Consider the following 42,369-nt stretch of genomic DNA (forward strand, 5'->3'; position numbering starts at 1 on the left):
GGGGGGGGGGGGGGGGTGCGAAAGAATGGTGTTGGGGTCGCCCCCCCGGGTGGGTGGGGGTGTGTCCGCTGGCCAGCTGTGGCGGGCTGCGCCGGGGGCCTTTGGCTGAGCGGCGCCCTGGCAGGCTGGCTCGGCCCCGACGGCGGTTCCGGCTCTCTCGGCGGGGTAGCGTCGGCGGCATGAGCGACGACGAACCGGCGGGGGAGGGAGCCGCCCCCGAAAGCGGAGGCGGCACCCCGGCAGGAGGTGGGGCTCCGGCAGGGCGCAAGACGTCAGCAGGAGGCGGAGCCCCGGCGGGGAATAACACTTCGCCGGGGGCCGAGGCTTCCGATGCCGAGAGCTTCGCCGCGGCCGTGGAGGCTTTCGCGCGCGCCGTGGTCTCGGGCGATTCCGTACCGGCCGATCAGCAGAAGCCCTCCCGAGCGGTGGCTGCGACACCGGCGAACCAGTCCGGAAGGTCCGGGGCCGCACCCGCGCCACCAGCGGGCCAGCCCGTGAAGCCCGAAGCCGCCCCCGCACCACCGGTGAATCGGCCCGAGAGGTCCGGGCCCGTATCCGCGGCACCAGCCGACCAGCCCGCCGGATTCCAAGCCGCCCCCGCGCCACCACCCGGCCACCCCGCCCGATCCGATGCGGCCCCCGCCGCCCCCGCCGATCGCCCCCTTTCGTCGCACGCGCCCCGCGAAACCGAGCCCGCACAGCGGCCATCCGCCCAGGAAGCCGGTGAACCCGTACCTGTCGGCGGGCCCGGCGCAGCCGCTCTTCCCCCGGGTGGCGGGGACGGGGAAGGCTCGTCCTCCGGTGAGACCGTGCCCCGGGGTCGGGTCGACGATGCTCCCCGGCCGCTCGGGGTCGCGCGGGTCGAGACCGGGGACGCGCGCGTGGACGGGGTGCTCGGGCGGCTCGCGGATCTGGACGAGGTGCCCGTGGCCGAGCACCAGGGCGTGTACGAGGAGGCCCACGAGGGGCTGCGGGCCGTGCTCGCCGCGCTCGACGTGGCGCAGGGGCCGCCGCCTCCGTCCGCCCGGTGACCGCGGCGGGGGCTCTTGTCGGACCCGCGCCGTAGCATGCCCTCAAGGCGCGTGACCTGCATCGGCATGCGTGCCCCGGCATCCCGTGCCGATGACGACCAGCAAGGAGCTGAACCGAACGTGGCAGGAGTGGCCCGCCGCCGCCTCGACGCCGAACTCGTCCGTCGCAAACTCGCCCGCTCGCGGGAGCACGCCAGTCAGCTCATCGCCGCCGGGCGGGTCAGCGTCGGCGGCGCGCTCGCGCTGAAACCGGCGACGCAGGTCGAGACGAGCGCCCCCGTCGTCGTCACGCCCGACGAGGACGACCCCGACTACGTCTCGCGCGGCGGGCACAAGCTCGCGGGGGCCCTGGAGGCGTTCGTGCCGCGCGGGCTGCGGGTCGAAGGGCGGCGCGCGCTCGACGCCGGGGCGTCCACCGGGGGCTTCACCGATGTGCTGCTGCGCGCGGGCGTCGCCCAGGTCGTCGCCGTCGACGTCGGGTACGGGCAACTCGCCTGGTCGCTCCAGAGCGACCCCCGGGTCGTCGTCAAGGACCGCACCAATGTGCGCGAGCTGAGCCTCGACCTCATCGACGGCGAGCCCGTCGGCCTCGTCGTGGGGGACCTCTCCTTCATCCCGCTCGGCCTCGTGCTGCCCGCCCTCGTCCGCTGCTGCGCCCCCGACGCCGATCTCGTCCTCATGGTCAAGCCGCAGTTCGAGGTGGGCAGGGAGCGGCTCGGCAGCGGCGGCGTCGTGCGCAGCCCCGAACTGCGCGCCGAGGCCGTCAGGCACGTCGCCGCGCAGTCGGCTGGACTGGGGCTAGGTGTCCTCGGCGTCACCGCGAGCCCCCTGCCCGGACCCTCCGGGAACGTCGAGTACTTTCTTTGGCTGCGTGCCGGGGCTCCCCCGCTCGACCCGGCCGACGTCGACCGAGCGGTTGCGGAAGGACCCCGATGACCGACCCCGCCAAGCCCGCCCACACCACCGACCCCACCGCCGGCATCAAGCCCCACGGCACCGACCCCCACGCCACCGGTCGCACGCCCGGCGCCGAACCCGCTCACACCGTCCAGCCCGGTGAGGGCCCCCGCACTGTCTTCCTCCTCGCCCACACCGGGCGTCCCGCCGCGATCCGCAGCGCCGAACTCGTCGTCCAGGGCCTCCTGCGCTGCGGCCTCGGCGTCCGGGTCCTGGAGGAGGAGGCCTCCGACCTGCCGCTGCCCGACACCTCCAAGGTCGAGCTGGTCCAGGAAGCCACGCCCGAGGCGCTCGACGGCTGCGAACTCCTCGTCGTCCTCGGCGGCGACGGCACCCTGCTGCGCGGCGCCGAACTCGCCCGCGCCTCCGGCGTCCCCATGCTCGGCGTCAACCTCGGGCGCGTCGGCTTCCTCGCCGAGGCGGAGCGCGACGACCTCGACCGCGTCGTCGACCGTGTCGTCACCCGTGCCTACGACGTCGAGGAGCGCATGACCCTCGATGTCCTCGTCCACAGCGACGGCCGGCTCGTGCACACCGACTGGGCGCTCAACGAGGCCGCCGTGCAGAAGATCTCCCCCGAGCGGATGCTGGAGGTCGTCCTGGAGATCGACGGCCGCCCCGTCACGGGCTTCGGCTGCGACGGCATCGTCTGCGCGACCCCCACCGGGTCCACCGCCTACGCCTTCTCCGCCGGAGGCCCCGTCGTCTGGCCCGAGGTCGAGGCGCTGCTCATGGTGCCCATCAGCGCCCACGCCCTCTTCGCCAAGCCCCTCGTGACCTCGCCCTCCTCGATACTGGCCGTCGAGGTCCAGGAGGGCGGCTCGCCGAGCGGTGTGCTGTGGTGCGACGGGCGGCGCACCGTCCCGCTGCCCTCGGGAGCGCGCGTCGAGGTGCGGCGCGGGGCCGTCCCCGTGCGCCTGGCCCGGCTGCACCACGCCTCCTTCACCGACCGGCTTGTCGCCAAGTTCGCCCTGCCCGTCGCCGGCTGGCGCGGCGCGCCCACCTGAGTCGCGCGGGCCGGGAGGCGGGTACGGAGCGGGTACGGGGAGGCGCCGCGTCGCACGGCCGCGTGCCGCTCGTGCGCTCGTACGGGGGATACGCGGCCCCGCGTCGGCCCCGCGCCACCGCCTCGCGGCGGCCGTGGACACACCCTCACTCGTGTCAACCGGGCGGGGTGACGTCGCCCGGGAGGAAGAAAACCTCGTATGGTCATGTGCGTGTTGGAGGAGATGCGGATACGGTCGCTCGGCGTCATCGACGACGCGGTGGTGGAGCTGTCACCCGGCTTCACGGCCGTGACGGGTGAGACCGGCGCGGGCAAGACGATGGTGGTCACGAGCCTCGGGCTGCTGCTCGGGGGGCGTGCCGACGCGGCACTCGTACGGATCGGGGCGAAGTCGGCCGTCGTCGAGGGCAGACTCACGCTGCCGCCGGGCTCCGCCGTGGCGCGGCGGGTCGAGGAGGCCGGTGCCGAGCTGGACGAGGACGCGCTGCTCATCAGCCGTACCGTCTCCGCCGAGGGACGCTCGCGCGCGCACCTCGGGGGCCGGTCCGTGCCCAACGGGATGCTCGCCGAACTCGCCGACGAACTCGTCGCCGTGCACGGCCAGACCGACCAGCAGGGGCTGCTCAAGCCCGCCCGGCAGCGCGCCGCGCTCGACCGGTACGCGGGCGAGGCCGTCGCCGTCCCGCTCGCGGAGTACCGTACCGCCTACCGCGGGCTGCGCGCCGTCGCGAACGAACTCGCCGAGCTGACCACGCGCGCCAGGGAACGGGCCCAGGAGGCCGACCTGCTGCGCTTCGGCCTCGACGAGATCGCCGCCGTCGAGCCGCTCCCCGGCGAGGACGCCGAACTCGCCGCCGAGGCCGAGCGGCTCGGCAACGCGGAAACCCTGCGCGCCGCCGCGGCCGGGGCGCACACCTCGCTCGTCGGCAACCCCGAGGACCCGGAGTCCATCGAGGCCACCTCGCTCGTCGCCGGGGCGCAGCGCGCGCTCGAGAGCGCGGGCGCCCACGACCCGGCGCTCGCCAAGCTCGCCGGACGCCTCGGCGAGATCGGCATCCTCCTGACCGATGTCGCGGGCGAACTCGCCGGGTACGCCGACGACCTCGACGCCGACCCGCTCAGGCTCGCCGCCGTCGAGGAGCGCCGCGCCGCACTCGCGCAGCTCACCCGCAAGTACGGGGCCGACAGCGACGCCGTCCTGGAGTGGGCCCGTACTTCCGCCGAGCGGCTCGGCGAACTGGAGGGCGACGACGAGCGCATCGCCGAACTCGCCGCCGAGCGGGAACGGCTCGCCGCCGAACTCGCCCGGCTCGCCGCCGAGCTGACCCGGGCCCGCACCGAGGCCGCCGAGCGCTTCGCCGAGGCCGTCACCGCGGAACTCGCCTCGCTCGCCATGCCGCACGCCCGCGTCAGCTTCGCCGTCTCCGCGACCGAGGTCGACGAGGAGAGCGAGGGCGTCGTCCTCGACGGGCGGCGCCTCGCCTACGGCCCGTACGGGGTCGACGAGGTCGAACTGCTCCTGGCCCCGCATCCGGGCGCGGCCCCCCGGCCCATCGCCAAGGGTGCCTCGGGCGGTGAGCTGTCCCGCGTCATGCTCGCCGTCGAGGTCGTCTTCGCCGGGACGGACCCTGTGCCCACGTACCTCTTCGACGAGGTCGACGCCGGGGTCGGCGGCAAGGCGGCCGTCGAGATCGGACGGCGGCTCGCGCGGCTCGCGCGCGGGGCGCAGGTCGTCGTCGTCACCCACCTGCCGCAGGTGGCCGCCTTCGCCGACCGGCAGCTCCTCGTCGAGAAGACGCACGACGGGAGTGTGACCAGTTCCGGGGTCAAGGTCCTGGAGGGCGAGGCGCGCGTGCGGGAGCTGTCGCGGATGCTCGCGGGGCAGGAGGACTCCGAGACGGCCAGGGCGCACGCGGAGGAACTGCTCGCCGCGGCGCGCGGGGACCGGCAGGGTGACGCGGAGGGGTGACCGTCCGGCGGGGCGGGGATCTCGTGGCCGATACCGGTCCGTGGAGAGCCCACCCGGCGCCGCGTAGCTGGCATCCTGTCAGGCAGCCGCGTCCGGGACCCCCCGGCCGAGCAGCCGACCCAGGAGCGCCAGCCACCGTGAGCAGTCCGTCGAGCCCGTCGAGCCGAGCAGGGCACCCTCCGCTGCGCACGGTGCAGGTACTCGGCGGCGGCAGCGCGGGCAGCAGCGCGCACGTGCGCTCGCTCGCCGCCGGGCTCGCCGCGCGCGGGGTACGGGTCACCGTCTGCGCGCCCCACGCGCTGGAGAGCGCCTACGCCTTCACCTCCGTCGGCGCCCGCCATGTCCACGTCCCGCGCAGCGGCGCTCCCGTCTCGCTCGCCGCGCTCCGCGCCGTCTGCGCCGACGCCGACCTCGTCCACGCGCACGGGCTGCACGCCGGCTTGCGCGCCGCGCTCGCGCTCGCCGGACGCCGCGTCCCGCTCGTCGTCACCTGGCACACGCGCTGCCACGCCGAAGGCACCCGCGCCCACGCCCTGCGCCTCCTCGAACGCCGCGTCGCCCGCGCGGCGACCGTTCTCCTCGCCACCTCGTCCGACCTCGTCGACCGTGCCCGCGCCCGCGGCGCACGGGACGCGCGTCTCGCCCCCGTCGCCCTTCCCGCGCAGCCCCCGCCGCCCGCGAGCGCCCCCGTCGAACAGAAGGTGCGCGCCGATGTCGGCGCGGTCGAGCGGCCCCTCGTCCTCGCCGCCGGTTCGCTCGTGCGGCACCGGGGGCACGGGGCGCTGCTCGACGCGGCGCGCGCGTGGCGGGCGCTCGATCCCGTCCCGCTCCTCGCCGTCGCGGGCGAGGGGCCGCTGCGGGGCGCGCTCCAGGCCAGGATCGAGGCGGAGGACCTCCCCGTGCGGCTGCTCGGCAGCCGCGAGGACCTGCCCGCACTGCTGGCCGCGAGCGATGTCGCCGTGTTGCCGAGCCGCTGGGAGGCGCGCGCCCTGTTCGCGCAGGAGGCGCTGAGCCTCGGCGTGCCGCTCGTGGCCTCGGCGGTCGGCGGCATCCCCGAACTCGTCGGCGACGCGGCCGAACTCGTCCCCTACGGGGACGCGCCCGCGCTCGCCGCCCGCGTCGCGGCCCTCCTCGCCGATCCCGGCCGGCGCGCCGAGCTGAGCCGCGCGGGGCGGCGGCAGGCGGCCGGCTGGCCGACGGAGGACGCGACGGTCGCGCAGGTGCTCAGCGTCTACGACGAACTGACGCACCCCGAGCCGCTGTTCTGACCCCACCGCCCCCGGGGGCGGACGTGCCGCCCGCTTCTCCCGTCGCGCGTGCCGCCCGGCTCCCGGCGGCGCGTACCCTCCGGCTCCCGGCCGCGCCTGCCCCCAGCCCCCGATCGCGTGCACCCTCCGGCTCCCGGCCGCGCGTGCCCCCAGCCCCCGATCGCGTGCACCCTCCGGCTCCCGGCCGCGCGTGCCGCCTCTCCCGCCGTCCCCCGTTACGCGTGCCGTCTGGCCCGCAGCGCCAGGCTCAGCGAGAGCACCGTGTGGGGGTCGTCGAGGTCCGTGCCGAGGAGTTCGCCGATCCGCGCGAGGCGGTTGTAGAGGGTCTGGCGGTTGAGGTGCAGGGCGCGCGCCGTCTCCGCCTTGCGGCCCGCGTGGTCGAGGAACGTCTCCAGGGTCGGCAGCAGTGGGGGCCGGGCCGTGCGGTCGTGGCGCAGGAGGGGGCCGAGGGCACGGTCGACGAAGGCGGCGAGGTCCGGCTGGCCGCGCAGCCGCCACAGCAGCAGGTCGATGTCGAGACGCCGCGCGTCCCACCACGGGCGCGGGTCCAGGTCCGTGGCCGCGTCCGCCGCGCGCGCCGCGTGCCGCAGCCCCGCTGCCGCCGCCGCCCAGCCGCCCGCCGGACCCACGACGACCACGGGTTCCGGCGCGCCGGGGCGCAGCAGCCCGGCCCGTTCCGTGCCCGCCCGCAAGGCCGCCGCGGCGCGGTCGGCGAGCGCCGTGCGCTCCGCCTCCTCGCGCAGCCCGAGCAGCAGCGGCATCCGCCCCTCCACGGGCCGCACGCCGAGCAGCACGGGCACGCCGAGCCGGCTCAGCTCCTCGTGCACGGCCCGTACGAGCTGCCCCCAGCCGCCCTGCGGCGCGAGGGCGCCCGTCGTCTCCGGCAGTTTCATCACGAGCGGCAGGAGCAGGCCAGTCGCCGGTGCGAAACCGAGCACGGCGGCCCGCGCGGGCGCGTCCTCGGGGGCGGTGCGTGCCTGGGCGAGGTCGGTGAGGAAGTCGCCCCGGCCGAGTGCCGCCAGTTCGTCCTCCTGCCGTGCCTGCATGAGGACCACGGCCAGGATGCCGGCGACGCGTTCCATCGCGAGCCGTTGCGCGGGGCCTACGGGGCCCGCCACCGGGAGGAGGACGAGGCGGGCCCGTACCGCGTCGGGCCCTCCGGGCGCCGCCCCCGCCACGTCCACGAGCACCGAACCCGCTGGCGGGCCCTCCGCGCGCGCCGTCCTGCTGCCCCGCAGTCGCTCCCAGACCGTCAGCGCCTCGCTCTCGCCCGGCCCGCCCCACACCCCGTACAGCAGGCTGCCGGCCGCCGTCTCCAGGAAGACCGGGTTGCCGCCGAAGGTGGCGAGCGTGGTGAGGACCTGGGGCACGCCTCCGCCGCCGAGTACCGCCTCGGTGCAGCGCCGGTGCACCTCTTCGGCCTGGCGCAGGACCGCGTAGTGCCCGTTGACGATCTCGGTGTGGATCTCCTCGGTCACCGTGACGAACGCGACCTCGCGGTGCAGCTGGACGAGCGGGAGCCCGGCGGCGCGGGCCGTCTCGACGAGGGCGGCGGGCAGGCGCGCGAAGCGCGGGCCGAGTTCGACGACGAGCGCCGCGATACCGCGCTCGGCGAGCCGCCGGACGAAGGCGCGCTGCTCGGCGGGGCGGTCGCCGAGGCCGAGCCCCGTGGTGAGCAGCAGTTCGCCGCCCTTGAGCAGGGAGGCGATGTGCGGGACCTCGCCCGCGTGCACCCACCGCACCGCGCGGTCGAGCCGCTCGGCGCAGGCCAGTACCTCGGGCAGCCCCCCGCGCAGCCCCGGCAGCTCCAGCGCCCGCCGTACCGTGATCCCGCCCTGACTCTCCACGCGCGGACGCTACCGCGCGGGACGCGGACCCGTCATCCGTCCGTCGGCCGAGGTCACCGCGCCCGAGGGCCCGGTACCACCTGCGCGAAGGGGCCCCCGGACCGCACGGTCCGGGGGCCCCTTCGCGGCGTCCCGCGTCCGGCGGGTGCGCGGCTCAGCCCCCGTACGCTCCGCTCGCCGTCAGGCGCAGGGCGGTGTCGATGAGGGGGACGTGGCTGAACGCCTGCGGGAAGTTGCCGACCTGCCGGCCGCGGACAGGGTCCCACTCCTCGGCGAGGAGGCCGAGGTCGTTGCGCAGGGACAGCAGCCGTTCGAAGAGCTTGCGGGCCTCGTCGACGCGGCCGATCATCGCGAGGTCGTCCGCCATCCAGAACGAGCACGCGAGGAACGCGCCCTCGTCGCCCGCGAGACCGTCCACGCCCGCGTCGTCGCCGGAGGTCGGGTACCGCAGGATGAAGCCGTCCTTCGTTGACAGCTCGCGCTGGATCGCCTCGATCGTGCCGATGACGCGCTTGTCGTCGGGCGGCAGGAAGCCCATCTGCGGGATGAGCAGCAGCGAGGCGTCCAGCTCCCGCGAGCCGTACGACTGCGTGAACGTGTTCCGCTCCGGGTCGTAGCCCTTCTCGCACACGTCCCGGTGGATGTCGTCCCGCAGTTCCTTCCAGCGCTCCAGCGGGCCGTCGGCGTCCCCGGACTCGATGAGCTTGATCGTGCGGTCCACCGCGACCCACGCCATGACCTTCGAGTGCACGAAGTGGCGGCGCGGCCCGCGCACCTCCCAGATGCCCTCGTCCGGCTCCGACCAGTGGTGCTCCAGGTACTGGATGAGCTTGAGCTGGAGCAGCGAGGCGTAGTCGTTGCGGGCCAGGCCCGTCATGTGCGCGAGGTGCAGGGCCTCGGTGACCTCGCCGTACACGTCGAGCTGGAGCTGCCCGGCCGCGCCGTTGCCGACCCGTACGGGCGTCGAGCCCTCGTACCCGGGCAGCCAGTCCAGCTCGCTCTCGCCCAGCTCCCGCTCGCCCGCGATCCCGTACATGATCTGCAGGTTCTCCGGGTCGCCGCCGACCGCGCGCAGCAGCCACTCGCGCCAGGCGCGGGCCTCGTCGCGGTAGCCGGTGCGCAGCAGCGAGGAGAGGGTGATCGCCGCGTCCCGCAGCCACGTGAAGCGGTAGTCCCAGTTGCGGACCCCGCCGATCTCCTCGGGCAGCGACGTCGTCGGCGCGGCGACGATCCCGCCGGTCGGCGCGTACGTGAGCGCCTTCAGCGTGATGAGCGAGCGGATCACGGCCTCGCGGTAGGGGCCGTGGTACGTGCACTGCTCGACCCACTCCTGCCAGAACTCCTCGGTCGCGGCGAGCGACTCGTACGGGTTCGGCAGGGCGGGCGGGCCGAGGTGGCTCGCCTGCCAGGAGATGACGAAGTAGACCTTGTCGCCGGGGCCGACCGTGAAGTCGGAGTAGGTCGTGAGGTCCTTGCCGTACGTCTCCGCGTCGGTGTCCAGCCACACCGAGTCGGGGCCCGAGACGGCGACCGTGCGCTCGTCGACCCGGTGCACCCACGGGGTGATGCGCCCGTAGCTGAACCGCATCCGCAGGCTGGAGCGCATCGGCACCCGGCCGCTGAGCCCCTCCACGATGCGGATGAGCTGCGGCGCCTCCTCGCGCGGGCCCATGAAATCGGTCACGCGCACACTGCCGCGCGGGGTGTCCCACTCGGACTCCAGGATCAGGGAGTCCCCCCGGTACGTTCTGCGGTCGGCGTCCGGCGGCTGGGTACCGGGGGCGAACGCCGGTCCCAGTCGCCAGAATCCGTGCTCCTCGGTCCCGAGGAGGCCCGCGAAGATCGCCTGCGAATCGAAGCGGGGGAGGCACAGCCAGTCGACCGTGCCGTCCCGGCAGACCAGTGCGGCGGTCTGCAGATCTCCGATGAGTGCGTAATCCTCGATGCGCCCGGCCACGTGCATCTCCAGTCGAACGGCCACGGCACGCCCCTGTGCGGGGCACCATGCGCTGCGGTCAAGGGTGAGCCGCCGGGCCGCTGTTCCAGGGTGGGCGGGGGGGATTCTTCTGGCCTCCCCCTGTCGCCCACCTCCACCCCTTGTGGGAAGCGCTTGCGCGGTCCAGTTTCTTGAGCCCGGCGGCGGATGTCCGAGCAGGATACGACGCCCCGTGGTGATCCGTGCGACCGTCGGGACACGGCGGTAGGGCCGAATGGGTGAGGCTTGTGTTGTGGCGCGGTAAAAGCCGGGCGCGTTGGATGTGCCCCGTGCCCGCGCGTACACGCAGCGTGCGGGCCCTTGCCCCCGCGAGGGCCCGGCGAAACCCGCGCCACCGGAGAGCTCCACCGACGCTGATACCCTGGTAGCCCGTGGACCGGTGGGCCCTTTACGGACCGTGAGACCCCCGCCCGCAGCGACGGACCTTCCCACCTGCTCATCGAGCCGGCGCGGAATTCCGGTCCGCACTCCAGACCGCGACCACGGGAGCCCCCTCTTGGCCATGCCGCACCGCACCTCGTCCACGACGACCAAGCACATCTTCGTCACCGGGGGTGTCGCCTCCTCACTCGGCAAGGGCCTCACCGCCTCCAGCCTGGGGGCGCTCCTGAAGGCGCGCGGTCTGCGGGTGACGATGCAGAAGCTCGACCCCTACCTCAACGTGGACCCGGGGACGATGAACCCCTTCCAGCACGGTGAGGTCTTCGTCACCAACGACGGCGCCGAGACGGACCTCGACATCGGCCACTACGAGCGTTTCCTCGACGTCGACCTCGACGGCTCCGCGAACGTCACCACCGGCCAGGTCTACTCGCAGGTCATCGCCAAGGAGCGGCGCGGCGAGTACCTCGGCGACACCGTGCAGGTCATCCCGCACATCACCAACGAGATCAAGGGCCGCATCCGGCGCCTGGCGAGCGACGACGTGGACGTCGTCATCACCGAGGTCGGCGGGACCGTCGGCGACATCGAGTCGCTGCCCTTCCTGGAGACCGTCCGCCAGGTGCGGCACGAGGTCGGCCGCGACAACGTCTTCGTCGTGCACATCTCGCTGCTGCCCTACATCGGCCCCTCCGGCGAGCTGAAGACCAAGCCGACCCAGCACTCCGTCGCGGCGCTGCGCAACATCGGCGTCCAGCCCGACGCGATCGTCCTGCGCGCCGACCGCGAGGTGCCGCTGTCGATCAAGCGCAAGGTCTCCCTCATGTGCGACGTCGACGAGACCGCCGTCGTCGCCTGCCCCGACGCCAAGTCGATCTACGACATCCCGAAGGTCCTGCACGGCGAGGGCCTCGACGCCTACGTCGTCCGCAAGCTCGACCTGCCCTTCCGCGACGTCGACTGGACGACGTGGGAGGACCTCCTGGACCGCGTCCACAACCCGGACCACGAGGTCACGGTCGCGCTCGTCGGCAAGTACATCGACCTGCCCGACGCCTACCTCTCGGTCACCGAGGCGCTGCGCGCGGGCGGCTTCGCCAACCGTGCCCGCGTCAAGGTCAAGTGGGTCACCTCCGACGACTGCAAGACCCCCGCGGGCGCCGCCGCCCAGCTCGGCGACTGCGACGCGATCTGCATCCCCGGGGGCTTCGGCGACCGCGGCGTCGTCGGCAAGGTCGGCGCGATCACGTACGCCCGTGAGAACAAGGTCCCGCTCCTGGGGCTCTGTCTCGGCCTCCAGTGCATCGTCATCGAGGCGGCGCGCAACCTCGCGGGCATCGAGGACGCCAACTCCACCGAGTTCGACCCGGCGACGGGGCACCCGGTCATCTCCACGATGGCCGAACAGCTCGACATCGTCGCCGGTGAGGGCGACATGGGCGGCACCATGCGGCTCGGGATGTACCCGGCGAAGCTCGCCGAGGGCTCCCTCGCCCGCGAGGTCCACGACGGCCGCGAGTACGTCGAGGAGCGCCACCGCCACCGCTACGAGGTCAACAACGCCTACCGCACGGAGCTGGAGAAGAAGGCCGGCATCGTCTTCTCGGGCACCTCGCCGGACGGCAAGCTCGTCGAGTACGTCGAGTACCCGCGCGAGACGCACCCCTACCTCATCGCGACCCAGGCCCACCCCGAGCTGCGCTCGCGCCCGACCCGCCCCCACCCGCTCTTCGCGGGGCTGGTGAAGGCGGCCGTGGAGCGGCAGCAGAACGCCTGAGCGGGCGGAGCCTTCCCGGCGACGAACGCCCCCGGACACGTACGCGCGTCCGGGGGCGTCCTGTGTCGTACGGGAGTCGTCCGGGGGAAAGGGCGTGCGCAGCCCGGCCGCCCTCGCCCGCCCGGACGCGTACGCCTGTCCGCGGCCGGCCCGTCGGGTGTGGTGGTTTCTTCGCGGGGGCAGGCGGGCTGCGGGAGGATGAGGGAATGACGATCAAGGACAACTCCGAGCAGTGGCGGACCACGGCGAGCGAGACGCCGTGGCGTGGCGCCAAGACGAGCGTGCGCAGCGAGAAGGTCGTGATGCCGGACGGCGAGGTCGCGACCCGTGACTACCAGGTGCACCCCGGGTCCGTCGTGATCCTCGCGCTCGACGAGGAACGGCGCGTCGTCGTCGTCAACCAGTACCGGCACCCCGTCCGCGAACGCCTCTGGGAGCTTCCCGCCGGGCTGCTCGACGTCCCCGGCGAGAACCCGCTGCACGCCGCCGCGCGCGAACTCTACGAGGAGGCACACCTGGAAGCCGACGAGTGGCACGTGCTCGTCGACCACTACTCCTCGCCGGGCGGCTCCGACGAGGCGGTACGGGTCTTCCTCGCGACCGGGCTGCGCGACGCGGGCGAGGAGCGGTACACCCCGGACGGCGAGGAGGCCGACATGCGCACGGCGCGGGTGCCGTACCAGGACCTCGTTCGCGGCTGCCTCGGCGGGGAACTGCACAACAGCTCCCTCGTCATCGGCGCCCTCGCGCTCGGCGCCCTCCTCGACGGCTCCGAGGACACCGAGGCCGCGCTCAGCGGACTGCGCCCGGCCGACGCGCCCTGGCCCGCCCGGCCCTTCTGATCCCGCCCCACCGGGCCGCCCCGTCGAGCCCGTACGGGCCGGGCGCCCCTGGAGGGACCCGGCTCCAGGGGCCCGTCTCCCGGGGCCGGGCGACCGCCTCCGGGATCCCGGCGGCTCCTTCTCTCCCGCCTCGCGGCCGTCTGAAGAAATACTCATCCGATAGAGGGATGGTCACGCCAGGTCGTCGCCGGTTCGCCACGCACGGTGACGTACTCTCTGAGTCGCGCGCCCGTCCTGCCCTGGGCGGGGCGCGCGGCTCGGTGAGCGTGCGGCTGAACGGGAGCGTGGCCCGTGACGGACCAGGTGGTGGACACCGGCGGGGCGAGCGGCGCCGGAGTGAGCGGTGCCGCCCCGGCGCGGGCCCGGCGCGGGCGCGTGACCGGCGAGGACGTGCTCCTCGGCAGGGAACGCGAACTCGCCTCGCTCCACGAGGACATCGGCCGTACCGGCCTCGACACCCTCGCCGGGCAGACCCCGCCCCGCGCGCGTGTCCTGCTTGTGGCGGGACGCCCCGGTTCGGGCCGCACCGCGCTCGCGGAGACCTTCGCGGCGGCGCTCACCGAGCGTTATCCCGACGGGCTCCTGCGGGTCCGGCTCACCGATCCCGCGGGCGCCCCGGTCCCGGCCGGGGAGGCCGCGCGCTCCCTCCTCGCCGACCTCGGCGAACAGACCCCGGCCGGGGCCGCGGACGACCTCCTCACCGAGCAGTTGCGCACCGCGCTCGCCACCCGGCGCGTCTTGCTGCTCCTCGACGACGCGCACGACGCGGAGCAGGTCGACGAACTCCTCCCGGACAACCCCGCGTGCCTCCTGCTCGCCGTCGCCACGGGCCCGCTCACCGGGCTCAGCGACGTCCGCCCCTGCACCCTCGGCGGCCTGGAGCGACAGGCCGCCGTGCGCCTCGTCGAGCGGTACGCGGGGCCCGGGCGGGCCGCGGCCGACCCGCACGCCGCCGAGCGGCTCGCCGAGGAGTGCCGGGGGCAGCCCGCAGCGCTCGTCCTCGCCGCCGGCTGGCTCGCCACCCGCCCCGAGTCCACCGTCGCCGACCTCCTCGCCCGCCTGGAGGCGCACCGCGCCGCCGTGCCCCGCCCCCTCCCGGAACCCGCGACGGACGAGGCGGGCGAGACGCGCGAGGAGGCCGCGCAGGACACGGCGCCGCCGCGCGGGAAGACCGCCACCGACCTCCCCGTGGACCGGCTCCTGCGCTTCAGCCACGACCAGCTCCCGAGTGCCGACCAGCGCCTGCTGCGCCTGCTCCACCTCGCTCCCGAGGGGCTCGTCGACGCGCACACCGCCTCGGCCCTCGCGGGCTGCTCCGTGCAGCACGCCGCCGGGCGCCTGGAGCACTTCGTCCGGCACGGGCTGCTGCGCCCGCTCCCCGGCCCCCGCGAGGCGTACGAGGTGCCGGGCTGCCTCGTCCCCGGACTGCGGGCCCTCGCCCGGGACAGGGACCGCCCGGCCGAACTGCAGCTCGCCCGCGCCCGCATGCTGGAGCGCACCGTGCGCCTCCTGCACTCCTGCCGCGCCACGAGCGAGCCGCTCGGCTCCCCGGCCCGCCAGCGCCTCGCCGGGCTGCCCACCACCCTGCGGTTCCCCGGTCCCGAGGCCGCCGCCGAGTGGCTCGACGAGCGGCTGCCCGCGCTCCTCGCCGCGGCCCGCCTCGCCGTCGCCGAGGGTGACTTCGACACCCTCGCGCGCCGCTACGTCGCTGCCCTCGTCCGCGCGCTCGTCGCGCACCGCGGCACCGAGGCGGCGGCGCCGGAACTGTACGGGCTGCATCGCCTCGTGCTCGACGTCGCGCGGCGCAGGGGGCTGCACCGCGAACAGGCGGCGGCGCTCCTCAACCTCGCCGACCTCGACGCCCGCACCGGCCGCACGAAGGAGGCGCTCGCCCGCTACCGCGCGGCGCTCGACGCCGCCCGCGCCGGGCGCGACCCGCACGCGGCGGGCCGCGCGATGGAGTCCCTCGCCGGGGCCCACCAGGAACTCGGCGACTGGGCGCGGGCCGCCGACTGGTACGGCAGGGCGCTCGCCCACCGCCTCGTGCGCGCCGAGGACGGCGAGGCGGCGCGCCTGTACGGCAAGCTGGCCGCCGTGCACGCGTACGCGGGCCGTTACGGGGACGCGCGGCGCAACTGGGGCTCCGCGATCGCCGTGCACAAGCGGCGCGGTGACGTGGCGGGCCAGGCCCGCGCGCTCTCCGAGCTCGCCAGGGTCCAGGAGTACGCGGGGCGCCCCGAGGAGGCGCTGCGCACGTGCCGGGAGGCCGTGGCCCTCGCCGAGCGGGCGGGGGACGACCGCTTGCGGGCGGCGTTGCACGTACGGCTCGCCGACACCCTCGACCGGCTCGGCGACCCGGCGTCGGCCCGCCACCACCGGGGACTCGCCGCGCGGCTGCTCGGCCCGGGCGAGGCGGCGGTGCTGCGGGCGGGGGCGTAGCCGGGCCCCGAGGGGCGGGTAGGGGGTCGCATCCGGGGTTCACCTACGAATCCGTAGCGCTTCCGGCGAAGAATGATGCTTTGGAAGGCTGGACAGCGGGAATCCCTTCATTAAACTGGCGGAGCCGCAGATCAGCGGCTCTCTCCTGGTGCGCCCTCGTGGATACGGGTATGTAGTCATGTGCCTTGTTTGTCCCGGGCCCTGTCTAGTCAAGGATCGTGATCGACGATGAAGGTCGGCATCCCCCGCGAGGTCAAGAACAACGAGTTCCGGGTCGCCATCACCCCGGCCGGGGTCCACGAACTGCGGCGCCAGGGGCACGAGGTGCTGGTCGAGGCGGCGGCGGGCGAGGGCTCCTCGATCACTGATGAGGAGTTCGCGGCGGCGGGGGCCCTCATCGTCCCGACGGCCGACGAGGTGTGGGCGGGCGCGGACCTCCTCCTCAAGGTGAAGGAGCCGATCGCCCAGGAGTACCACCGGCTGCGCAAGGACCAGGTGCTCTTCACGTACCTGCACCTCGCCGCCTCGCGCGAGTGCACCGACGCGCTCCTCGCCTCGGGGACGACCGCCATCGCCCTGGAGACGGTCGAGACCGCCGACCGCAGGCTCCCGCTGCTCGCCCCGATGTCGGAGGTCGCGGGACGGCTCGCCCCGCAGGTCGGCGCGTACCACCTCATGCGGGCCGCCGGTGGACGCGGGGTGCTCCCCGGGGGCGTTCCCGGAGTCGTCGCGGGCAAGGCCGTCGTCATCGGCGGCGGTGTCTCGGGATGGAACGCGGCGCAGATCGCGATCGGCATGGGCTTCCACGTCAAGCTCCTCGACAAGGACGTCGCCAAGCTCAAGGAGGCCGACAAGATCTTCGGCACCCGCGTCCAGACCGTCGTCTCGACCGCGTACGAACTGGAGATCGCCTGCCTGGAGTCGGACCTCGTCGTCGGCGCCGTCCTCGTGCCCGGAGCGAAGGCGCCCAAGCTCGTCTCCAACGACCTCGTCTCGCGCATGAAGCCGGGAAGTGTCCTTGTCGACATCGCGATCGACCAAGGCGGTTGCTTCGAGGACTCGCGTCCCACGACGCACGCCGAGCCGACCTTCCGCGTGCACGACTCGGTCTTCTACTGCGTCGCCAACATGCCGGGCGCCGTCCCGCACACCTCCACGCACGCCCTCACCAACGCCACGCTCCCGTACGTGCTCGAACTCGCCGGGCGCGGCTGGATCGAGGCGCTGCGCCGCGACGCCTCGCTCGCCAAGGGCCTCAACGTCCATGACGGGACGGTCTATTACCGCGAGGTCGCCGAGGCGCACGGGCTGGCGCACGCCGAGACCCACACGCTCCTGGACTGACGCGCGCGCCCCCTCCCCCCGGTGCCGGGGAGGCCGGGGGCGCGTCAACAGGTGTCGCCTTTCTCACGCCAACGGCCGGACCTCCCCGCGCAGGTCCGGCCGTTGGCGCGCCGCGGTTCCGCGGTTTTTACGGGGGACTCTCCCAAGTGGGCCGCTCCGTCATGCTTCAAGGGCGTTTGACGTGTCGAACTCGCGTGCGCCGAGGGGGTGATGCGCGGCCGTGCACCCTTGACACCCGCCCTCGCGCACACCGACACATCGGGCCGGGTCCGGCGGATTGTGTTGCTGCGGAGTGGTGACACGCCATAGAGTCGCCAACCGTCGGCATGGTGCCACGCTGACCTATCCAGAAGTTTCCTGGTCGCCAAGGAGGTAAGACGACTTGTGAATGAGTCGACATTTTCTCCCGGGGGTGGCCGACCGGAGCTGGCCGCGCGGGGCGGTGGTGCCGCGAGCCCGTCGACGATCGGTCCCGTGGGTTCCGTCGCCGTCCGCACCTTCGCGGCCCGCCAGGGTCTCCCGCTGACGCAGACCGCACACCAGAGCATGGATGGCCATATCGTGAACGCCATGGCCGGCGACCCGAGCGGCGACATCGCCGATTGCGAGGAGCTGCCCGAGGGGCACTTCTACGACCCGGACGCCGAGTACGAGCCGGACCCCGAGTACGCGGCCACGCTGGCCCCCGACGCCGCGCGGCAGCGCCGTGAGCGGATCGGCCCCACCGGGCGCCCGCTTCCCTACTTCCCGATCCCCGGGCCCCTCACCGACCACGGCCCGGCGAAGATCATCGCGATGTGCAACCAGAAGGGCGGGGTCGGCAAGACGACCTCGACCATCAACCTCGGCGCCGCGCTCGCCGAGTACGGCCGCCGCGTCCTCCTCGTCGACTTCGACCCGCAGGGCGCCCTCTCGGTCGGCCTCGGGGTCAACCCGATGGAGCTGGACCTGACGGTCTACAACCTCCTCCTCGAACGCGGGATGTCGCCCGACGAGGTGCTGCTCAAGACGGCCGTGCCCAACATGGACCTGCTGCCGAGCAACATCGACCTCTCGGCCGCCGAGGTCCAGCTCGTCTCCGAGGTGGCCCGCGAGTCCACGCTCCAGCGGGCGCTCAAGCCGCTCATGGCCGACTACGACTACATCGTGATCGACTGTCAGCCCTCGCTCGGCCTGCTCACCGTCAACGCGCTCACCGCGGCGCACAAGGTGATCGTCCCGCTGGAGTGCGAGTTCTTCGCGCTGCGCGGCGTCGCGCTGCTCACCGAGACGATCGAGAAGGTGCAGGAGCGGCTCAACCCCGAGCTCGAACTCGACGGCATCCTCGCCACGATGTACGACTCGCGCACGGTGCACAGCCGCGAGGTGCTCGCGCGCGTCGTCGAAGCCTTCGACGATCACGTGTACCACACCGTCATCGGCCGTACGGTGCGCTTCCCCGAGACCACCGTCGCCGGGGAGCCCATCACCACCTACGCCTCCAACTCCGTCGGCGCCGCCGCCTACCGCCAGCTCGCCAGGGAGGTGCTCGCCCGGTGTCACGCCGAGTGAGTCTGCCCGGAGCCGAAGAACTCTTCCGCACGACCGGGGGCATGGCCCTCCAGCCCTCCTCGGGCCCGCGCCCGCAGCCCTCGGGCGCGCGCAGCGGGACCGGGGAGGCCGCGACCGAGGAGGACGCGGGCGAACACCAGGGGCGGGACTCCGTGCCGGCGCAGGCGCCCGCGGACGGCGGCCCCGTGGTTCCGCCGCCGGTGCCCGGACTGCGCCCCGCGCGCCGGGCGGGCGCCGAGGCGGGACCCGCCGCCTCCGTGCCGCAGGCCAGGCAGCCGGGTGCCACGGGTGCCTCCGGTTCCCCCGCCCCGCAGCAGCCGCAGGGCCAGCCCCGCCGTCGCGGTCGCGGCGCCAGCCGCAGGCCGAGCGGCCGCGAGCGGCACGACGAGAAGATCACGGTGTACGTCTCGGCCGAGGAACTCATGGACCTCGAACACGCCCGCCTCGTCCTGCGCGGCGAGCACGGACTCGCCGTGGACCGGGGCCGCATCGTCCGCGAGGCGGTCGCCGTCGTCCTCGCCGACCTGGAGTCGCGCGGCGACGCGAGCATCCTCGTCCGGCGGTTGCGCGGACGCTGACGCGCGGCCGGTCCGGGGCGTGGTCGCACTGGACCGCTGAGACCTTGAGCCGCCCGTACGGGGCCCGCACCGGCCGCGCGCCGGAGCGCGCGGGCTGGGGGCGCGTGAGGACGCCCCGCGTGGGCACGGCCTCGTGAGGACGCTCCGCGGGCGCACGGTCCCGCGCGGGCGGTGAGCCGGTGTGCCCCGGCCCGCCGGGGCGACGCCCGGAGGTAGCGTGCGGTGCGCACTTTCCGGCTCCCGAACCCTCCAGGACCCACCCGCCATGCCGCCCACCCCCTCGCCCGACCCGCCCCGCCGAGGCCGCCGCCCCCTCGGGCGCGGCGGCGCCACGGGGCGCCCGCGGCTCGGGGAAGGGGCCCGGCGGGCGGAGACGGACTGCGCGGGGAACGAGGCCGCGCCGGAGGGCGAGGCGGCGCCGGAGGACGGACGGGGCCCGGGGGCGCCGCCCGCCGAGGGCACTGCGGGTGCGGGGGAGCCGCGCGGCGAGGAGACCGCGCCCGGGGCGGCGGAACCCTCCCGCGCGACGCGGACGCCCCCCCTGCACACGTCCGGGGCGGACCTCCCGGCCGATCGCGGCCGCGAGGCGGCGCCGGACTCCGAGGGTGCCACCGCGCACCCCGACACCTCGGCCCCCGGGGCCCCCGCCGAAAGCGCCGCCGAGGGCGCGCCCGGGTCCTCCGCCTCCGCCAAGGGCGGGTTCACGCTGCGCCTCGACAACTTCGAGGGGCCCTTCGACCTGCTGCTCCAGCTCATCTCGCGGCACAAGCTCGACGTCACCGAGGTCGCGCTCTCGCGCGTGACCGACGAGTTCATGGCGCACATCCGGGGGATGGGGAGCGAGTGGGACCTCGACCAGACGACCGAGTTCCTCGTCGTCGCCGCGACCCTGCTCGACCTGAAGGCCGCCCGGCTGCTGCCCGTCGCCGATGTCGAGGACGAGGCGGATCTCGCGCTGCTGGAGGCGCGGGACCTGCTGTTCGCGCGGTTGTTGCAGTACCGGGCGTACAAGCAGGTCGCGGACATCTTCGCGGGACGCCTCGCGCGGGAGGCGCGACGCTTTCCCCGTACCGTCGCGATGGAGCCGCGCTTCGCCGCGCTGCTGCCCGACGTGGTGATCCGGATCGGGCCCGAGGGCTTCGCGCGGCTCGCCGTCAAGGCGATGCAGCCGAAGCCGGAACCCGCCGTGTACGTGGACCACATCCACGCCCCGCTCGTCTCCGTGCGGGAACAGGCGGGGCTGCTCGTGGCACGCCTCCGAGAGCTGGGCGAGGCCGATTTCGGGGCGCTCGTCGCGGACACCGACGACACCCTCACCGTCGTCGCACGCTTCCTCGCCCTCCTGGAGCTGTACCGCGAGAAGGCGGTGGCGCTGGAGCAGGAGGAGGCGCTCGGTACGCTCACCGTCCGCTGGACCGGCGGCGAGGAGGACACGGCGGCCGCCGCCGTCACCGACGAGTTCGACCAGGAGCACACACCATGAGCCAGGACATCGACACGCAGCGCGCGGGCGACGAGGACCTCGTCCCCGAGCTGGCCGCTCTCGATCTGCGGCCCGCGCTCGAAGCCGTGCTCATGGTCGTCGACGAGCCCGCGACCGAGGAGCACCTGGCCAAGGTGCTCCAGCGGCCCGTACGGCAGGTCGCGGGTGCGCTGCGGGCGCTCGCCGACGAGTACACGGCGCAGGGGCGCGGATTCGAGCTCCGGCTCGTCGCCGGCGGCTGGCGGTTCTACTCGCGGGCGACGTACGCGGCCGCCGTCGAGAGCTTCGTGCTCGACGGGCAGCAGGCCCGGCTCACGCAGGCCGCGCTGGAGACGCTGGCGGTCGTCGCCTACCGGCAGCCGGTCAGTCGCGCGCGCGTCTCGGCGGTCCGCGGGGTCAACTGCGACGGCGTCATGCGCACCCTGCTCCAGCGGGGTCTCGTGGAGGAGGCGGGCACGGAACGCGAGAGTGGTGCGATCCTGTACCGGACGACGCACTACTTCCTGGAGCGGATGGGCCTGCGCGGCCTGGACGAGCTTCCGGAGCTGGCCCCCTTCCTGCCGGAAGCGGAGGCCATCGAGGCTGAGACACTGGAAGGTGTGCCGTCGTTCGATCCGGACGCCGAAGACGACGGCGCCGCGCACGGTCACGGGTACGCCGGGGCCGTCGAAGACGACCATCTCGACCACCTCGATCCGACGGAACACTGATGCGAAGCAGCGGCAGGGACAGCGGGCGCGGGAATTACCGGGGAGCCGGTAACCAGCGCGACGACAAGCAGAAGAGGGCGGGACGCCCCCGTCCCGAGGAACGCCGCTACGACGTGCCGGGAGCGCACGGCGGCAGCGAGGACAAGCAGTCGGGCGGCAGGCCCGGCGGCGGCTCGGGAAGGCCGGGCGGTTCCGGCAAGAGCGGCGGCGGCTCGGGCGCCGGTTCGCGCGGCTCCGGCTCGGGCTCCCGCGGCAACTCCGGCTCCGGTTCGGGCTCGCGCGGCAACGGCTCCGGTTCGGGTTCGCGCGGCAACGGCTCGTACGGCTCGGGCTACGGCTCGGACGGGTACGGCTCCGGGTCCGGCACACGCTCCGGCGCCCGCGGGGACTCCGCGCGCGGCGGCGCCAAGGGCGGCCCCCGGCGCGGCACGAAGGACGGCGCGGGCCCGCGCCGCCCCCGTACCGCCGACGCGCGGCCCCGGGAGCTGGACGCGAAGCTGGAGGAGCGCAACCGCGAGCGGTACGCGGAGCGGGACGCCCGGCCGAAGCCCCTGAAGACCTTCCCCGGGGCCGAGCAGGAGGGCGAGCGGCTCCAGAAGGTCCTGGCGCGCGCCGGTTACGGCTCGCGGCGGGCCTGCGAGGAGCTGATCGAGCAGGCGCGCGTCGAGGTCAACGGCGAGATCGTCCTGGAACAGGGCCTGCGCGTGAAGCCGAGCGACGAGATCAAGGTCGACGGGCTCACGGTCGCCACGCAGTCGTACCAGTTCTTCTCGCTCAACAAGCCCGCCGGTGTCGTCGCCACGATGGAGGACCCCGAGGGCCGCCAGAACCTGGGCGACTACGTCAACAACCGCGAGACCCGGCTCTTCCACGTCGGCCGTCTCGACACCGAGACCGAGGGCGTGATCCTCCTCACCAACCACGGGGAGCTGGCCCACCGCCTGACCCACCCCCGCTACGGCGTGCGCAAGACGTACCTCGCGCACATCGTCGGGCCGATCCCGCGCGACCTGGGCAAGCGCCTCAAGGACGGGATCGAGCTGGAGGACGGCTGGGCGCGCGCCGACCACTTCCGCGTCGTCGAGCAGACCGGCAAGAACTACCTCGTCGAGGTGACGCTCCACGAGGGCCGCAAGCACATCGTGCGGCGGATGCTCGCCGAGGCGGGCTTCCCCGTCGACAAGCTCGTGCGGACCGCCTTCGGGCCGATCACGCTCGGGGACCAGAAGTCGGGCTGGCTGCGGCGGCTGAGCAACACCGAGGTCGGGATGCTCATGCGCGAGGTCGATCTGTAGACGCATCCGTGCGGAGGGGCGGCGGGCCGGTGCGGCCCTTCGCCCCTCCGGCGTCTCCGGTCCCGCCTTCCCCACCTTCTTCGCCCTCCCCGGCCCGCGACGGGATCGCACGAAAGGGCTTGCGCGAGGGGCTTGTGCGGAAGCCCGCACCCCCTTATCGTCAGTCTGACGATGAGTGATGAGACGACGTACGAGACGACGACGCCCCCCGCCCGTGACGACCGCCCCGCCACCGGCGCCCTCCTCGGCCTCGCGCTGGGCGACGCGCTCGGTTACCCGACCGAGTTCGACGAGGTCCCCGGCATCCTCGCGAAGTGCGGCCCCTGGCGCGAGATGGACCTGCCCCGGCCCACCGCCTGGATCTCGGACGACACGCAGATGACCCTCGCCCTCGCCCGCGGCCTGGAGACCGCGGCCTCGCGCGGCACGCTCGCCCCGCCCCGCTGCGAGGCACCCGTGCGCGAGGAGTTCGTGCGCTGGTACCAGTCGCCCGACAACAACCGCGCCCCCGGCAACACCTGCCTGCGCGCCTGCCAGGTGCTCAAGGACGCCTCGGCGCCCTGGCAGGACGCCAGCCAGACCCACTCCAAGGGCTGCGGCGCGAACATGCGCGTCGCCCCCGCCGCGCTGCTGCCGGGGCTCGGCCGCGAGACCCGCTCCGCGCTCGCGCAGTGGCAGGCCGCGCTCACCCACGGCCACCCCACCGCGCTCGCCGCGAGCGACCTCACCGCGTACACGATCCGGCTGCTCGCGGACGGCACGGAGCCCGGCGCACTGCTCCCCGCGCTGCGCGCCTACGCCGAGGAGCGCAGGACGACGTACCACGAGGCGTGGCTCGGCGATCTGTGGCGGCGGGCGGGCGACACCTCGCCGGACCGCTACGCCGCGCGGGGCTGGGACGAGTGCCGGGAGATCCTCGACCGCGTCGCCGCCGCGCCCCGCGATCCCGAGCGGGACCCCTGCGAGCTGACCGGGGACGGGTGGATCGCCGAGGAGGCCTTCGCCACCGCGCTGCTGTGCTTCCTGCTCTTCCCCGACGAGCCGCTCCTCGTGCTCAGGCGGGCGGCGTGCACGCGCGGCGACTCGGACTCGCTCGCCTGCGTCGCGGGGGCCTTCGCTGGCGCCCACAAGGGGGAGGCGGCGTGGCCGGGGGAGTGGGTGGAACGGGTGGAGCACCGCGAGGAGTTGCTGGCCACCGGACGGCGCTGGGACGGGTCGGCGCGGGCCTGAGGAGCGCCCGCCCCGTACAACGCACCGGCTCCCAGCTCAGTTGGTCGCGGACCCAGCGGCGGGGCCGGGGAAGGCGGGCTCGCGGGCCGCTTCGGCGGAGCTCATTCCGGGAGGGCGGGACGCGGGGGTGAGGGCGGGCCCGCCGATTTCCGGCGCGGGGCGTCCCGCCGGATGACTACCCTGGTCAGGGGCCGCTCCGGCCCCGTACGCCACCCCGCCCCCGCCCGTGACCGCGCAAGGACCCGCCCTGTGAGAACCGCACTCGTCGTCGGCACCGGACTCATCGGTACCTCGCTCGCCCTCGCCCTGACCCGGCGGGGCGTGACCGTGCACCTCGCCGACCAGGACACCGACGCGGCCCGTACCGCCGCCTCGCTCGGCGCGGGGACGACCGAGCCGCCCGAGGGCAGGGCCGACCTCGCGATCGTCGCCGTGCCGCCCGCGTACGTCGCTGCGACCCTCGCGGCGCTCCTGCGCGAGGACGCCGCGCACGGCTACCTCGACGTCGCGAGCGTCAAGAGCGGCCCCCGCCGCGAGCTGGAGGCCCTCGGCACCGATCCCGGGCGGCTGCGCCGCTACCTCGGCACCCACCCCATGGCGGGCCGGGAGCGCTCCGGGCCGCTCGCCGCGACCGCCGAACTCTTCGAGGGCAGTCCCTGGGTCCTCACCCCGGCCCGCGACACCGACACCGAGGTCCTCAACCAGGCACTCGAACTCGTCGCGCACTGCCGCGCCGTGCCCGTCGTCATGGACGGCGCCGCGCACGACAGCGCCGTGGCGCTCGTCTCGCACATGCCGCAGCTCATGTCCACGCTCGTCGCCGCGCGCCTGGAGCACGCCGACGACACGGCGGTCAGGCTCTGCGGGCAGGGCATCAGGGACGTGACCCGCATCGCGGGCTCCGATCCGGCGATGTGGATCGACATCCTCTCGGCCAACCCGGGCCCCGTCGCCGACCTGCTCGACGCGATCGGCGAGGACCTCGGCGAGGCGGTACGGGTGCTGCGCCTCCTGGAGTCCGCCGACCCCGCCAAGCGCACCGAGGGCGCCCAGGGCGTCGAGCGGCTCCTGCGGCGCGGCAACGCGGGCCGCGTCCGCGTCCCCGGCAAGCACGGCAGCACCCCGGCCGCCTATGAGGTCATCGCCGTCCTCATCAGCGACCGGCCCGGCGAACTGGCCCGCATCTTCGCGGACGCGGGGCGCGCGGGGGTCAACATCGAGGACGTGCGCATCGAGCACGCCACCGGGCAGCAGGCGGGTTTGGTCCAGCTCTCCGTGGCCCCCGAGTCCGCCCCGGGGCTCGCGGCGGCGCTGCGGGAGCGCGGCTGGTCGCTGCGGGGCTGAGGAGGGGGCACGGGTCCGCGGGGACAGGGGGCACGGGTCCGCGTGGACCGCGTACCCGGGGACCTTCGACGCCCCGGTAACCTAGGGGTCCGCCATTCAGCCCAACCCGCCGTCCCCGCGAAAGGTCCACCGTGGAATCCGTGATCGTTGCCATTGACGGCCCCTCCGGGACGGGGAAGTCCAGCACGTCGAAGGCGGTCGCCGCCAAGCTGGGGCTGAGCTACCTCGACACCGGCGCCCAGTACCGGGCGATCACGTGGTGGATGCTGCGCAACGGCGTGGACGTCGCGGACCCGGCCGCGATCGCCGCCGCGGCCGGCAAGCCCGAGATCGTCTCTGGCACCGACCCCGCCGCGCCCACGATCACCGTGGACGGCACGGACGTCGCGGCCCCGATCCGCACCCAGGAGGTCACCTCGAAGGTCAGCGCGGTCAGCGCGGTCCCCGAGGTGCGCCACGTGATCACCGAGCTCCAGCGCTCGATCGCCCGCGCCGCCGGTGAGGGCATCGTCGTCGAGGGCCGCGACATCGGTACGACGGTTCTGCCCGACGCCGACCTCAAGATCTTCCTGACCGCCTCGCCCGAGGCCCGCGCCGCGCGCCGCAGCGGTGAGCTGAAGGGCAAGGAAGCGAGCGACCTCGCCGCGACCCGGCAGGCGCTCGTCGCGCGCGACGCCGCCGACTCGGGCCGCAAGACCTCGCCGCTCGCCAAGGCGGACGACGCCGTCGAGGTGGACACCACCGACCTCAGCCTCCAGCAGGTCGTCGAGTGCGTCGTCACCCTCGTCGAGGAGAAGCGAGCCGGGCGGTGACCTCCGCGCGGGGGACGGGCCCGGCGGCGACGGCCGGGTCCCCGGACCGCGGCGCCGCGGTGGGCCGGGGCATCGGCATCGGGCTCATGAACACGCTCTGGCGGCCCCGGGTGCTCGGCGCCTGGCGGGTGCCGGCGAACGGCCCGGTGATACTCGCCGTCAACCACACGCACATGATCGACGGGCCGATGCTCATGGGCACCGCGCCCCGGCCCGTGCACTTCCTCATCAAGAAGGAAGCGTTCGTCGGGCCGCTCGACCCCTTCCTGCGGGGCATCGGGCAACTCCCCGTCGACCGCTCCGGCACCGACCGCACGGCGGTCACCGGCGCGCTCGACGTCCTCGCGGCCGGGCACGTCCTCGGGATCTTCCCCGAGGGCACGCGCGGCGAGGGCGACTTCGCGGCGCTGCGCGCGGGGCTCGCGTACTTCGCGGTCCGCAGCGGCGCCCCGGTCGTGCCCGTCGCCGTGCTCGGCTCGACGGACCGGGCGGGCAGGCTCGTACGGAGGCTGCCCGCGCTGCGCAGCCGCGTGGACCTCGTCTTCGGCGAGCCGTTCACGGCCGGGGACGGCAGCGGGCGCCGCACCCGGGCCGCGCTCGACGCGGCGACGGTCGGCATCCAGGAGCGGCTGAGCGCGCACCTGACCGAGGCCAGGCGGCTCACGGGCCGCTGACACCAGGGGGACGGCGCCCCGGAACCGCGGCGCGGGGGAGCGGGGGCCGGGCGGGCGGGGTGAGCGGTGGTCCGCATCCGCTTCCGCGCTGAGCGACACTTGACCGGGGACCGAGAACGGTCCCCGACGACAGACGACAGAGGTACGCACTTCATGAACGACCACCACCCCTTCGAGGGCGAAGAGCACGGCGCGCTCGGGGACGCCGAGTACGAGCGGTTCATGGAGCTTGCGGCCGAGGAGGGCTTCGACGTCGAGGACGTCGAGGACGCCATCGGCGAGGCCGGGCACGGACCGCTGCCCCGGCTCGCCGTCGTCGGCCGTCCCAATGTCGGCAAGTCGACTCTCGTGAACCGCATCATCGGCCGCCGCGAGGCCGTCGTCGAGGACCGGCCGGGCGTCACGCGCGACCGCGTGACCTACGAGGCCGAGTGGGCGGGGCGGCGCTTCAAGCTCGTCGACACCGGCGGCTGGGAGCAGGACGTCCTCGGCATCGACGCCTCCGTCGCGGCCCAGGCCGAGTACGCGATCGAGGCGTCCGACGCGGTCGTCTTCGTCGTGGACGCGACCGTCGGCGCGACCGACACGGACGAGGCCGTCGTGCGCCTGCTGCGCAAGGCGGGCAAGCCCGTCGTGCTGTGCGCCAACAAGGTCGACGGCCCTTCGGGCGAGGCCGACGCGGCGATGCTGTGGTCCCTCGGCCTCGGCGAGCCGCACCCCGTCTCCGCCCTGCACGGGCGCGGTACGGGCGACATGCTCGACGCCGTCCTCGAAGCGCTGCCCGACGCGCCGAAGGAGACCTTCGGCGGCACCGGGATCGGCGGCCCGCGCCGCGTCGCCCTCATCGGGCGCCCGAACGTCGGCAAGTCCTCGCTGCTCAACAAGCTCGCCGGCGAGGACCGCGTCGTCGTCGACGCGCAGGCCGGCACGACGCGCGACCCGGTGGACGAGCTGATCGAGCTGGGCGGCGTGACCTGGAAGTTCGTCGACACGGCGGGTATCCGCAAGCGCGTCCACCTCCAGCAGGGCGCCGACTACTACGCCTCGCTGCGCACGGCCGCCGCCGTCGAGAAGGCCGAGGTCGCCGTCGTCCTCATCGACGGCGCCGAGTCCATCTCCGTGCAGGACCAGCGCATCCTCACGATGGCCGTCGACGCGGGCCGCGCGCTCGTCCTCGCCTACAACAAGTGGGACACGCTCGACGAGGAGCGCCGCTACTACCTGGAGCGCGAGATCGAGCGGGAGCTCGGTCAGGTCGCCTGGGCGCCGCGCGTCAACATCTCGGCGCGGACCGGGCGGCATATGGAGAAGCTCGTGCCCGCGCTGGAGACGGCGCTCGCGAGCTGGGAGACACGCGTGCCGACGGGGCGCCTCAACGCGTTCCTCGGCGAGCTGGTGGCCGCGCACCCGCACCCGGTGCGGGGCGGCAAGCAGCCGCGCATCCTCTTCGGCACGCAGGCGGGGACGAAGCCGCCGCGGTTCGTGCTCTTCGCCTCGGGCTTCATCGAGGCGGGGTACCGGCGCTTCATCGAGCGCCGGTTGCGCGAGGAGTTCGGGTTCGAGGGGACGCCCGTGCAGATCTCGGTGCGGGTGCGGGAGAAGCGGGGACGCAAGAAGTGAGGTGAACCCCCGCGGGGGTGCGGGGCGGGTCCGGAGACACGGGTCCGCCCCGCTCGGCGTGCGTACGGGACGGGGGCGAGGCGCGGGGCGGCCCCGGCGCCGACCGCGGGGCGGGCGCCGCGCCGGGTCAGGACTCCGTACGCCTCGGGACCGGGGGCAGGGCCGCCGGGCGGTGGAGGGCGGGGCGCTGCCAGTCGGCGGGGGGCTGGGGGGCCGGGGCGGCCCAGCCGTAGCCGGTGCGGACCGACGCCGAGGGGGGCGTGCGCGGCGACTGGTGGTGGAACAGGGGCAGGCCCAGTTCGTCCTCGCCGCACCACTCGCCCGGCACGGTGCGGAACAGGCGGCGGTACTCGGCGAAGAGCGCGTCGTAGATGGGGGTCGCCGAGAAGCCGGGACGGGGCTCCTGCGCGGGACGCATGGCGGGGATGGCGCGGTGGCGGGGGGACTCGTAGGGGTGCACGTCCTGCCAACGACGCGGCACGCGCGGGGATGCGGGCGAATACCCCTCCGACTCAGCCGGGCGGGCGCGGAGCCGCTCTCCGCGCCCGCCCGCGCTCCCGTCCGCCCCTGGGGACGCACGGGAGGAGGGGGTACGCGCGTCGCTCGGGCGCGCACCCCCGGTCAGGGGGGAGCCGCCCGCGGCTCGGGACACGCGGGCGGCGCCGGGGCCGGGACGCTCAGGTACCGGCGAGCGGCATCGCGGCGGCGACGAGCAGGCCCCGCGCCGCCGCCTTGTCGAGCGCCTCACGGAGCAGGTCCTCGCGGGGCTGACGGCCGATGCCACCGGCCGGGGCCGCGTACACGAGAACGGACTGCCGCTTGTTCGCGGCGGTGCGCCAGCCCTCCGTGACCTGGAGCGGCTGGTGGGCCTGCCACCAGGCGACGGGGGCGCCGCCGTCGGGGCCGGGCTGGAGCACGGCGTGCAGCTGGCCCACCGCGAGCAGCACCGACCAGCCGTGCAGGACCTGCGGGACCTCGCTCACCTCGTGGACCGGGGCGAAGCCCTGCTCCTGGAGCAGCGGCAGGAAGGCGTCCTCGGGGCCCGTGGTGCCGGGGCGGGCGATCGGCCCGGTCGGCTCCACGACGAGCGCGGGGTGGAGCTCACCGTCGAGCAGCACGAGACCGCTCGTGACGCCGAGCACCGCCTGCTGCGGCCCCCCGGCTTCGCTCGCCTCGCTCGCGGTGATCGAGGCCACGGCACCCTGCAACTGCTCCTCGGTGACGCGTACGACCTGCGAGGGCAGGCAGCCGGCGTGCGCGAAGGCGAGCACCGCGGTCTCCTCGCCGACGAAGAGCACCGTGCTGGTGTGCTCGTGCTCCGAGTCCCCCGGACTGCGGCAGGAGGTGCAGTCGTAGGCGCCGGGAGCACTCTCCCCGGCGAGCAACCGATCGGCTTCTTCGTCACCGATCTCGGCGCGTACGTCGTCGGCGACGTCGAGAATGCGCGGCACGGGGGCTCCTCGGTCTCGTATACCCGCGTGCCCGGGGCGTCCGGCGCACGCACGCACCGGGCGGGTCCCGGCACACGCCCGGGTCAACGGGCGACCGCAGCCCGGGTCACGCCGCACCCGGCGCGGAATGGCCGCGTCCGCTCCTCGCCCGCCGCCGGGGCCACCGTCCGCCGCCGTGCCCCGCGCCAACTGGGCTTCGTACGGACGGTAGCCGCGAAGGCGGTGCGCGTGCCCTCGGCCCTCGATGGGGCAAAAGGAATGAATGGGGAGCAAACTACCCTTGAGGTGTGGCTGAAAACAGTCGAACGGGCCTCGGAAACGCAGCCATCCGGCTGGTCTTCTCCCTCTCCCGGCCCAGCGCCCGTCATCGCCCCGTGACCTGCGCCGGGACCGCCTGGTTGCCGACTGCGGCGGGGTTGACCCGCCACGCACAGGCAACAAGGACGTGAAGAAGACCCAACCAAGAGACCCCAGCGGGGGTCTCTCTTGGTGACAGGCGGCCCCGGAAGGGCCGTGCACGACGGCGGGACACACGCATGCAGATCTCCTTCCTCATCCACAACGGGTACGCCATCGGCGGCACCGTCCGCACGACGTACAACCTGGCGGCCCAGCTCGCCGAGCACCACGACGTGGAGGTCGTCTCGGTCTTCCGCCACCGCGACACCCCCTCCCTCACCCCGGACCCCCGCGTCCGCGTCCGCCACCTCGTGGACCTGCGCACCGACAGCCGCGGCTCCGATCGCGCCCACCCCCTGCTCCAGCGCCCCTCCGCCGAGTTCCCGCGCGGGGAAATCCGCTACGCCAAGTACAGCGCCCTCACCGACGAGCGGATCAACGCCTACCTCGCCGGCCTCACCTCCGACGTCGTCATCGGCACCCGCCCCGGACTCAACGTGCACCTCGCCCGCCGCACCCGCCCGGGACCGGTCCGCATCGGGCAGGAACACCTCACCCTCGGCGCCCATGCCCCCGAGCTGCGCGCGCGACTGGAGGCCGCCTACCCCCTGCTCGACGGCTTCACGACGACGACCGAGGCGGACGCTCGCGCCTACCGCGCCGGGATGAACCTGCCCGGCGTGCCGGTCTGGAGCATGGCCAACCCGGTGCCCGCGCCCGCCCTGCCGCCCGTCACGGGAGACAGCAAATGGGTCGTCGCCGCCGGTCGACTCGCCGGCGTCAAGCGCTACGACCTCCTCGTCCGCGCCTTCGCCCGGGTCCGCGCCGAACGCCCCGACTGGCGGCTGCGCATCTACGGCACAGGCAAGCAGGAGAACAAGCTCCGGCGCCTGATCCACGAACTCGGCCTCTACAACCACGTCTTCCTCATGGGGCCCGCGCACCCCATCGAGGCCGAGTGGGTCAAGGGCTCCCTCGCCGCCGTCACCTCCTCCCTCGAATCCTTCGGCATGACGATCGTCGAGGCGATGCGCTGCGGGCTGCCCGTCGTCTCCAGCGACGCCCCGCACGGCCCCGCCGAGATCATCGAGGACGGCGTCAACGGCCGCCTCGTCCCCGTCGACGCCGGTCCCGAGACCTTCGCCGCCGGGCTGCTCCAGCTCATCAACGACGACGGACTGCGGGCCAGGATGTCCGCCGCCGCGCTGCGCTCCTCGGCCCGCTACGACCCGGCGGCGATCGCCGAACGGTACGAGTCCCTGTTCACCTCGCTCCGCGCCGCACGGGGCCCGCGCCCGGCGGGACTGCTGCGCGGAGCCGTCCATCGCGGGCGTGCCCGGCTCCTCGGCTCGGTCCTGGCCTCCCGCGCCGCCGCGAAGAAGGGCCGCCCCGCATGAAGACCACCGCGAGCACCACGACCACCGCGTCCACCGCGACGACCGCGACCACCCCCGCTCCGCGCCGCCCCGCCGACGCCGCTCCCGCCGCCCGCCCGGAGGCCCGCGTGCCGTGGAGCGCCTCCTGCGTCGCCGACGCCACCGGCGCCCTCGCCTTCGTCGTCGCCCTGCCCGAGGGACTCACGGGCGGGCACCTCCTGCTGCGGCAGCGCGGCGGCGGCGAGGAGGTCCTCCTGCCGTTCACGGCCACGGGCCACGGCCCGCTGCGCGCCGTGCTGCCGGGCGACACGCCCCTGGCCGAGGGCCACTGGGAGGTCCACGCCCAGGCCCCGGGCGGCGAGCCCGTACGCCTGCGGCCCGGACTCGACGACCTGCGCGCCCTGGTCGACCGCGACCCCGAGGGAGCCGACGCCGTCGCCGTCCACCTCCCGTACACGAGCAAGTACGGCAACCTCTCGCTCCGCACCTGGCTGCGCGCCCCGCACGCCGAGGCGGGCGCTGTGCACGTCGAGCCCGGCGAGACGACGGTGCGCGGGCGCTGCTACGGGATCGTGCCGACGCCCGCCGCGTACGCCGAACTGCGGCCCGCGGAGGGCGAGGGCGAGCCGGTGCGCGCGCAGGTGAGCGGCGAGGGCCCGGACTTCCGGCTGCGCATCGCGCACGCGCCCCTCCTCGCGCACGGACCGCGCCAGTGGCAGGTCCGGCTCCGCCCCGAGGGCGAAGGCGGGCCCGACATCCGGCTCGCCCGGCTGCTCGACGACCTCGTCGACCGGCACGCCGTCTTCACCTATCCCGCCACCGTCCACGAGGGACTGCGCGCCCGCCCGTACTACTCGGGCGCCAACAACCTCGCCTTCCGTGTCACGGCCGTCGCCCCCGCCGCCGACCCGGCCGGGTGAGGGCGGGGCGACCGGCCCCGCATTCGCCGGGACCCCCGCGCGCCGCGCATTACGTGCGGATTTCGTGCCGTCCCGCCCGCATGCCACGGGCGGGGCCGTTTTCGTTCCGGCACCGGTTTATCGGGAGCCCGGCGAAGCGGCGGGTAGCGGGATAGGAGAGGGGGCGGAAAACGCGGGGAGAGGGGCCGGGCATTCAGTCCGATATAACGGCGGTATAAGAAAAGGGAGACCGAACGTGTGACAAACTCCGCGCGAAACTCCCCCTGCCGTGCCGTGATCGAAGTGTGACCCCCCGCGCCCGGGCGCGTCCCCGGGTACCGCCGCTTCCCCCGTGCGCCCCGAGCCCCTAGCGTGGGTCCCATGGCAGCCTTTCCCCCGCCCCAGGAACCCCGCGACGAACCCGCCGCGTACGTCGGCGTCGAGGCCGAGGAGGCCGAGCGACGCGCGCGTGCCCGGGGCTGGCGCACGGTCCGCGCGCTCGCCCCGGGCACGGTGATCACGATGGAGTACCAGTCCGGCAGGCTCAACTTCGAGGTCGACGAGGGGAGGGTCCGGCGCTGCTGGAAGGGCTGAGCCCTTCCTCCGGCGGGCCCGCCCGGCCCCGTACGCGCGAAGGCCCGCCCCGCGCGGCGGGGCGGGCCTTGTGCGCTTCCCTCAGCCGCCCGCCAGCGGGCGCGCCGAGCCGCCGCGAGGCTGATTGCGGTCGTGGGCCTGCGGGCGGCGCGTGCCACCCGTGGGAGGCGCGGGACGGCTGTGCTCGGGGCGTACCGTCGCCCGCGGGCCGTGGGCGGGGTCCTTGCGGGCCGCCGCGGTGGCGGGCACGGCCCGCGGGCCCACCGGCGTGAGCGGGCGCGGGGGTACCCCCGGCACCGGCTTGCGGCGCGCCGCGAGCCGGCGCAGGAAGCCGTCCCGGAGCTGCAGGATGAGCACCTCCACGCGCGCCACCAGCGGCTCGCACCACGGCAGCGCGAGGAGCACGAGCAGCCCGGCCGCCCAGCCGAGGACCACGTCGCTGAGCCAGTGCGTGCCCAGGTAGACCGTGGTGAGGCCGACGCTCAGCGACACGATCGCCGAACCCGCCGACAGATACCTTCTGGCCCGGGGGGTCGAGGCCAGATACGCGAGAATCCCCCAGGTCACGACCGCGTTCGCGGTGTGCCCCGAGGGAAATATGTCCCCGCCGAGTCCCATCTCGTTCGAGCCGATGACCGTCGCGTAGTGCGGGCCCAGCCGTCCCATGCCGATCTTCGCCGCGCCGACCGTGACGTTGAGCAGCAGCAGCGAGGCCCCGAGCACGAGCAGCGGGCGCAGCGTGTGCTGCCGCCAGGAGCGCCACCCCAGCCAGGCGAGCACCATCACCGCCGTGGGGCCCCGCTGCCCGAGCACCACCAGGTAGTCGAGGAAGGCGTGCACCTCGGGCCACTGCTGGTAGGGGCGGAAGAACATGAGCTGCCAGTCGAGGCGGACGAGCCAGGTCGTGGCGGCGACGGCGACGACGATCGCGAGGTAGAAGGCGAGCGTCGCGAGCAGCAGGACGAGCCGGTGGCGGCTCATGACGGGGACGTGCGGGTTGGCCGGCCGCTCCGGCTCGCGATCGAGCCGGGCGAAGAGCCGCGCGAGGCGGCCGGGGGTCGGTTGGGTACGCACCCGATCGACGTTACAGCCGGTGAGTGTCAAAGCCGAACGAAACAACCGTTTCGTGATGGGCATGTGATGTGCAGCGACCTGCCCACCAGGGTTTATCCGGAAGCTTTCCCTAAAGCCGTCCGAAGGAGCGGAGGAGGCCGCGGCGGGACCCGCACGCGCATTCCCCGCGGGATTCCCCGCTTTTCCCCGCCGTCCGTTTTCCGTTCACCCCACTCGCCGTCGCGGGCCGGGAACGCCCGGCGCTCGGGCGCCCGCCCGCCTCGCCGGAGGAGGCGTACCGGGTGGGGGAGGGGAGCGGTGGCCCCGTGGGCCGGGGCGGGTGAACCGGTGGTGCGGCAGGTCGGTGAGGCAGGTACGGGGAGCCGGAAGGCGGCGGCGGGAGCGCGCCCACGAGCGCCCGTGCGGGAGCGGGTGCGGGGCCGGGGCCGCGTGACGCGGGCCGTGCGGGGACCGGCGCCGGCCGTCCGGGGACGGAGGGCGGGGTACGGCGTACGGGGATGCCGTACCGCCCTCGGTCGCCCCGGGCGGCTAGCTCTGGTTGAAGAAGCCGTCGCGGGGACGGGAGCCCGCCGCTTCGCCCGCGAGGATCTCCGTACCGGAAGGGGTGAGGAGGAAGACGCGGGTCGCCACCTTCTCGATCGAGCCGCGCAGTCCGAAGATGAGCCCGGCGGCGAAGTCGACGACGCGCTTGGCGTCGGCGGGCTCCATCGCGGTCAGGTTCATGATGACGGGGACACCCTCGCGGAACAGCTCACCGATGTGCCGGGCGTCCCGGAAGCTGCCCGGGGTCACGGTGCCGATTCTGCGGTCCCGTTCCTCGGCCGCCTGCGCCGCGACCCGCACACGGGGGTCGGTGACCCAGCTCTCGCCGGGCTCGGGGCCCGCCTCGGGCTCGTCCGCGTACCCGTCGTAATAGCGCTCGGCCCCGGTGTCGTCGTCGACGAGCCCGAGCCAGGCACTTGCCTTGCGCACCGATCCCATGGACGCCTCCTCTCACATCACAGCGGTCCTTGTTCCCTGGTTCCCTGTGTTTCCTGCCCCCATCGTCGTCCATCAGGCGAAGGGTGCGCCAAGGGGAGAGGGGCTTCTCGGTGTTTTCGTGACGGTACTGGTGCACAGTGCCCCGTGTCCTGGGCGGAGAACACCGGGGCCAGAGACCTGACGAGGGGTGAAAAACGATTCTTCAGGCCCTTTGGGTACCTCTGGGTGATGCCGGGGGGCGTACGGGTGACGACGAGACCGACGGTAACCACCGGTACGATGCGGCGATCGTAGCGGTACGCGCAGGACAACGGGGGGTCATTTCACGATGTTCGGGATGGTGCGGCCGTGCGCCCACAGCCTCGGCGAGACGCTCAAGAACCGCTGGATGTCCCATCTGTGCGGGCTCTGCCTCGCGCTGAGGGGGGCTCACGGGCAGTTCGCCCGCGTGGCCACGAATTACGACGGCATCGTCATATCCGTGTTGACGGAGGCTCAGACACCGCGCGCCCGGCAGGGCCGCCGCCTCGCCGGACCGTGCGCGCTGCGCGGGATGCGCACGGCGCGGGTCAGCGACGGCGAGGGAGCGCGCCTCGCGGGCGCGGTCTCGCTCGCGCTCGCCGCGGTGAAGGTACGGGACCATGTCGCCGACGGGGACGGGATGCTGGCCCGCCGCCCCGTGGCCGCCGCCGCCGGTCGCGTGGCGATCGGCTGGGCCGAGGCGGCACACCGCTCGGCCGCCGGGCTCGGCTTCGACACGGGGGTCCTGCTCGCCGCCGCCGAACGCCAGCCCGGGATCGAGGCGCTCGCGGGGCCGGGCACCCCGCTCCTGACCGTCACGGAGCCGACCGAGACCGCGACCGCCGCCGCCTTCGCGCACACCGCGCTCCTCGCGGACCGCCCGCACAACGCGGCACCGCTCGCCGAGGCCGGCCGCCTCTTCGGCCGCCTCGCGCATCTCCTCGACGCGGTCGAGGACCAGGCCGAGGACGCAGCCCGCGGCGCCTGGAACCCGCTCACCGCGACCGCGACACCGCGCGCCGAGGCCCGCCGCCTCGCGGACGACGCCCTGCACGGCATCCGTCTCGCCCTCGCGGACACCGACTTCACCGACCCGGCACTCGCCCATCGCCTGCTCGTCCACGAACTGCCGCGCTCGGTCGACCGCGCCTTCGGCACGGCCCACGCGCACCAGCGGCCGGGCGCCCCGGCCCCCGGGAACCCGTACACCCAGGACCCGCCCGGCGGGGACGCCCCGGAACCGCCGCGCACACCGTTGGGGCGCGGTTTCTGGGCGGGCTGCGGAGCCTTCCTCGCCCTGGCGTGCACGTGCCGCCTGTGCTGTGCGGACGAGTACGTGGGCCCGTGGTCGGGCAAGACCCGGCAGGGCTGCTGCCACCAGGCGGAGTGCTGCGACGCGTGCGACTGCGATTGCTGCGGGTGCGACGGCTGTTGCTGCGACTGCTGAACGCGGGGCACGGGTAGCCGGGGCGCCCGTACGCGGGGTGGGGCGGGGGCGGGTCGTACGGGGGCGGGGTGCCTGTGTCCGCACCGCCGCCCCCCATGGGGCCCGCGCCCGGCACCTCCCGGTGCCGCGTACCGGCGTGCCGCTCAGTGGAGCTCGGGCGGGGAGATCCGGGAGGTGGTCAGGGCCGAGGCCGAGACGCCCCACTTCTTGAGGATCCTCGCGTAGGTGCCGTCGGCGATGAGGGCGTTGACGGCCTTCTGGAAGGCGGGGGTGAGGTCGCTGCCCTTCTTGAAGGCGAAGCCGACATCGAGGCGGTGGTACTCGTTGAGGAACTTCAGGCCCTCCTGCTGGTCCACCGCGTACCGCAGGCCGTTGATCGTCGACATGACGACATCGGTGCGGCCCTGCTGGAGCGAGCCCCAGATGGCGCCCTGCTCGGAGTAGGTCTTGACGCTGTACGGCTTCTTGCCGGCCTTCTCGCAGAGCGACTTGTTCTGCTCCAGCGTCACCTCGAAGGTCGTGCCCGCGCCGGTGCCGATGTTCTTGCCGCACAGCTGGGTGAGGTCGGTGATCTTCGCGAGCTTCTCGTCGGCGCGGGTCGCGAAGCCCTGGCCGTCGTTGATGTAGGTGACGAAGTCGATCGTCTTGCGGCGCTCGTCGGTGACGCCGAAGTTGCCGGTGCCGACGTCGTACTTGCCGCTGCCGAGGGCGGGCAGGATCGCCTCGAAACTCGCCTCCTGGCGGTCGATCCTGATGCCGAGGACCTTCGCGACGGCCTCGGTGATCTCCACGTCCACCCCCGCGGCGGTCTTGCCGTCCGCCAGGTACGTCGCGGTGGGCGGCGCGCCGATGGCGCCGCCGAGCGTGAGCCTGCCCGCCTTCCTGACGCGCTCCGGCAGCAGCCTCGCCGCGGCGGCGTCCTTCCTCACCCCGGAGACGACGTTCCCGGTGGGGAGTTGGCCGGCCTTCTTCTCGGCCCCGGCCGCCGCCCCGCCACCCGCACCCCCACCGGCACCCGGGCCCGAGGGGTCACCGGAACCGCAGGCGGTGAGCGAGACGAGCGCGGAGGCGGTGAGCAGGGCGAGCAGGGCGTAACGGTGCGCGGAACGCGGGGGTGGGGCACTCATGGCGGAACTCCAGAACGGCGGGCGGGCATGACGCGGGGGGCGGCGTGACGCGAGGGAGGACGGAGCGAGGGAAGGGTGCGGCGAGGGAACGGGGCGCGAGGGAGGGGTGTGCGCGTGAAGACGGGACAGCGGGGCGGCAGGGAGAAGCGGGCACGACGGCGTGGCCCGCGAGGACGCGTCGCGGCGTCGCGGCACGTACCGCCGCACGGGAACGCGGGACGGTACGGCGGCAGGACGCCGGGGACGGCGAGGAACGGAGGAGGAAGAAAGGGGGCGCGAGCCGGGCCTGAGGGCCGTCAGCTACGAGGCGCGCCGCCGCAGCACGTACGACAGGACGCCGACCACACCCGACCGAAGTCGATGTGAGACCGCGTCACCAGACGCCGCTGCGACAGATTCATGCCGACCAGTGGAACAGGCGTCCGGGCCGCCGTCAACGAATGGAGACGGGATGCTCAGGATGTGGGACACAGGACGAGGACGGGGGTTGACAAAGGCGCGAGTGGCCCCCGTACTCTCGGCGAAGGCCCGTACTGAGGGGTGCGGGCCGCGTGAAGACGGGACACCGTGCGGCGACTTCGCCACGGAGTTCCGCATGCCTTTCGACGCACCAGCCTCCGACGCACCCGCTTCCGGAACCTTCGAGGCACCCGCCTCCGGGGCTTCCGGGGCGCCCGTTTCCGACGCTCCCCCTTCCGAGGCGCGCGCCACCCCCGGCACAGGCGATTCCACGGACCGCCCGCAGGGCCCGCCGCCCGCACCGGGTGGTGCCCCGCCCGAGGCGGGGAAGCCGCCCGCCCCCGCGCTCCGCATCGTGCCCGTCCGCCGTACGGGCCAGTGGATCGCCGCGCTCGTCGTCCTGCTCCTGCTCGCGATGGCGGTCAACTCGCTCGCGCGCAACGAGGCGTTCCAGTGGGACGTCGTCGCCGACTACTTCACGACCTCCGCCGTGCTGCGCGGCCTCGGCCTGACCCTGTGGCTCACCGCGCTCGTCATGGTGCTCGGCTTCGTCCTCGGCACGCTGCTCGCGCTCGGCCGGATGTCGTCGAACCCGGTGCTGAGCTGGGTGTCCTCGGGGTACATCTGGTTCTTCCGCTCGACGCCGATCCTCGTCCAGCTCCTCTTCTGGTTCAACATCGGCGCCCTCTACCCGCACCTCGGGCTCGGCATCCCCTTCGGCCCCGAGTTCGTCACGGTCAAGACCGTCAACCTCCTCGGCCCCGTCACCGTCGCCGTGCTCGGGCTGACCCTCCACGAGGCCGCGTACGCCGCCGAAGTGGTGCGCGGCGGGCTGCTCTCGGTGGACAGGGGACAGACCGAGGCCGCGCAGTCGCTCGGCCTGAGCCCCTGGCGGCGGCTGCGCCGCATCGTGCTGCCGCAGGCGATGCGCGCCATCGTGCCCCCGGCGGGGAACATGCTCATCGGCGCGCTCAAGGGCACCTCGATCGTCAGCGTCATCGCCGTGCAGGACCTGCTCTACTCCGTGCAGCTCGTCTACCACCGCACCTACCAGGTCATCCCGCTGCTGCTCGTCGCCACGATCTGGTACGCGCTCGTGACGAGCGTGCTCAGCGTCGGCCAGCACTACGTGGAGAAGCACTACGCGCGGGGGGCCGAGCGCTCATGACCTCCGCACCTGCCGACCCGCCCGTCGTCGTGGTGGTCGGGGCCGGGCCCCGGGCGACGGGACTCCTGGAACGTATCGCCGCCAACACGGCCGCCGGGTACGCCGGTCCGGACCCCGCCTTCGTCCTCCACCTCGTCGACCCGTACCCGCCGGGACCCGGGCGGATATGGCGGCGCGAGCAGTCGCCGCTGCTGTGGATGAACTCCATGGCCGAGGACACCACACTCTTCACGGACGAGACCGTCGAGATCGAGGGGCCCGTCGTGCCGGGGCCCGCGCTCCACGAGTGGGCCGGGATCGAGGGCCGCACCTTCCCCGACCGCCGCACCCAGGGCGCCTACCTGCGCTGGGCCTACGAGCGCGCCCGCGCCGCGCTGCCGCCCGGCGTCGTCGTGCACGAGCACCGCACCCGCGCCGTGCGCCTCGAAGGGCCGCGCGAGGGACCGCAATCGGTATGGCTCGCGGACCGCGAGACGCCGCTCACCGCCGACCTCGTCGTCCTCACCCTCGGCCACCAGGAGGCTGAACTCGCTCCGGAGGAAAGACAGTTCACCGCGCACGCGGCACGCGAGGGCCTGACATACCTGCCGCCCGACTACACCGCGGACACCGATCTGCGCGGGCTGCGCGCCGGGGAACCCGTCCTCGTGCGCGGCCTCGGCCTCGCCTTCGTCGACCTCATGGTGCTGCTCACCGAAGGCCGCGGCGGGCGCTGGACACCGGAGGGCCGCTACGTGCCCTCGGGCAAGGAGCCGGTCCTGTACGTGGGTTCGCGGCGCGGCGTCCCGTACCACGTCAAGCTCGGCTACCGCCTGGAGGGCGAACTCCCCGAACTGCCGCGCTTCTTCGGCCCCGCGCAGACCAGCGCCCTCCTCGCCCGGCCGGGAGCCCTCGACTTCCGCGCCGACGTGTGGCCGCTCGTCGCCAAGGAACTCGGCTGGGCGCACTACCACCGCCTGCTCACCACCCGCCCGCGCGCCTTCGCCGTCGACCGGGCCGCCTTCGAGTCCGGGTACGCCGCCGCCGATCCCTACGACGGAAGCCTCGACGCCTTCGTCCGCACGGCGGTGCCCGAGGCCGCGGACCGCCTCGACCTCGACGCGCTCGACCGGCCGCTCGCCGGGTGGACCGCGCGCACCCAGGAGGAGGCGCAGGCGCGGCTCCTCGCGCACATCGACGCGGACCTCGACCGCCGCCACGACCCCGCGCACAGCGAGGACCTGGCCGTCTTCATGGCGCTCCTCTCCGTCTACGGACAGCTCATGCGGCTCGGCGACCTCGGGACCTGGTGGCACGGCTTCTTCAGCTTCCTCGCCTCCGGCCCGCCCGGACCGCGCCTGCGCGCGCTGCGCGGGCTCGCGGAAGCGGGACTCGTGCGCTTCCTGGGCGCGGACATGACCGTACGGGCCGTGGACGGAGCCTTCGAGGCGCGCTCGGCGAGCCTGCCGGAGCACGCGGTACGGGCCAGGGCGCTCGTCGAGGCGCGGTTGCCGCAGCCCGAGGCGGGCCGCGTACGCGACCCACTGCTGCGGGGGCTCTTCGCGGCCGGGGCCGCGGCGACCGGGGACGGGCTGCTCGCGGTGACGCCGCAGGACGGCCGGGTGCGGTGGAGCGACGGGAGCACGCACCCGCGCCTGTTCGCGCTCGGGCCGCACACGGACGCGCGCGGAGCGGGGGCTTTCACCCGGCCGCGCACCAACAGCCCGGCGTTCCGGCAGAACGACGCGACGGCGCGGGCGGGCGCCGGTGAGGAGGGGGCGGTGAGTGAGGGGGGTGGCGGCGGCTCGGGTGCGGTCGCCTCTGCGTCGGCGCCTGCGCCAGAGGCTGCCTCAACACCTGCGTCTGCGCCTCTGTCTGCGCCTCTGCCTGCGTCGCTGGGCGCTTCCGAGGCGTTGTCCGCTGGGCCGGAGTCCGGGCCGGGTCCGGCGCGGGGTCCGGGTTCCGCCTCCGTACCGACCGCTACCTCCGCTGTGAAGGAGTCCGTCCGTTGAGTGCTTCAGGTTCGTCGGGTACCGCAGGTTCCTCGGGTGTCGTCGTCGCGCCTCCGCGTCCCATGGTGGAGATCAGCGGGGTGCACAAGAGTTTCGGGAAGCAGGAGGTGTTGCGGGGGATCGATCTCACCGTGCGCGCGGGCGAGGTGACGGTCGTGCTCGGCCCTTCGGGCTCGGGGAAATCGACGCTGCTGCGCACGATCAACCACCTGGAGAAGGTCGACCGGGGGACCGTGCACGTCGACGGCGAGCTGATCGGCTACCGGCGGCGGGGGGACACGCTGCACGAGTTGCGCGAGCGCGAGGTGCTGCGGCAGCGGACCGCCATCGGCTTCGTGTTCCAGAACTTCCACCTCTTCCCGCACCTGACCGTCGAGGAGAACATCGTCGAGGCGCCGGTCGCCGCGCTCGGTGTCCCGGTGCGCGAGGCGCGGGAGCGGGCGCGGCGGCTCCTGGACCGGGTGGGACTCGGCGAGAAGGCCGGCGCGTACCCGCGCACGCTCTCCGGCGGGCAGCAGCAGCGCGTCGCCATCGCCCGCGCGCTCGCCATCGAGCCGCGCCTGCTCCTCTTCGACGAGCCGACCTCGGCGCTCGACCCCGAGCTGGTGGGGGAAGTGCTCGACGTCATCCGGGATGTCGCGAGCCAGGGCGCCACGATGATCGTCGTCACGCACGAGATCGGCTTCGCCCGGGAGGTCGCCGACACGGTGGTCTTCATGGACGAGGGGCGGATCGTGGAGCAGGGGACGCCGGGGGAAGTGCTGGTGAGACCACGGGAGGAGCGGACGAAGGGGTTCTTGTCGAAGGTGCTGTGAGGGGGGAGGCGGGAGGGGGAAGGCGCGGGATGGGAGGGGAGGGTGCGGGGTGTACCTCTGGCCCTGCTGGCGGGGGACGCGTCCGGGTTCGCGGGGGCATGCGTCTGCTTCCGCGGCGAGTCCTCCGCGTTTGCGGGGGAGGTGTCCGGGTTCGCGCGGGGTCCGGGCCCGGGTTCGCGCGGGGCACGTGTCCGTCTTCGCGCGGGGCACGCGCCCGGGTTCGCGGGGAGGCGGTCGTCCTCGCGGGCGACGCGTCCGCGCCCGTCCTCGCCGGGCACGCGCCCCCCTTCGCGCACCATGCCCGCAGCTTCGTCGGGCACGTCCCCGCCATCACCGGGCACACCCCCGCCCTCCCAGGGGGGGCGACCCCAAGACCAATTCTTCCAGCCCCTCCCCCCTTCCCCTCACCCGAT

Annotated in this window: 33 protein-coding genes; 26 read left to right on the plus strand and 7 right to left on the minus strand. The window is 74.4% G+C overall.

Translation table 11 applies throughout. The features are described from left to right. The first annotated feature begins 809 nt into the window (after positions 1–809). The 5 genes from IF99_RS31035 (at position 810) to IF99_RS0122325 (ending at position 6,231) form a co-directional block, all read left to right on the plus strand. On the plus strand, positions 810–1,031 hold the full coding sequence (locus IF99_RS31035) for a hypothetical protein (RefSeq protein WP_051703621.1): 222 nt from the start codon (positions 810–812) through the stop codon (positions 1,029–1,031). A 120-nt stretch (positions 1,032–1,151) separates the two neighbouring features. Beyond that, positions 1,152–1,967, plus strand: a complete 816-nt coding sequence (locus IF99_RS0122310) for a TlyA family RNA methyltransferase (RefSeq protein ID WP_030998548.1) — start codon at positions 1,152–1,154, stop codon at positions 1,965–1,967. Further along, a complete protein-coding gene (locus tag IF99_RS0122315; RefSeq protein WP_234340806.1) occupies positions 1,964–2,995 on the plus strand; it encodes an NAD kinase in 1,032 nt (343 codons plus the stop codon). The genes IF99_RS0122310 and IF99_RS0122315 overlap by 4 nt, the downstream gene beginning before the upstream one ends. Positions 2,996–3,193: 198 nt before the next feature. Then, on the plus strand, positions 3,194–4,963 hold the full coding sequence (gene recN, locus IF99_RS0122320) for a DNA repair protein RecN (RefSeq protein ID WP_030998553.1): 1,770 nt from the start codon (positions 3,194–3,196) through the stop codon (positions 4,961–4,963). A 137-nt stretch (positions 4,964–5,100) separates the two neighbouring features. Then, positions 5,101–6,231: a glycosyltransferase family 4 protein gene (locus tag IF99_RS0122325; RefSeq protein ID WP_030998555.1), complete on the plus strand. Its 1,131-nt coding sequence runs from the start codon at positions 5,101–5,103 to the stop codon at positions 6,229–6,231. 215 nt (positions 6,232–6,446) lie between these two features. Here IF99_RS0122325 and IF99_RS0122330 read toward each other — a convergent pair whose 3' ends face one another. Then, positions 6,447–8,078, minus strand: coding sequence for a PucR family transcriptional regulator (locus tag IF99_RS0122330; RefSeq protein ID WP_030998557.1), 1,632 nt, complete (start codon positions 8,076–8,078; stop codon positions 6,447–6,449). Between the two features lie 154 nt (positions 8,079–8,232). Then, positions 8,233–10,059: a glycoside hydrolase family 15 protein gene (locus tag IF99_RS0122335; protein WP_078655212.1), complete on the minus strand. Its 1,827-nt coding sequence runs from the start codon at positions 10,057–10,059 to the stop codon at positions 8,233–8,235. Between the two features lie 517 nt (positions 10,060–10,576). Here IF99_RS0122335 and IF99_RS0122340 point away from each other — a divergent pair. From IF99_RS0122340 to der, 14 genes are all read left to right on the plus strand, one after another. Further along, positions 10,577–12,232: a CTP synthase gene (locus IF99_RS0122340; RefSeq protein ID WP_030998561.1), complete on the plus strand. Its 1,656-nt coding sequence runs from the start codon at positions 10,577–10,579 to the stop codon at positions 12,230–12,232. A 206-nt stretch (positions 12,233–12,438) separates the two neighbouring features. Beyond that, positions 12,439–13,074, plus strand: coding sequence for an NUDIX domain-containing protein (locus IF99_RS0122345; RefSeq protein WP_030998562.1), 636 nt, complete (start codon positions 12,439–12,441; stop codon positions 13,072–13,074). 291 nt (positions 13,075–13,365) lie between these two features. After that, entirely contained in the window at positions 13,366–15,513 is a 2,148-nt protein-coding gene (locus IF99_RS0122350) for a tetratricopeptide repeat protein (RefSeq protein WP_030998563.1), read from the plus strand. Between the two features lie 228 nt (positions 15,514–15,741). Next, positions 15,742–16,857 (plus strand): alanine dehydrogenase, encoded by a 1,116-nt coding sequence (gene ald / locus IF99_RS0122355; RefSeq protein WP_030998564.1) that lies wholly within the window; start codon positions 15,742–15,744, stop codon positions 16,855–16,857. Positions 16,858–17,283: 426 nt separating this feature from the next. Beyond that, positions 17,284–18,408: a ParA family protein gene (locus IF99_RS0122360; protein ID WP_051703624.1), complete on the plus strand. Its 1,125-nt coding sequence runs from the start codon at positions 17,284–17,286 to the stop codon at positions 18,406–18,408. A 41-nt stretch (positions 18,409–18,449) separates the two neighbouring features. Then, on the plus strand, positions 18,450–18,986 hold the full coding sequence (locus IF99_RS0122365) for a hypothetical protein (protein ID WP_199806536.1): 537 nt from the start codon (positions 18,450–18,452) through the stop codon (positions 18,984–18,986). Positions 18,987–19,251: 265 nt separating this feature from the next. Next, positions 19,252–20,469, plus strand: a complete 1,218-nt coding sequence (locus IF99_RS34430) for a segregation/condensation protein A (protein ID WP_030998567.1) — start codon at positions 19,252–19,254, stop codon at positions 20,467–20,469. Continuing rightward, positions 20,466–21,179 (plus strand): SMC-Scp complex subunit ScpB, encoded by a 714-nt coding sequence (scpB, locus tag IF99_RS0122375; RefSeq protein WP_030998568.1) that lies wholly within the window; start codon positions 20,466–20,468, stop codon positions 21,177–21,179. The genes IF99_RS34430 and scpB overlap by 4 nt, the downstream gene beginning before the upstream one ends. Then, positions 21,179–22,474, plus strand: a complete 1,296-nt coding sequence (locus IF99_RS0122380) for a pseudouridine synthase (RefSeq protein ID WP_199806534.1) — start codon at positions 21,179–21,181, stop codon at positions 22,472–22,474. The genes scpB and IF99_RS0122380 overlap by 1 nt, the downstream gene beginning before the upstream one ends. Before the next feature lie 171 nt (positions 22,475–22,645). Then, on the plus strand, positions 22,646–23,704 hold the full coding sequence (locus IF99_RS0122385; RefSeq protein WP_030998570.1) for an ADP-ribosylglycohydrolase family protein: 1,059 nt from the start codon (positions 22,646–22,648) through the stop codon (positions 23,702–23,704). 249 nt (positions 23,705–23,953) lie between these two features. After that, the gene (locus IF99_RS0122390) at positions 23,954–25,048 is read left to right on the plus strand and encodes a prephenate dehydrogenase (protein ID WP_030998572.1); all 1,095 of its coding nucleotides are present in this window, start codon (positions 23,954–23,956) and stop codon (positions 25,046–25,048) included. 131 nt (positions 25,049–25,179) lie between these two features. Then, complete coding sequence (cmk, locus tag IF99_RS0122395; RefSeq protein ID WP_030998574.1) at positions 25,180–25,860, plus strand: (d)CMP kinase; 681 nt, start codon at positions 25,180–25,182, stop codon at positions 25,858–25,860. After that, a complete protein-coding gene (locus IF99_RS0122400) occupies positions 25,818–26,534 on the plus strand; it encodes a lysophospholipid acyltransferase family protein (RefSeq protein ID WP_199806535.1) in 717 nt (238 codons plus the stop codon). The genes cmk and IF99_RS0122400 overlap by 43 nt, the downstream gene beginning before the upstream one ends. 153 nt (positions 26,535–26,687) lie before the next feature. Further along, positions 26,688–28,154 (plus strand): ribosome biogenesis GTPase Der, encoded by a 1,467-nt coding sequence (gene der / locus IF99_RS0122405; protein ID WP_030998578.1) that lies wholly within the window; start codon positions 26,688–26,690, stop codon positions 28,152–28,154. Between the two features lie 127 nt (positions 28,155–28,281). On the opposite strand, the gene IF99_RS0122410 is transcribed toward der, so the two are convergent. Continuing rightward, entirely contained in the window at positions 28,282–28,635 is a 354-nt protein-coding gene (locus IF99_RS0122410) for a hypothetical protein (protein WP_234340807.1), read from the minus strand. 196 nt (positions 28,636–28,831) lie between these two features. Further along, complete coding sequence (locus IF99_RS0122415; RefSeq protein ID WP_030998582.1) at positions 28,832–29,605, minus strand: hypothetical protein; 774 nt, start codon at positions 29,603–29,605, stop codon at positions 28,832–28,834. Positions 29,606–30,141: 536 nt separating this feature from the next. On the opposite strand from IF99_RS0122415, the gene IF99_RS0122420 reads away from it, so the two are divergent. The 3 genes from IF99_RS0122420 to IF99_RS0122430 all read left to right on the plus strand — a co-directional run bounded on the left by IF99_RS0122420 (position 30,142) and on the right by IF99_RS0122430 (position 32,873). Beyond that, positions 30,142–31,401, plus strand: a complete 1,260-nt coding sequence (locus IF99_RS0122420; protein WP_030998583.1) for a glycosyltransferase — start codon at positions 30,142–30,144, stop codon at positions 31,399–31,401. Next, positions 31,398–32,300, plus strand: a complete 903-nt coding sequence (locus tag IF99_RS0122425; protein ID WP_051703622.1) for a hypothetical protein — start codon at positions 31,398–31,400, stop codon at positions 32,298–32,300. The genes IF99_RS0122420 and IF99_RS0122425 overlap by 4 nt, the downstream gene beginning before the upstream one ends. Before the next feature lie 360 nt (positions 32,301–32,660). Beyond that, entirely contained in the window at positions 32,661–32,873 is a 213-nt protein-coding gene (locus IF99_RS0122430) for an I78 family peptidase inhibitor (protein ID WP_030998587.1), read from the plus strand. 81 nt (positions 32,874–32,954) lie between these two features. On the opposite strand, the gene IF99_RS0122435 is transcribed toward IF99_RS0122430, so the two are convergent. Together IF99_RS0122435 and IF99_RS0122440 are read right to left on the minus strand one after the other, a co-directional pair. Next, complete coding sequence (locus tag IF99_RS0122435) at positions 32,955–33,947, minus strand: phosphatase PAP2 family protein (RefSeq protein WP_030998589.1); 993 nt, start codon at positions 33,945–33,947, stop codon at positions 32,955–32,957. Positions 33,948–34,475: 528 nt separating this feature from the next. Next, positions 34,476–34,928: a cell division protein SepF gene (locus IF99_RS0122440; protein ID WP_030998591.1), complete on the minus strand. Its 453-nt coding sequence runs from the start codon at positions 34,926–34,928 to the stop codon at positions 34,476–34,478. 328 nt (positions 34,929–35,256) lie between these two features. On the opposite strand from IF99_RS0122440, the gene IF99_RS0122445 reads away from it, so the two are divergent. Next, positions 35,257–36,396 (plus strand): DUF5685 family protein, encoded by a 1,140-nt coding sequence (locus IF99_RS0122445; RefSeq protein ID WP_030998593.1) that lies wholly within the window; start codon positions 35,257–35,259, stop codon positions 36,394–36,396. A gap of 143 nt (positions 36,397–36,539) precedes the next feature. Here IF99_RS0122445 and IF99_RS0122450 read toward each other — a convergent pair whose 3' ends face one another. After that, entirely contained in the window at positions 36,540–37,523 is a 984-nt protein-coding gene (locus IF99_RS0122450; protein WP_030998595.1) for an ABC transporter substrate-binding protein, read from the minus strand. A 595-nt stretch (positions 37,524–38,118) separates the two neighbouring features. Here IF99_RS0122450 and IF99_RS0122455 point away from each other — a divergent pair. The 3 genes from IF99_RS0122455 (at position 38,119) to IF99_RS0122465 (ending at position 41,956) form a co-directional block, all read left to right on the plus strand. Next, positions 38,119–39,150 (plus strand): amino acid ABC transporter permease, encoded by a 1,032-nt coding sequence (locus IF99_RS0122455; protein WP_030998596.1) that lies wholly within the window; start codon positions 38,119–38,121, stop codon positions 39,148–39,150. After that, positions 39,147–41,141, plus strand: a complete 1,995-nt coding sequence (locus IF99_RS0122460) for an FAD/NAD(P)-binding protein (protein WP_030998598.1) — start codon at positions 39,147–39,149, stop codon at positions 41,139–41,141. Before IF99_RS0122455 ends, IF99_RS0122460 begins: the two co-directional genes overlap by 4 nt. Positions 41,142–41,203: 62 nt before the next feature. Then, positions 41,204–41,956, plus strand: a complete 753-nt coding sequence (locus IF99_RS0122465) for an amino acid ABC transporter ATP-binding protein (RefSeq protein ID WP_030998600.1) — start codon at positions 41,204–41,206, stop codon at positions 41,954–41,956. Positions 41,957–42,369: the final 413 nt, after the last annotated feature.

Source organism: Streptomyces sp. NRRL F-5630 (assembly GCF_000719475.1).
Classification (GTDB): domain Bacteria; phylum Actinomycetota; class Actinomycetes; order Streptomycetales; family Streptomycetaceae; genus Streptomyces.

Excerpts from the sequence above, each read along its gene's own strand:
- IF99_RS0122420 (WP_030998583.1), top strand. The coding sequence starts at position 30,142 with ATGCAGATCTCCTTCCTCATCCACAACGGGTACGCCATCGGCGGCACC.
- recN (WP_030998553.1), top strand. The coding sequence starts at position 3,194 with ATGGTCATGTGCGTGTTGGAGGAGATGCGGATACGGTCGCTCGGCGTC.
- IF99_RS0122460 (WP_030998598.1), top strand. The coding sequence starts at position 39,147 with ATGACCTCCGCACCTGCCGACCCGCCCGTCGTCGTGGTGGTCGGGGCC.
- IF99_RS0122465 (WP_030998600.1), top strand. The coding sequence starts at position 41,204 with ATGGTGGAGATCAGCGGGGTGCACAAGAGTTTCGGGAAGCAGGAGGTG.
- IF99_RS0122455 (WP_030998596.1), top strand. The coding sequence starts at position 38,119 with ATGCCTTTCGACGCACCAGCCTCCGACGCACCCGCTTCCGGAACCTTC.
- IF99_RS0122445 (WP_030998593.1), top strand. The coding sequence starts at position 35,257 with ATGTTCGGGATGGTGCGGCCGTGCGCCCACAGCCTCGGCGAGACGCTC.
- der (WP_030998578.1), top strand. The coding sequence starts at position 26,688 with ATGAACGACCACCACCCCTTCGAGGGCGAAGAGCACGGCGCGCTCGGG.
- scpB (WP_030998568.1), top strand. The coding sequence starts at position 20,466 with ATGAGCCAGGACATCGACACGCAGCGCGCGGGCGACGAGGACCTCGTC.
- IF99_RS34430 (WP_030998567.1), top strand. The coding sequence starts at position 19,252 with ATGCCGCCCACCCCCTCGCCCGACCCGCCCCGCCGAGGCCGCCGCCCC.
- IF99_RS0122450 (WP_030998595.1), bottom strand. The coding sequence starts at position 37,523 with ATGAGTGCCCCACCCCCGCGTTCCGCGCACCGTTACGCCCTGCTCGCC.
- IF99_RS0122430 (WP_030998587.1), top strand. The coding sequence starts at position 32,661 with ATGGCAGCCTTTCCCCCGCCCCAGGAACCCCGCGACGAACCCGCCGCG.
- IF99_RS0122380 (WP_199806534.1), top strand. The coding sequence starts at position 21,179 with ATGCGAAGCAGCGGCAGGGACAGCGGGCGCGGGAATTACCGGGGAGCC.
- IF99_RS0122425 (WP_051703622.1), top strand. The coding sequence starts at position 31,398 with ATGAAGACCACCGCGAGCACCACGACCACCGCGTCCACCGCGACGACC.
- ald (WP_030998564.1), top strand. The coding sequence starts at position 15,742 with ATGAAGGTCGGCATCCCCCGCGAGGTCAAGAACAACGAGTTCCGGGTC.
- IF99_RS0122365 (WP_199806536.1), top strand. The coding sequence starts at position 18,450 with ATGGCCCTCCAGCCCTCCTCGGGCCCGCGCCCGCAGCCCTCGGGCGCG.
- IF99_RS0122385 (WP_030998570.1), top strand. The coding sequence starts at position 22,646 with ATGAGTGATGAGACGACGTACGAGACGACGACGCCCCCCGCCCGTGAC.
- IF99_RS0122345 (WP_030998562.1), top strand. The coding sequence starts at position 12,439 with ATGACGATCAAGGACAACTCCGAGCAGTGGCGGACCACGGCGAGCGAG.
- IF99_RS0122315 (WP_234340806.1), top strand. The coding sequence starts at position 1,964 with ATGACCGACCCCGCCAAGCCCGCCCACACCACCGACCCCACCGCCGGC.
- IF99_RS0122440 (WP_030998591.1), bottom strand. The coding sequence starts at position 34,928 with ATGGGATCGGTGCGCAAGGCAAGTGCCTGGCTCGGGCTCGTCGACGAC.
- IF99_RS0122340 (WP_030998561.1), top strand. The coding sequence starts at position 10,577 with ATGCCGCACCGCACCTCGTCCACGACGACCAAGCACATCTTCGTCACC.